Origin of the sequence: Shewanella sp. 5_MG-2023 (assembly GCF_030547465.1) — a bacterium.
Taxonomy (GTDB): domain Bacteria; phylum Pseudomonadota; class Gammaproteobacteria; order Enterobacterales; family Shewanellaceae; genus Shewanella.
Genome location: NZ_JAUORC010000001.1, coordinates 173,014 through 230,684, shown reverse-complemented (window position 1 = coordinate 230,684; position 57,671 = coordinate 173,014). Strand labels below are relative to the sequence as shown.

The 57,671-nt window shown below is 41.3% G+C and carries 39 protein-coding genes and 1 tRNA gene (2 of these 40 only partly in view); 25 read left to right on the top strand and 15 right to left on the bottom strand.

What is annotated here, in order from left to right; translation table 11 throughout:
- Positions 1-222, top strand: the final stretch of a protein-coding gene (locus Q4557_RS00935; RefSeq protein WP_303410120.1) for a glutathione S-transferase family protein. 369 nt of this gene lie to the left of the window's left edge; only the last 222 of its 591 coding nucleotides appear in the window; its start codon lies off the left edge, out of view; it ends in the stop codon at positions 220-222.
- A gap of 43 nt (positions 223-265) precedes the next feature.
- Here the strand turns inward: Q4557_RS00935 and Q4557_RS00930 are convergent, their stop codons facing one another.
- From Q4557_RS00930 to slyA, 3 genes are read right to left on the bottom strand one after another with little or no spacing between them, the layout of a single operon-like run.
- Positions 266-1,297, bottom strand: a complete 1,032-nt coding sequence (locus tag Q4557_RS00930) for a DUF2955 domain-containing protein (protein ID WP_303410118.1) — start codon at positions 1,295-1,297, stop codon at positions 266-268.
- Between the two features lie 60 nt (positions 1,298-1,357).
- A complete protein-coding gene (locus tag Q4557_RS00925) occupies positions 1,358-2,419 on the bottom strand; it encodes an HlyD family secretion protein (protein WP_102436545.1) in 1,062 nt (353 codons plus the stop codon).
- Between the two features lie 12 nt (positions 2,420-2,431).
- Positions 2,432-2,899, bottom strand: coding sequence for a transcriptional regulator SlyA (slyA, locus tag Q4557_RS00920; RefSeq protein ID WP_017059069.1), 468 nt, complete (start codon positions 2,897-2,899; stop codon positions 2,432-2,434).
- A gap of 524 nt (positions 2,900-3,423) precedes the next feature.
- On the opposite strand from slyA, the gene Q4557_RS00915 reads away from it, so the two are divergent.
- The 7 genes from Q4557_RS00915 (at position 3,424) to Q4557_RS00885 (ending at position 13,846) form a co-directional block, all read left to right on the top strand.
- Positions 3,424-4,071, top strand: a complete 648-nt coding sequence (locus Q4557_RS00915) for a 2OG-Fe(II) oxygenase (protein WP_303410144.1) — start codon at positions 3,424-3,426, stop codon at positions 4,069-4,071.
- Positions 4,072-4,179: 108 nt separating this feature from the next.
- Positions 4,180-4,461, top strand: a complete 282-nt coding sequence (locus Q4557_RS00910; protein ID WP_102437062.1) for a hypothetical protein — start codon at positions 4,180-4,182, stop codon at positions 4,459-4,461.
- 327 nt (positions 4,462-4,788) lie between these two features.
- Positions 4,789-4,879 (top strand) — tRNA-Ser (locus Q4557_RS00905).
- Between the two features lie 363 nt (positions 4,880-5,242).
- Complete coding sequence (locus Q4557_RS00900; protein ID WP_303410113.1) at positions 5,243-5,869, top strand: pseudouridine synthase; 627 nt, start codon at positions 5,243-5,245, stop codon at positions 5,867-5,869.
- A 1,073-nt stretch (positions 5,870-6,942) separates the two neighbouring features.
- The gene (locus tag Q4557_RS00895) at positions 6,943-7,995 is read left to right on the top strand and encodes a hypothetical protein (RefSeq protein WP_102531596.1); all 1,053 of its coding nucleotides are present in this window, start codon (positions 6,943-6,945) and stop codon (positions 7,993-7,995) included.
- Positions 7,996-8,029: 34 nt separating this feature from the next.
- Positions 8,030-11,167, top strand: coding sequence for an ExeM/NucH family extracellular endonuclease (locus Q4557_RS00890; RefSeq protein WP_303410110.1), 3,138 nt, complete (start codon positions 8,030-8,032; stop codon positions 11,165-11,167).
- 63 nt (positions 11,168-11,230) lie between these two features.
- On the top strand, positions 11,231-13,846 hold the full coding sequence (locus Q4557_RS00885; protein WP_303410108.1) for an endonuclease: 2,616 nt from the start codon (positions 11,231-11,233) through the stop codon (positions 13,844-13,846).
- A 528-nt stretch (positions 13,847-14,374) separates the two neighbouring features.
- Here the strand turns inward: Q4557_RS00885 and Q4557_RS00880 are convergent.
- Positions 14,375-14,866, bottom strand: a complete 492-nt coding sequence (locus tag Q4557_RS00880) for a MarR family winged helix-turn-helix transcriptional regulator (protein ID WP_076543138.1) — start codon at positions 14,864-14,866, stop codon at positions 14,375-14,377.
- 463 nt (positions 14,867-15,329) lie between these two features.
- On the opposite strand from Q4557_RS00880, the gene putP reads away from it, so the two are divergent.
- The 5 genes from putP (at position 15,330) to Q4557_RS00855 (ending at position 23,702) form a co-directional block, all read left to right on the top strand.
- Complete coding sequence (gene putP, locus Q4557_RS00875; RefSeq protein ID WP_102476444.1) at positions 15,330-16,826, top strand: sodium/proline symporter PutP; 1,497 nt, start codon at positions 15,330-15,332, stop codon at positions 16,824-16,826.
- 9 nt (positions 16,827-16,835) lie between these two features.
- Positions 16,836-17,936, top strand: a complete 1,101-nt coding sequence (gene proB / locus Q4557_RS00870) for a glutamate 5-kinase (protein WP_102437067.1) — start codon at positions 16,836-16,838, stop codon at positions 17,934-17,936.
- Between the two features lie 339 nt (positions 17,937-18,275).
- Positions 18,276-19,712 (top strand): MBL fold metallo-hydrolase RNA specificity domain-containing protein, encoded by a 1,437-nt coding sequence (locus Q4557_RS00865; RefSeq protein ID WP_303410105.1) that lies wholly within the window; start codon positions 18,276-18,278, stop codon positions 19,710-19,712.
- 210 nt (positions 19,713-19,922) lie between these two features.
- Positions 19,923-22,478, top strand: a complete 2,556-nt coding sequence (locus Q4557_RS00860) for an MMPL family transporter (RefSeq protein WP_303410103.1) — start codon at positions 19,923-19,925, stop codon at positions 22,476-22,478.
- A 552-nt stretch (positions 22,479-23,030) separates the two neighbouring features.
- On the top strand, positions 23,031-23,702 hold the full coding sequence (locus tag Q4557_RS00855; RefSeq protein WP_102437072.1) for an oligogalacturonate-specific porin KdgM family protein: 672 nt from the start codon (positions 23,031-23,033) through the stop codon (positions 23,700-23,702).
- Positions 23,703-23,884: 182 nt separating this feature from the next.
- On the opposite strand, the gene Q4557_RS00850 is transcribed toward Q4557_RS00855, so the two are convergent.
- The 5 genes from Q4557_RS00850 to Q4557_RS00830 all read right to left on the bottom strand — a co-directional run bounded on the left by Q4557_RS00850 (position 23,885) and on the right by Q4557_RS00830 (position 33,014).
- A complete protein-coding gene (locus Q4557_RS00850; protein WP_303410097.1) occupies positions 23,885-26,299 on the bottom strand; it encodes a bifunctional diguanylate cyclase/phosphodiesterase in 2,415 nt (804 codons plus the stop codon).
- A 230-nt stretch (positions 26,300-26,529) separates the two neighbouring features.
- Complete coding sequence (locus tag Q4557_RS00845; protein ID WP_102531588.1) at positions 26,530-27,477, bottom strand: diguanylate cyclase; 948 nt, start codon at positions 27,475-27,477, stop codon at positions 26,530-26,532.
- Positions 27,478-28,155: 678 nt separating this feature from the next.
- On the bottom strand, positions 28,156-29,295 hold the full coding sequence (locus tag Q4557_RS00840; RefSeq protein ID WP_303410094.1) for a DUF917 domain-containing protein: 1,140 nt from the start codon (positions 29,293-29,295) through the stop codon (positions 28,156-28,158).
- 112 nt (positions 29,296-29,407) lie between these two features.
- A complete protein-coding gene (locus Q4557_RS00835; protein WP_102476437.1) occupies positions 29,408-30,796 on the bottom strand; it encodes a cytosine permease in 1,389 nt (462 codons plus the stop codon).
- Positions 30,797-30,860: 64 nt separating this feature from the next.
- Positions 30,861-33,014 (bottom strand): TonB-dependent receptor, encoded by a 2,154-nt coding sequence (locus Q4557_RS00830; protein WP_303410092.1) that lies wholly within the window; start codon positions 33,012-33,014, stop codon positions 30,861-30,863.
- Positions 33,015-33,243: 229 nt separating this feature from the next.
- On the opposite strand from Q4557_RS00830, the gene Q4557_RS00825 reads away from it, so the two are divergent.
- Positions 33,244-33,771, top strand: a complete 528-nt coding sequence (locus Q4557_RS00825) for an Lrp/AsnC family transcriptional regulator (RefSeq protein WP_076543149.1) — start codon at positions 33,244-33,246, stop codon at positions 33,769-33,771.
- A gap of 122 nt (positions 33,772-33,893) precedes the next feature.
- Here the strand turns inward: Q4557_RS00825 and Q4557_RS00820 are convergent, their stop codons facing one another.
- Positions 33,894-35,255, bottom strand: a complete 1,362-nt coding sequence (locus Q4557_RS00820; RefSeq protein ID WP_303410089.1) for a M17 family metallopeptidase — start codon at positions 35,253-35,255, stop codon at positions 33,894-33,896.
- A 272-nt stretch (positions 35,256-35,527) separates the two neighbouring features.
- Positions 35,528-35,923 (bottom strand): hypothetical protein, encoded by a 396-nt coding sequence (locus Q4557_RS00815; protein ID WP_102437087.1) that lies wholly within the window; start codon positions 35,921-35,923, stop codon positions 35,528-35,530.
- Between the two features lie 670 nt (positions 35,924-36,593).
- Here Q4557_RS00815 and Q4557_RS00810 point away from each other — a divergent pair.
- The 4 genes from Q4557_RS00810 (at position 36,594) to Q4557_RS00795 (ending at position 42,678) form a co-directional block, all read left to right on the top strand.
- Positions 36,594-37,760: a N(5)-(carboxyethyl)ornithine synthase gene (locus tag Q4557_RS00810; RefSeq protein ID WP_303410085.1), complete on the top strand. Its 1,167-nt coding sequence runs from the start codon at positions 36,594-36,596 to the stop codon at positions 37,758-37,760.
- 262 nt (positions 37,761-38,022) lie between these two features.
- Positions 38,023-40,206, top strand: coding sequence for an OsmC domain/YcaO domain-containing protein (locus Q4557_RS00805; RefSeq protein WP_303410083.1), 2,184 nt, complete (start codon positions 38,023-38,025; stop codon positions 40,204-40,206).
- A gap of 196 nt (positions 40,207-40,402) precedes the next feature.
- The gene (locus tag Q4557_RS00800) at positions 40,403-40,549 is read left to right on the top strand and encodes a hypothetical protein (protein ID WP_157936287.1); all 147 of its coding nucleotides are present in this window, start codon (positions 40,403-40,405) and stop codon (positions 40,547-40,549) included.
- A gap of 188 nt (positions 40,550-40,737) precedes the next feature.
- Positions 40,738-42,678 carry a S9 family peptidase gene (locus Q4557_RS00795; protein WP_102476432.1) on the top strand — a complete coding sequence of 647 codons (1,941 nt, stop codon included), beginning with the start codon at positions 40,738-40,740 and terminating at the stop codon, positions 42,676-42,678.
- 100 nt (positions 42,679-42,778) lie between these two features.
- On the opposite strand, the gene Q4557_RS00790 is transcribed toward Q4557_RS00795, so the two are convergent.
- The 4 genes from Q4557_RS00790 to Q4557_RS00775 form a co-directional block, all read right to left on the bottom strand.
- The gene (locus Q4557_RS00790) at positions 42,779-44,389 is read right to left on the bottom strand and encodes an ABC-F family ATPase (RefSeq protein WP_303410078.1); all 1,611 of its coding nucleotides are present in this window, start codon (positions 44,387-44,389) and stop codon (positions 42,779-42,781) included.
- Between the two features lie 255 nt (positions 44,390-44,644).
- Positions 44,645-45,514, bottom strand: a complete 870-nt coding sequence (mepA, locus tag Q4557_RS00785) for a penicillin-insensitive murein endopeptidase (protein WP_303410076.1) — start codon at positions 45,512-45,514, stop codon at positions 44,645-44,647.
- Positions 45,515-45,793: 279 nt separating this feature from the next.
- Positions 45,794-46,948, bottom strand: coding sequence for an alpha-hydroxy acid oxidase (locus Q4557_RS00780; RefSeq protein ID WP_102476429.1), 1,155 nt, complete (start codon positions 46,946-46,948; stop codon positions 45,794-45,796).
- Between the two features lie 10 nt (positions 46,949-46,958).
- On the bottom strand, positions 46,959-47,891 hold the full coding sequence (locus tag Q4557_RS00775) for a D-glycerate dehydrogenase (protein WP_102476428.1): 933 nt from the start codon (positions 47,889-47,891) through the stop codon (positions 46,959-46,961).
- A 391-nt stretch (positions 47,892-48,282) separates the two neighbouring features.
- On the opposite strand from Q4557_RS00775, the gene Q4557_RS00770 reads away from it, so the two are divergent.
- The 7 genes from Q4557_RS00770 to Q4557_RS00740 all read left to right on the top strand — a co-directional run.
- Entirely contained in the window at positions 48,283-49,011 is a 729-nt protein-coding gene (locus Q4557_RS00770; RefSeq protein WP_303410070.1) for a Crp/Fnr family transcriptional regulator, read from the top strand.
- A 202-nt stretch (positions 49,012-49,213) separates the two neighbouring features.
- On the top strand, positions 49,214-51,058 hold the full coding sequence (ilvD, locus tag Q4557_RS00765; protein WP_303410068.1) for a dihydroxy-acid dehydratase: 1,845 nt from the start codon (positions 49,214-49,216) through the stop codon (positions 51,056-51,058).
- Between the two features lie 14 nt (positions 51,059-51,072).
- Positions 51,073-52,431 carry a GntP family permease gene (locus Q4557_RS00760; RefSeq protein WP_241904991.1) on the top strand — a complete coding sequence of 453 codons (1,359 nt, stop codon included), beginning with the start codon at positions 51,073-51,075 and terminating at the stop codon, positions 52,429-52,431.
- Positions 52,432-52,750: 319 nt separating this feature from the next.
- Positions 52,751-55,342: a TonB-dependent receptor gene (locus tag Q4557_RS00755; RefSeq protein ID WP_303410064.1), complete on the top strand. Its 2,592-nt coding sequence runs from the start codon at positions 52,751-52,753 to the stop codon at positions 55,340-55,342.
- A gap of 789 nt (positions 55,343-56,131) precedes the next feature.
- A complete protein-coding gene (locus tag Q4557_RS00750; protein ID WP_303410062.1) occupies positions 56,132-56,545 on the top strand; it encodes a GNAT family N-acetyltransferase in 414 nt (137 codons plus the stop codon).
- Positions 56,546-56,588: 43 nt separating this feature from the next.
- On the top strand, positions 56,589-57,167 hold the full coding sequence (locus tag Q4557_RS00745; protein ID WP_303410060.1) for an HD domain-containing protein: 579 nt from the start codon (positions 56,589-56,591) through the stop codon (positions 57,165-57,167).
- 198 nt (positions 57,168-57,365) lie between these two features.
- Positions 57,366-57,671, top strand: the 5' end (the start) of a protein-coding gene (locus Q4557_RS00740) for a porin (protein ID WP_102531576.1). 885 nt of this gene lie beyond the right edge of the window; the window shows 306 of its 1,191 coding nt (coding positions 1-306); the start codon lies at positions 57,366-57,368; the stop codon falls past the right edge of the window.

Here is a 57,671-nt window from a genome sequence, read left to right as displayed (position 1 = left end):
AACTTACAAATTCAGGGGGGTAAGGTATTGAAATTAATTGATAACCAGTTAGCAGGGCAGGCATTTATGCTCGGTGAGCTATTTAGCCTGGCAGATATTGCGCTTTATGCCTACACCCATGTGGCCCATGAGGGTGGCTTTGATTTATCGGTTTATCCCAATTTCCAACAATGGTTAGCTAATGTTGAGTCACAAGCGGGTTTTGTTTCCATGCTCGATTAATCAATCGCGATCTTTTATCTGACCAGCTTAATCATTAGCAGCATTACTGATAAATTAAGCGTGTTGCAGCAAATCGGTTAAGTAAAGTGTGCATGATGTAACACAGTAATAAAGTCGCTACTATGGCAACCAAAATACTGCTAATACGGTAAAGTGCGCTATATATCAGATCGCTCCCTGGGCTTAGGTATTGGCCAAATAAAATACCCAGCGTGGTCATCGCTCCAAAACCAACGCCTGCGCCGACTTTTTCTTTAACATGAACTTGGCTAAATAGCATTAATCCGAACCATAAAACCGGCACTACTAAGATAAGCAGCCCCGACCAATCATAGAGAAACAACTGGGCTAACACACCGAATGTCACTCCAAGAAAGGTACCTATCGCACGTTTAAGGGCATAATTTAATACCCCAGTAAAATGCATCGGATAAAGTAATAAAATTGTGGCAGCTTGCGCCGACATAGAGTCTTGCAGATTAAATATCTGGAACACGATAAAAGATGCTGTGGCGATAGTTGCCCCCAGTAATACTTCATGTCGCATTCGATTTACTGATTTTGCTGGTGGTTTTTGCAATTTTCTGGGTTCAACATCAGGGATTAACGAGACCATGATATAGGCGATAATGATTGCCAGTATTGTGGCGCCGAGATTAGCGCCGATGAGACCGTTTAGATCAGTATCAGGGTAACTGGCAAAATTAAGCATGATGCTCAGATTAAGTAAACTATTGGCACCATAAAGAAAAAAACTACCGCGGGTCATGGCGGTAAAAAAGCCAACAAACACCCCAAAAATAATCAGGGTCATTAAGACTGGATGGCCACCAAATAAACCACCGATAACGCCTACCACTAATCCAGCTGTGACAGAAGACGCCAACACCTGCCGCGCGACATGGGCGGTGAACACAGGTGCTAGCCCTAGCAATACCATAGGGGTAACAGTATAAAACACCCCGTTACTAAAGCCGAACAGTTTGCACAAAGTAAAGCCAATCGTGCCAGCAGTGGCAATACGTAGACATTGACGTAAATCATTGGCTGTCATGGGATTAAATCTTAGTAACATGATTGTTGCCTTGTGTCGCTGTAATATATTTAAAATAGCGCATCTATCAAATGTATGATGTTAATAGATATAGTGCAGCATACTGATGGCTTTAATCTGCCCATGAGCTAATAAGTTCAGCAAACTATTTTCTGGCATTATCTGCACCGTCGCCCGTGCCCCCGTTGGCAATGTTCTCATGACTTCGTCATTATCTAATTGTAAATGCAATCTCATTCTTTGGGCGTCACGGACCCAGCGATCAGATTGTTGCGGAGTCGCTAAACTGCCATTGGCATCGAACTGTCCGGCGCTAACCCCAGCATCAATACTGCTGACGTGGGCGCGATATAAACGGCCTGGTTCACCGTCAAACGCAACAAGGGCTTTAGATGAAATTGAGACATCTCGTAATGCCTTTTCTCTAAAATCAGCAATAATATCCACATCATCAGAAACAAGAGCCAGTAGTGGCTGGCCAATGGCCGCAAAGCCGCCGACCATGATTTGCAAGTTAGTAACTGTGCCGTCTTGATCCGCATGAACTTGGGTATAAGACAGGTTTAATTTGGCTTGGGTTAAGCGATTTTCGGCCTGACGTACTTTTAAGTTATTGTTACCGTAAACACCGCGGCTCACTTCTAATTGCTTTAAACGGGCTTGGGTTGCCAGCAAATTTGCTTCAGCCGCAGCGGCATCGCTGTCAGCTTGATCGCGTTGCTGTTGGGATACGCCATTAGTTTTGTACAGTGCATCAAGACGCTTTGCTTCGCTGCGCTTTTGTTGTGATGTGGTTTGGCTGGCATTGACATCAGCTTGCGCCGCTAACAAAGAGGCATCTAGCTCAGCGTTATCTTGCTGGACTTGCTCTAAAGCCAACTGCGCTTCATCTACCGCTAACTTATACGGTCTAGGATCTACTTCAAACAGTAATTCACCCTTGCTAACAACTTGGTTATTAGTGACAGCAATAGTTTTAATGCGGCCATTAACTTGTGGGGTAACCTTAGTCACAACCCGAGTTGCCATAGCCTGCGGCGTTAATGGCATAGCGGCATCAGCAAACATAAAGTAACCAAATACTAGCATAAAGCCTGCTAAGGCAATTTTTGTTAGCCGCGAAAATTGTTGATCTGGTGTCATATTTGTATTCACTTACTTGTCTGTCATTTTAGCTAATTTGGTTAACGCATTATTACCAATCAGATTAATTACTCTTTCAAACTCAGTAAGTTCTTCAGCATTTATGCCTAAGAGCAATTGGCTACGGATATTGATAATTGTTACTTCGACTTTCGTTATTAAATCTAGTCCAGCAGGAGTCAAATTGACAAGTCTGGCGCGTTTATCATGGGGGCAACAGTGGCGTTCAATGAGCCCTTGCTGTTCTAATTGGGCTAAGGTGCGCATTAAAGAGGCCAGTTCAATTTCTAAGGCATTGGCTAATACTTTTTGACTGAGGTTGTCGCCTAATCGCCACAGTTTCCATAAGGCTGTCCAGCGTGGGTAAGTTAACTCTAAAGGGGCAAGTTCAATGTCAACAGCGGTGCGCCATAAGCGATGCAGACGCCCCAATTGTTCTGCCAGTGATAGCTCTTTCATATGGTCGAATTCTTTTTGCATCATGGTTCCATTTACTTAGCGTGCTAACTATTATACTTGGTTAGCACGCTAAGTAAATTGATTTTTTATCGCAGTGATTGCCCTAGTGTTATATATAACGCTAAGGCAATGATAGAAAATAGAATAAATTTCAAACAAATAGATGTATCATTTTATGTTAATACTTAAGTCGTAATAGTCAGCAACAAGAATGGATAATTCAATAGGTAAAAGTTGAAATCTAAACACCAATGAAAAAGAATTAAAAGTATTTAGCAAGGATATCCAAGACTAGGTTTATACTGAATTAACTGACTACAACAAAGCACTTCTAACTTTAATCATCATAGTCACTGTGCCGTCACTAACGCGAGTCTGCCTGCGTTTAAACTCGTTCTTATAATTACAGCCTCATTTCCATAACAGCTTCACTAGTAATAGCTACATCTAGCTCACTTCCTTTAAGTGGGTGTTATCCGTCCTTTATTCAATGTATTTATTATTAAAAGGTAGACAATGTGGTCGCCATAAAGAAATGCCCATCAATGACTGGCGATAGCCCAATTGATGAAACCTTGTTTGCGCTTATTGCGCAGGATATCGAAGCAAAAGGCTACAGTATTCGGCCAACGGCCTTGGCAGATGCATTAGCGAACAATTTGTTTAATCATCAGCAAGGGATAGAAGCAGACAAGTTTGAAGAAGCAGGTATAGGAAGGGGTGGCGAGTATTTAAAAAATGAGTTTGTTAGAACTGATGCCATTAGCTGGATAACCAATGGATCTGAAGCAGGCAGAGATTGGCTCACTTGGACCGCCAACTTGCAAAGCTTTTTAAATAGACGATTATTTCTAGGTTTGTTTTCATTTGAAAGTCACTTTGCTCATTATGGCCCAGGTGATTACTATAAAAGACACTATGATGCTTTTAAGGGCGAAGCGAATCGAGTGCTTTCAATCGTGGTATATTTTAATCGAGCGTGGTCAGCGTCAGATGGCGGCGAGTTAGTGTTATATCAAGATAACGTCGATAAAGAAGGCATTAAAGTAATGCCATTACTGGGCACGATAGTGACATTTTTAAGTGAAGAGTTTCCCCATGAAGTATTGGCAGCCAAGCGGGATCGATATTCTATCGCTGGTTGGTTTAGGGTTAATACTTCTATCGCTGCTAAAGTCGATCCGCCGAGGTAAGTTATCCGTCTAGATGCGCTTAACCAACAGCTGGGCGATAAGCTGTTTATTTTACTAGCTCTGATAATGAAGCATCATTTTTTATTGAATTTTGACAGGAGAGAGCCGTTGAAATTAGCAGCTGCAATAAAACATTTTTGGTCCTTTGGTATTATCAGCGGACTAATAGTCTCGGTATTGGTAACACTCTTTATTGTCATATGGGAATGGCTCGAAAATCCTGGCGGCATATTTCACGGCGCTGAAGGTACAAATTGGCAATTTGTTTATGACACTGGCATCAGTTGGTTTATGCCTACTTTTATCTATGTCGCTATCATTGCCGCAGTGAGCCACCTCATATATTCAGCGATAAAATGGCTCAGTGATTCAGCTGATAACTCAAAATGAGAGTATTTAATGGGCAAGAGAATAGAATCAGTAACGTAGGTTTTGTGTAGCCAAAGTGATAGCCGCTATGATCGTACTAGCTGACAACAATATAAATGGGCTTTTTATTAAGTGTATCTGCAACAAAAAACTGCCTCAGCAACTAAAGTTTAATGGGTTAAGGTAATGACTTGCATAAGTGTACTTTCATGTCGTGTTAGTGACGTTGATTTATTGCTCAAACAATTTAATTAATGAACACTTTGGTTTTTTTATCAACACTTAAACATTTTTATGTCATTTAGGGATTTACAGCGACCGCAGCTTGTCATATTATTCGCGGCGTTCGGAGAGATGGCAGAGTGGTCGAATGCACCGGTCTTGAAAACCGGCATGGGTTTGTAGCCCATCTAGGGTTCAAATCCCTATCTCTCCGCCATATTCAAGACGAAAGGCTCATCAGGAATGATGAGCCTTTTTTCGTTTAAATCACTAAAAATATTGAAGATTAATACTATTAATTCAAAATTGCTTTATTGCCTAGTATTTAAAGTGCCTGTTTTATAATCACTTATTTGCCTTGAGAAGATTGACTCAGTCAATGTCACTGCTTTTCATATGAGCAAGCCCCCAGTAATGTTTGCTCAATATGTTTATCCTCGTTTCTTCTAGCATTTTATGCGCTGATAAGAACATTTGCTTTTAAGCTATGTGTATTGGGGGCGTTTTAGATTATGTGCATCATGCTAAGACTCACCGTATAATGCCAACCTATACAGTTTTTACGATTAAAAGCCATATTATGCCAACTACTAACCAAACGGGTTTGCTAGCGCCTGCTGATAAGAGCGAAATTCATCAGCATTTTAAAATATTTAAACCGTATGGTTTTTTAAGCCAGTTTGTACCTGAAACCCGTAAGAAGAAACATCTACTGGGTGAGCTATTTAATTTTCCCGATAAAACCATGGCTATTGGTCGGTTAGATCATGACTCAGAAGGACTGTTATTACTCACCACTGATGGCATGATGAGTCATAAGATCAGAAGTAAAGGTATAGCGAAAGAATACTATGTACAGCTGGATGGTGATATTACTCCTGAGGCGATGTCATTACTGCAAAATGGGGTTGAAATTGGCATTAATGGTAGTAAATATTTAACCTTGCCTTGTAAGGCGTTCAAATTAGATGAAGAACCTTCGCTTCCCTCTCGGGGTCGTAAAATTCGCGACCCAAGACATGGGCCAACAAGTTGGGTTTCTATTACGCTTTGTGAAGGTAAGAATCGTCAGATCAGAAAAATGACTGCAGCCGTAGGCTTTGCCACCTTAAGGCTAGTTAGAGTGAGAATTGGCGATATACATATTGATAATATGGCTGCTGGTGATGTTATTTCGCTAACTAGTTTTGATGCTGCTTTCTGTTGATAGCATACTGGTGTTTAGAGCTCTATTGCAGCTGCCGTGGGGCTTTATATTGGGTTATCTATTACGTTTGTCAATCTCAACATCAAACTTTAGTTACAGGTAAATCACTAAAAAAATAAAAAGCCAATGGCTTGGTCAACACACTTAAGTAATCCACTAAATTAGCTGTTGTATGATTGAATCAGTAATGGATTGGGGGAACCGTCGATTCATTTGATGATATTCATAATCCAACAGTCCAACAATCCAACAATCTAACAGTCCAATTATCTTAATTCCAATGAAAATTTCTCAATATTTTTCGTGTTTTTTATCAATGTTAATAATATAAACATTGATGATGCTGTGCATTAATTAACCTTTATTGGTTTTGCTTTTATGAATGGATAATTATAAACGATCAGCTTTTCTATCAATGTAAAAGTTATAAGTTGTATAAGTTTTGCACAAAAAATTGTTTGTTTTATAAATATACATTAATTGATGCCTACTTTAATTTTTTGTTTCAGTATATGGTTAGATCTTGTTTGTTTTATGAGTATTAAGGTTTTATTTTTGTTTTATTAAATATATCGGTTTAAGTAAAAGGTTTGACTGGTTAATAATTACCTCGGGATGCGATAATTATTAAATAAATGTTAACTCAAGTGGTAAGGGTGTTTTTGTGATATTAATCGTAAGTTTTTCTTGCTATGAGAGTGTGGCTTACTTAATATCGTGGTGTTGATACAAAAGGCTTTTTTATAAAAATAGTCGAAGTAAATGTTGCTAATTTTTAAGTGTAAATACATTTAGTAATCATTTTTCATTTTAATAATGGTTGTTTTGTGTAGGGTTGCGGTTTTATTGAGCAGTCTCAATTGCTCATGTTGATAAATTGTGATCTAATTGGCTGAATATTTCTAGCTTCGTTCATTTCAAAGACTTTTGAATGTTAATTCGTTGTTATATGTTTTATGTATAACCGCGTTGTATATTCTTCCTGCCGATAAATCAACCTCACATAAATAATTATTAAGCCCGAATTCAACCTATTGCGAAGGGGTTGAAATTTACTAATGGAAATAAATGCGATGTTTAGAAGAACAACCGTTGCAATCGCCTTAGCCTCTTTATTCTGTGTGAATGCTGCAAGTGCAGTCACACTACAAGAAGGAGACAATGGAGATTATATTCGCCTATTTGGTGAAGTGGGTGTTGGGGGTCATTTTGGTACCAATTCAGATTATAACCATGATGAGTTTTACGATACTAAAGGCTATGTCGATGATAGTTTTGCCACGTTAGGTGTAGCAGGACAGAATAAAAACTTTATCTACCGATTAGAACTGGATTACCAACGTAGAAATTGGCTTGGTGGTGATGGCGAGTTTGAACTTGCCATCGACAAAATGTTTGTCGGTTATATATTTGACGATAATCACTGGATTGAGCTGGGTTTAACAGATACTGCGTTTGATGAGTATGATCATTTTGGTGATTTTACCTTCAATAAATCGGTAGAAACCGGTGAAGCAGGCGATCAAGAAAATACCGTTAAATATGAAGCTAAGTTTGAAAACTTGGTGTACGGCGTTTCTTATTCCTATGAAGGCAAGCACAAGAATGGTGCTTTACAAGGTGATATTGTCAACGGTTATGTTGGCTGGATGTCAGACTTTGTTTCCGTTGTCGTGGGTGTCGAAGGTCGTGGTGGCTCAGAAGGGATCTCTAAGTATGGTGAGCAAATGCTTGTCGGCTTAGGTATTCGCGCTCAAATCACCTCAGATTTTGCATTAGGTTTCAATACCTTTTTAGAAGATGAAGATCTAGCAACTCGCAAGAGTGGTGATACGTATCTTGGATACGAAACTTTCCGCAATTATGGCATGACGTTAAGTGGCAAATACGATCTTAATGAGTCTTGGGAAATTATTGCTTCAGCAAATCATGAGCAATATGAAGGTTGGGATGTAGAAGGCCCTAACTACGACTATTCCGAGCTGCCAGCTGAATTTGGTAAAGACCGCCAATGGGCAAGCTTAGGTTTCAACTACCGTCCAGCAAGAGACATCGTTGTGTCAGTAGAAGCCCGAGTTGGCGAAGCGCCAGAAGCTGCATATGCCTATGTGCGCATGTATTTCTAATTTCATTCCAAGATAAACAATTATCGAGTTTACTATGAAGAAAAGTTTTCTCTCACTGGCCATCGCCAGTATTATCAGTGTCGGCGCTAATGCTGCAGTCAACGACCTACTGATCACCGAAATGGTGCAAAAAGATTATGGGGCTGAATTGGGCTCTGTGGAAATCACCAATACCCACGCTACCGATGAATTTACCTTTACCGATGACACCGCCGTGTATATGTGGGCTAACGGTAAGTATGAAAATGTCATGCTCAATGCCAGTGGTCAGCCATTACTATCAGGCCTTACCATTGCACCTGGTAAATCTTTAGTGGTATTAAACAAAGATGCTAGCGACGAGTATAAGCAAATCATTACTGATAACGGAGGTGATTACGTAATTGGTGAAGGTGACCCAAATACCAGTTACACCGATTTTTACCTAAGTGGTAATGATGGTTTCTACATTAAAAATGGCGATGTGATTATTGACCGTGTTGGCGCTGCAGATAATACCAGCGTTTGGGCTCCAGACACTACGCTGCGCCGTCGTATGGATAGTGAAGGTAATGCACCTGTTCCTTCTGCAACCTTTAATGCTTCGCAGTGGGAAGTAATTAGTCCACTTGATATTTCAACTGTGGGTACGCCAAATCTAGCTGAAGCTTATGAGCCATTTGTTTGTGCTGATTTAACCACAATTGGTGACATCCAAGGTACGGGCGGACCATCTCCATTAAAAGGTGAAAGTGTTGCCGTTGAAGGTGTGGTAACAGCCGTTGTTGGTTTACCGAAAAAAGGTTTTTACTTACGTGATGTAGTGGCTGATGGCAACCCATTAACCTCAGATGGTATCTTTGTTGAAAGTGGCAGTGCAGATAGTCAGCTAGTTGGCCGCACGATTTGTTTAGGCAGTGAAGTCGCTGAAAGCTATGGACAAACTCAGTTAGCGACCGATGATTGGGAAGTGACCAATAGCGAGTTCACGCCGACTGTGGCTACTGATATTGAAATGCTAGAATCAGATGGTGGTTCATTTGAAACCACACTCAATCGTTATGAAGGCATGTTAGTCAATCTGCCTGCAGATATAAATCCGCTTGAAGATGGCAATCAAGATATGCGTGTATCACGTAGTTTCAGCTTTAACTACGACAGCTACCGTAACAACATGACTTTGGCTTACAAGCGACCTAATTTACAGCCAAATCAGCTTAATGTACCTGGTTCACCAGAATCTTATGCAGCAGCTGCGCAAAATGATGATTATCGTTTAGTTATCGAAAGTTCGACTTCTGCTGCTAACGGTGACATCCCTTATTATCCTAACTTTGGTATCGCACCAGAGGATAATTACATCCGTATCGATGACAGTGTCGTGGGTATGGAAGGGGTGATTAGTTATAGCTTTGGTGATTATGCTTTAACTGTGACTAACGAGCTAAATAACAATAACTTTGTTCATAACCTTCCTAGAACTGACAGCCCTGATATCGATGAAACAGTAACAAATGACGAGTTTGCTATCCGCATAGCTAGCCAGAATTTATTTAACTATTTCAACTCACCATTTGGTGGTGCTCAAAACCAATTCGGCCAAAGCCGCGGTGCTGATACTTTTACTGAATTTTCTCAACAAAAAACTAAATTAGTAGAAGCCATCCGTGCGCTAGATGCTGATGTAGTCGGTTTGATGGAAATGGAAAATAATGGTTTTGGCCTTAATGGTGCTGTTGCTGATTTAGTTAATGAAGTTAACGTTTACTACAACGACGAATACGCAGATAACTATGACAAGCCATACTCAACCGAAAACCGCTATGTATTCGTTGGCTTTGACCATAACGGTAATGGTGTACTTGATGAACTAGATGCCCTTGGTTCAGATGCGATAGCGACAGGTATTATTTACCGTCCGAGTAAATTAAGCATCGAGCGTACCCGTGTTGTTACGATGCCACAGCAAAAAGCGCCGACCATTGTTAATGACAATAACGAGGTGATTAAAGACAATAATGATGAGATTTTAGAAAGCGGTCAAAACTATCATCGTGACGCACTTGTGGTTACTTTCCTTGTTAACCAGACAGGCAAGCGCTTAACTCTAGCGGTTAATCACTTTAAGTCTAAAGGTTCAACTTGTTGGGAAGATTGGCAAGGAGTTGAGTTTGGTGATGCTACTAAGTGGACCCAAGATGCTCCAGATCTTGATTTTCAAGGCTCATGCTCAGAGTTCCGTATTTCAGGTGCAGTACAATTAGCTGAAGAACTTAAAGACGTTGAGGGTGACAAAATCATCTTAGGCGACCTTAACGCCTACGGCCAAGAAGACCCAATGTTGGTTCTGACTGAAAACCCTCGCAACAAAACCCTAATGACCGCAAGCCATACTTTTGTAGGTAGCAAACCACAGTTCAATACAGATGGTTCGCCAGTACAAATTACTAATAGTTACGGGTACATTAATATTATTTCGAAAATATTCGAAGAGAAGGGTAAAACCCCATGGAGTTACTCTTATAACGATGAGGTGGGTTCACTTGATCACATTCTTATTTCACCTTCGCTAGAAGAGCGTGTAATCGATGCTGCTGACTGGCATATCAACGCTGCTGAATCAAGCCTTTATGATTACAACAATGAGTATAAGGGTGACTACAGCAATGAATTTAATAAGTTCTATGCTGAAGACCATTTCCGCTCTTCAGATCACGATCCAGCATTAGTGACCTTAAGTTACTTGCCTGGAGAGGCTGATTCAGGCCGTTCAATGTATCTGACCAAACTCAATAAGTTAATGAAGGTGCCATATCAGATCCCAGAGATTGCAGGCGCTTTAACTGGCGATGTCGCCACCATCAAACTGACGCCTAAAGATGATAAAGAGCAACTGGATTTGAGCCAACTCGTTGAGCCCAACGTGGTGTTAACTCAGGATGGTCAAGCCCTAGTTAACTTTGAAGTCTTCGGTGCGCCATCTGCGCGCTACAGCGCTAAAGTTGCTCTTGAACGCGACGGTGCAGTGGTTGCGGGTTCTTCACTTTCTTTCGATATTGAAGTGCAAAATCGAGACTCGTTAGTCGCTGAAATAAAAGAAGAAAGACATGATGGTAGTGGCGGTAGTACTGGTTTACTTAGCTTGTTAAGCCTTCTGGGTTTATCAGCTCTTCGTCGCCGTAATCACAAATAGGTTCAACCCCAGGTGAGGTGTTCACTTCGGTGACACCTCACCACCTAATAAAAAGATAACACTATGAATAATAAAATCACTTCAGTGGCTAAAGCAATTACCCTGCTATTAGCCACTGCTTCAACGGCTGCGTATGCAGATTTGGTTATTACCGAATATGTTGAAGGTAGTAGTAATAATAAAGCGATTGAAATCTCAAACCTTGGCGATAGTAATATTGACCTAGATGCCGCTCAATATGTATTAACCCTGTACTCTAACGGTGCAACTGAACCGGGTAATACAGCTGTTTTGACGGGTAATTTAGCTGCGGGTAGCAGCATTGTTTATCACAATGCAGGTGCTGACGAACAGTTTAAGGTTGGTATTGAATCTACAGTCACTTACTTTAATGGCGATGATGCGTTAGTACTGACCAAAGATGGTGCGACTATCGATCGTGTTGGTAAATTGGGTGAGCGACCTGATGGCGCTTGGACAGATCCAAACGATCCAGACTTTTCGACTAAAGATAAAACCTTAAGACGCAAGGCCAGTATTACCACTGGTGATACTGATGCCTCAGCAGACTTCCCTGGTGCAAATAATCAATGGGTTGTGTTTGAAAAAGACACTGCTGATGGACTAGGTTGTCCTGGTGAAGGCGCTTGTGTTGCTGAGTCTGGTGTACTTATTATTACTGAATATATTGAAGGCAGTAGTAATAACAAAGCAATTGAGCTTTCTAATGTCGGTGGCAGTGCAATTGACTTAGATGCCGCTCAGTACAAACTGACACTATATGCTAACGGCGCTACAGAACCGGGTAATAGTGAAACGCTATCAGGTATGTTGGCTGCAGGTGAGAGCATTGTGTTTTATAACAGTGGCGCAGCAGATGAGTTTAAAGTTGGTACTGAATCAACAGTTACTTACTTTAATGGTGATGACGCATTAATGTTGACCAAGGACGATGTGGTCATTGACCGTATTGGTAAACTTGGTGAAAGGCCTGATGGTGCATGGACAGATCCAAATGATCCAGACTTCTCAACTAAAGATAAAACGTTAAGACGTAAAGCTAGCATCACTGCAGGTGACAGCGATGCTTACGGTGACTTCCCTGGGACAAATAATCAGTGGATTACCTTTGATATAGACACTGCTGATGGTCTAGGTTGTATGGGCGAAGTTGCCTGTGGTGATACACCAGTAGATCCAGAACCCGATCCAACACCTTGTAATAATTGTGTCGAGCTAACACCTGTCGCAGATCCTGATGCTTTTGAGCCTAACGTTTATTATACCGACGTACTTAGCGGTAGCTTTGACGATGCTGAAGCAATGAAAGATGCGATTTCAATTACCATTGCTAATGGTCATCAGCAATTGAGCTATAAAGAAGTGTGGACAGCGCTGACTTACTCAGATGAAGATCCGGCAAACAGGAGCAACGTTATTGAGCTTTATACTGGTAACTCAATATCAAAGCAAAATAATAGCCAAGGAGCCAACGCTGCAGACGAATGGAACCGTGAACACGTTTGGGCTAAAAGTCATGGTTTCCCAAGTGAGTCTCAACTTGGTTACACCGATGCACATCACTTACGTCCAACGAATGTGAAGGTTAACTCTACTCGCAGTAATTACGATTTTGCTGAATGTGGTGATACTGCTACAGAAATCGCAGATGCACCGGGTAATTTTGTTGATTCTAGCGGTCGCTGTTTTGAGCCAAGAGATGAAGTTAAAGGTGATGTGGCGCGGATGATCATGTATATGGATACTCGTTATCAAGGTAACGATTCTAATATGCCAGATTTGATTGCTGTTGACCGCATGACAACGAGTGATGAGGTTTCTAATAATGAACCGCTTCATGGCAAGTTATGTACGCTTTATGCATGGCATCATCAAGATCCTGTCGACGATGCCGATGTTCAGCGTAATGATGCAATTTATACCTATCAAGGCAACCGTAACCCGTATATTGATTACCCAGAGTGGGTACAAGCGGTTTATGGTGAGCAATGTGATGATCCACTTCAGCCAGAGCTAGATGTTGATGTGATCATAACTGCGCCTGAATCTGTTAACGAAGGTGAAGCGTTTATCATAGATGCTTCTGAAACCGTTGTTAAAGACGAAGTTGAGCTTAGTTTTAACTGGGAGCAAACAGCAGGTCCAGAGCTAGAGTTTGACGCTTCAAGTTCAATTCTTGCGCTAACAGCACCAGAAGTAACTAGCGATACACCACTACAATTTACCCTAACGGTAAGCGATGGCACGCTTGAAACTACACAAGCAGTCAGTGTGACAGTGGTCAATGTGCCATTAGCCTTTGATATCAGTTTTAGTGGCAACACAGAGCTAAATGAAGGTGACAGCACAGTGATCACAGCAGCCATAGCCAATGAACCTGAAGGATTACAATATAGCTGGACACAAATTTCAGGTATGAGTGCGGATTACACTGCTGATGGTTTAGTGCTGAATGTGACTGCACCTGACGTTGATGTTGATCAAACATTAGTGTTTACACTTTTCGTGAGTGATGGCGAAGAGCAATACAGCACCAATGTCAGTATTGATGTGAAAAACCAACAAGAGAGTGGTTGGAGCAAGCCTGATGGTGCAGGTAGTTTAGGCGCTGGCTTGCTAATGTTATTACCGCTGTTATGGCGTCGACGTCAATCTTAAGCTTTTGAAGGTTTATTTTTGAGTTAAAATTTGAGAAATATATAGCTTAGAAATAAACGGTAAAGATTAAATTAGCCCAATTACAAGGGCTTAATAAAAGTCCACTAGTACAAAGCCTGCTTTGTGCTGGTGGACTTTTTTATTTTCAATTGATTTTTTTTGTCTCATTCATTTTTTTGATAAAGGTCAGTACATTCTTATCCATAGGTAAAGAACCAGCTGGGCATGCGCCACCTGGAATTAGGCCTGAATATTGGCCTTAAAATTCTATATGGGAAGGGGGTTAACGAAAGTAACGGAAAGCAGTCACTTCAATCAGGTTGAGCTTTTAAGAGTTATGATTGCCTGTCATCATGCTGAGTGAACTTTAAGATTAGTGGCAGGCAATCTTCGTTATAGCGTTGCAGTGATTATCTGAACTCAGAACTTTGACTGTGGAGGCTGATTTACGTAAATAGAGGGATATTATAAGTTCCATTTTACCCCTCTACTTTATCAATTGGCTATATTCTTAAACCATTGTGATGGTTATTCTGCAGGTAATTCAGTGCTTTTATAAATGGGATCGACCTCAAGTACTGGCGCTGCATCGAGTTCGTTAGCATCCATCATTGAACCAATACGTTGCATTGATGATAAAAGCTGAGATTGTTCCCATTCTTCTAATGCGCAGAAATTTTGAATAAAATGCTCCTGCAATGGCTTTGGCGCTTCAAGTAAACAAGCCTTGCCCTCATCAGATAAATATAAACTAACCCGTCTTTTATCTTGCTCACTTCGGACTCTTTGAATTAAATTTCTGCTTTCTAAGCGGTCTAAAATGTTAGTCACAGTTGCAGCGCTCAAGTTGATATTTTTAGCCACTTGACTCGCTGTAACACCATTAATACCGGCGATTTCTTGCATGATCATTAATTGAGGCCCGGTTATACCAGACTTTTTATTCAACTGTTTTGAGTGCAAATCAATTGCTCGAATCACTTTACGTATCGATATTAATAGTTCTTCGTATTTTTCCATTGCTTCTTCTAGTTATTAGCCATGAGTGTAGGATAACACTAACCTTATTTTTTATCAGTCCATATTGTCTATTAGCAATAAGTCTTAGCTGCTTTCGAGTCGAATACTAACCATTTTCGCTTTTAAACAATAACCACTTTTCAAAAATGGGATTAACTCAAATGATTTATTTTCATGTCGTAAGAATTAGCGGCCATTAAGCTACTGTAAAATATCAGCTTGGAATTTGCTCGGTTGATCTTAGTGTAATAAGTCTATAACATAATAGTTAGAGTACTAATTATTAGAGGTAGAATTAAATGCAAGGCGAAACCAGTTCATGTGACAGTCCCAGTTATCTGCAACAATTAACAACACGTTCATTTGAAATAGCGAAACATACAGTGGGATTAATATGTTTATGGTTAATTCTTAGTACTTATATTTTTTATCCGCTAACTAAAATAAATAAGGCTGGTAAATAATGGAATATACCTATATTTCATTAGGGGTTTATTTTGTACTCATGTTAGCTATCGGTATCTACGCCGCAAAAACATCCACAGCTAATCTTTCTGAATATATGCTTGGCGGCCGCCAAGTTAGCCCTCAAGTGACCGCATTATCTGCTGGAGCATCTGATATGAGTGGTTGGATGCTAATGGGATTACCCGGTGCCATTTTTGTTTCAGGGTTTGATACTATTTGGGTTGCACTAGGCTTAGTGATTGGCGCATGGGCTAACTATAAACTTGTGGCGCCTAAGCTGCGTTTGTACACCGAAAAAACCAATGACTCGTTAACCTTGCCAGATTTTTTTGGTAAACGATTTGATAAAGAAAATGGTGTTATCCGCCTCATTTCAGCTGTAGTCATCATCATATTTTTCACTTTATACACCTCAGCAGGTCTTGTTGGCGGTGGTAAGTTATTTGAAACCGCGTTTGCAATGAACTATCAAACTGGCGTTGTTATTACCATGCTAGTGGTGGTGGCTTATACCTTGATGGGCGGCTTTTTAGCCGTAAGCATGACAGACTTTGTCCAAGGTGTGATTATGTTTATTGCCCTTATTTTAGTGCCTGTTGTGGCGTTCACGCATTTTGATAGTCCATCAAGTATGATGAATTATTCACTTGAGACGATTCCTTCTTTTAGTGAAAGCTTATCTGGTTTAACTCTGGTATCGCTGCTATCTAGCTTGGCATGGGGACTGGGCTATTTTGGTCAACCGCATATTATTGTTCGATTTATGGCGATAGACTCTGTTAAAAATATCAAAACAGCTCGCCGGATTGGTATGAGCTGGATGACAGTGACCATTATTGGCGCTTTAGCAACGGGTTTAACCGGGGTGGCTTATACGCGTAAATTTGAAGTCACGCTTGCCGATCCTGAAACTATCTTTATTTTCTTTTCTGAAGTGTTATTTCATCCTTTAATTGGCGGTTTTTTATTAGCGGCAATTCTAGCGGCGGTAATGAGTACCATTTCTTCACAATTGCTAGTGTCTTCAAGCTCACTGACAGAAGATATCTATCGTGCTTACAGCAAAAAAGCAGTATCTGATAAAACAGCGGTGAATATTGGCCGACTTTGCGTATTTGGTGTAGCTGTTGTGGCATCTTTTATCGCAATGAACCCATCGAGTAGTATTTTATCTATTGTCAGTAATGCTTGGGCAGGCTTTGGCGCGGCATTTGGTCCGCTGATTTTATTTAGTTTGTTATGGCAAAAGGTGACTTATGAAGGGGCCTTAGCCGGCATAATTACTGGTACTGTGACGGTATTATTTTGGATTTTTGCACCTGTATTAGCTAATGGTGAAACCTTAAGCAGTGTAGTGTATGAAATGCTGCCGGGCTTTTTCATCAGTGCAGTATCGATTTGGTTAGTGAGTTTAATAACCAAAGCGCCATCTGCTGAGATCCAGAAAACATTTAAAGATGTTAATCATCAATTAATTCAACAATTATCATAAGGTCTACTCATGTCTATTAAATCCAATCAACGATTGGTGATAAAGGTGGGTAGTGCGTTAATTGCCCCTGAAAACAACGGTTGTAGTTCGCATCACCTGCTGAGTATTGCGCAATTTATACTTCGTTGTCGTAAGCAGGGAAAGCAAGTTATTTTGGTTTCTTCGGGTTCAGTTGCTGCTGGTCGTCAATGGATTGATATTAAATCACCGTCAATTGCCCTAAAAAAGGCCATGGCAGCAGCCGGACAAACCAATATGATGGCAGTTTGGGATAAGTTATTTGACTTTCCCACTGCGCAAATTCTTCTGACCCATGCTGATTTATGTAATAAAGAACGCTATGCCAGTATTAAAGAAACCATAGAATCCTTATTGGAGCATGGGGTATTACCTATCGTAAATGAAAACGATACGGTGACCTCTGAAGAGTTAAAAGTTGGCGATAACGATAATCTCGCCGCTATGGTTGCGGCATCAACAGGGGCAGATGGCTTAATCCTTTGTACTGACGTTGATGGCTTGTTTGATAAAAACCCCCAGCAACATGCTGATGCTAAATTGATTAAAACCATTGATGTTATTGACGAGTCTATTTATCAAATGGCAGGCGGTGCAACCAGCTCAATGGGCACTGGCGGCATGCAAACCAAAATAGAGGCGGCTGAAAAAGCTGTGGCTCATGGCATTGATACTTATGTAGTTAATGGCTTTAATCATCAAACTTTTAGCGCCTTGCTGCAAGATGAAAACCCAGGCTCGCATTTTGTGTCTTGTAAAACCCCGATGTCACCAGAGCAGCATTGGATGACTCATACTGTCCGCGAGCGAGGTGAGGTGGTGATTGAAGATCAACATGCAGCGATTAGTCAGCATGATGATGTGATCACCAGTGCTAGTATTCTTTCGGTAAAAGGCGAGTTTGCAGTGGGTGATACTATTTTAATCCGCACTGATGATGGCTCACAAGTGGCAAAGGCCACATCTAATTACAGCAGTTGTTTGCTTAACTATCTCACTCAACAAGCTAACACGAGTGAAAATGTAGCTAGCCAACCACAAAACAACTCAATCATTTCACCGATAAATCTCGCCGTTTTGCAGAGAACATGAGTTTAATCTTAATATTATCAGCCAATGTATATCACGCCGCTAGGGCACTATTGTAATTGATGCAGTTGATGCAACTAAGTAACTGACTTAAATTACAAAAATAGCCTTTCTCGTTTGATTGTTGTAATAGATCCTATCGGGTTAAAGAGCTATTAATCACTTACTTTAAGTGGGTTGTTGCCTGTGTGTTTTTAACTTATTGACTCTTTCTCCATACTCACTTTCTTAGCACTTCTCTATCTGTTAATTATATGCACTTACCAATGGCTTATTCGCATCTAATTTATTGTCATAGTCTATGATTAAGGAACGACTCAAGGGAAAACTGAGGAAGTTACCATGGAAATGACACTGCGTTTTTTAGGGGCAACTCAAGAGGTAACAGGTTCCTGTCATTTATTAACTATCGACGGTAAACAAGTGTTGTTAGATTGCGGTTTAATTCAAGGTGGTAGAGCCGTTGAACTTCGGAATCATGAGCCTTTTGCTTTTGAGGCAAGCACTATCGATGCGGTGGTATTAAGTCATGCTCATATTGATCATTCAGGCCGCTTACCTTTATTGGCAAAGTTAGGCTTTGATGGCCCTATTTATACCAATAAAGCTACGGCTGAACTGTGCACTGTAATGCTAAAAGATGCCGCCATGCTGCAGCAGCGCGATAATGAACGGCTGAATAAGAAGCGTAAGAAACAACAGCTCGAACCAATCTCCGCTTTATTTGATCAACAAGATGTTGATAAGGCGATATCGCAGTTCGTGCCGCTCGATTACCAAGTCGAAAACCCAATCGTGCCACATGTTAGTGTAAGACTGTTTGATGCTGGGCATATTTTAGGCTCGGCTATTGTTTCGTTACAACTAGGTGAGGGCAGTCAGCAGAAAACCATAATCTTTAGTGGTGATCTTGGCCGTGCAGGCATGCCGATTCTACGAGACCCTACCTTAATTGATAATGCTGATTTAGTCTTAATGGAAAGTACTTATGGTAACCGTTTACACCGTAGTTGGGATGAAACCATTGCTGAGTTAAAACAAATTTTTGCCAAAGCTATAACCGAAAGTCGCGGCAATATATTGCTACCAGCATTTTCGGTGGGGCGAGCACAAGAATTGCTGTATTTATTTCATTTGTATGCCAAAGAGTGGGATTTGTCTCGTTGGAAAATTTGCTTAGATAGCCCGATGGCTATTGAAGCGACTCGGGTGTATATCAATAATTACCCGCTAATGGATGAAGACTTTAAACGCTTTACCCGCATGCATCCAGGTGAGCACCCACTATTATCTAATGTTGAGTTTACCCAAAGCACAGATGAGTCAATGCTGCTGAACGAAGTAAATAAGGGGCTGATTATCATTGCCGGTAGCGGTATGTGTAACGGCGGGCGAATTCGTTGCCATTTCGAGCATAATTTATGGCGCCCAGAATGTGATGTCATTATTTGTGGTTATCAAGCAGAAGGCACACCGGGCAGAGCGCTGGTAGATGGTCAGCCTGAACTGACTATTCGCGGAAAATCGGTTAAAGTTGCTGCTAAGTTGCATACCATAGGCGGCTTGTCTGCCCATGCCGATCAAGCTGAATTACTGCGCTGGTATCGTCATTTTAATCATCAACCACCATTGATATTAGTCCACGGTGAAACCACGGCGCAGCAAGGGTTAGTGGATGCAATACAGCAAGATAAATCATCTGCCCCCCAAGCGCTTGCGATAGCAGCCCATGGCGATAAACTGGATTTAAATGGCCTACCACAACTGGTTTGGTGTTGAATGGCGTTATCCAGCGGTGCTGTAATTGAGCAATGCTGTCATTGAGCAATAGTGTTTTGTGCTGACGTTGACTGCGAATGCACATTAATACATATGTTCATTACAGCCTTTCCCAATGACAAATTATCATTGTTGTTGCTTATGTCATTGCCACATGGATGATTATCAAGACTATAATGTCGCTATCCACTTTATCTGCGAAGCTCACTTGTGAAACATTGGTTTTTTTCAAAACAAACATTGCCGTTTATATTGTCATTGCTCTTTATTGGGCTAATGACCACCATTACTATTATCTACAGTAAAAATAATTTCGTGGTTGACTCCAACCTAGATCGTCTCGTTCAACAAAATGCCCCATGGAAGGACAACTTAACTAAGACGGTAAATGAATTTGGCGACTCTGAAAATGGTCTGGTCATTGTGGTTTCTGGTGACAATCATCAGCAAGTACAAACTATGACTGAAGCGCTACAAGCAGATTTTTCTGCACAGCCCTTATTTAACGACGTATTTGCGCCAGCAACCTTGCCATGGCTTAAGCAGCAAGCCTTGTGGTTATTACCCGAGCAAGACTTTATTGATTTTAATGCCAATGTTGCCAGCATAATGCCAAAACTTCAGGCGGTCATGTCAGTTGAAGCTAATGGCACTACTGGGCAAAATGATGCTGGGATACAATTATTAGCACAATTAAATCATGCTATTGAAACTGATGACATTAAAGCCGCGAAGCTGTTAATTAACGTATTAAACCAACTGGCGGCAAAGCAGGGCAGTGTTGACTGGTTTGAGGTATTGATGCCACCAAGTCGTGGTACTATTTATCAAATTATCACCTTAAATGCACAGCCTCAAAACGATCAAAAACAGCCGAATAAATATATCATCGAAACCGCACAAAATATTATCCATCAATACAGTGATAATGACGCAGTGCAAATTCGCATTACTGGTCAGACGGCGTTGGACTATGATGAAATCAGTGACGCCAATAATAGCGTAACCTTAGCGGGGACCATGTCGCTGATAGGCTTGATTGTAGTATTGGGATTTGGTATTCGCTCTTTGCGCATAATCGTTGCCAGCTATGTGGCCGTGATTATTGGGTTGGTGTGGACGCTCGCACTTGGATTATTTTTGGTTGGTTCATACAACACCATTTCCATTGTATTTTTGGTGATGTTTATTGGTTTAGGTGTCGATTTTGCGATTCATTTTTGTCTGCGATTACGAGAAGAGCAAGCACTACAGCCTACCAATTATGCCAGCTTGATTGCGGCAATTCGCGGCACTTTTACGCCACTTAGTTTGTGCGCATTAACCTCTGCCATAGGGTTTCTTGGCTTTTATCCTACAGCTTATACCGGGCTTGCTGAATTAGGGGTTATTTCAGCGGCGGGGATGGCAATGGGGTTGCTGGCAACCTTTATCGTTATTCCGACTTTTTTCTTTATTTGTGGCTATCCTCGAGCGCATGGTTTTAAGGCTAACATAGCGACTGAAGAGGGTGATACTCAGTTCCAATATGCCAGCGACGATGATTTCTGGTTGCCTAAACATCACAAAATGGTAGTTTTTTTGGCCGTGATAGCCTTAGCTATTTCTGGCTATGGTGCCAGTAAAATGGAATTTGATTTCTCGACTTTGGTATTAAAATCGGTGAAGTCTGAATCGGTTAGAACCCTTGAAGAAATTCAACAACAAGGCTTAACCTCAAGCTATCAAATGATGATGCTAGCGACATCACGACAACAAGCGGCCAAGTGGCAATCACAATTGTCTGGTTTAGCTGAAGTGAGCAATGTGATTTCAATCAACTCTTTTTTAGCCACTGATCGCGCGTCCAAACAGGCAGCATTGTTGCAAACATTAGCAGCCGCCAATGCGCCAATAGAGTCATTAGATAGCCTTGCAAGCTTGCAACAAAACCTAGTCAGAGCTGATTATGCCCAAGGCGTGATTGCGCAACGTACCTTAGATTGGCTTAAAAATAATGATGAATTCACCCTTGTGAGTCAAATTAATCAACATGCATTGGCGCCATTACAAGTTATGCAGCAAAGTTTAACTCAGTTATTGCAAGCCCCAATTCCAAGCTATGATGATATTCCTACGGTGTTAGCTCAGCGATATAAAAACGAGCAATATTTATTAGTGGTGGCTTACCCTGCTGGCGATATGCGTGATGTGAAACAGCTGGATAGATTTATTAAGCTTGTACAAGACGTAGCGCCCAATGCAACCGGAAGACCTGTAGCCGAGCAGCAAGTGGGTAATATTATTATTAACGCATTTTTGCAGGCAATCACTTATTCACTATTACTGATAGCCGTCATTTTGTTGCTAGCGCTAAAACATAAGCGCGATGTTATTTTGACTTTTATACCGCTGTTATTAACCACCTTATCAACTATGGCTGTTGCCCATTGGAGTGGACAGGCGCTAAATATGGCCAACATCATTGTCATTCCATTGATATTTGGCTTGGGGGTCGATAATGGTATTCACATCGTTGAGCGCTTTCGGGCGGTGGGATCTGCGAGGGCCTTTTATCAATCATCAACCCCAAGAGCGGCAGTACTAAGTTCACTAACCACAATGGCGACCTTTGGTTCTTTGTTACTGGCCGATCACCGAGGTATGTATAGCATTGGTTTTTTACTCACCATCGCCATCGGCTTTCTACTTTTCTACAGTTTAACGGTATTACCCGCTTTATTGTTTAGTGTGAAAAAGATGCAGCCCGGCTATTCGTTAAAATAAGCTTATTATGGTCTTTGCTTAAATTTTTATTATTTAAAAATGCTGATAGGGACATTGGCTTGTTTAATCCTGATGCAAATCTTAAGCGATACTCAATTATAACTAGCACTTAAGCTAAAAACGTAAGCAAGCCATTTTCATCGCCAATATTTTACTGTCGAATTTCTACATATCACCAGCGTGTTTTTTACATGTCACTTTTGCGCTTTATAAATAACCTCTGTGCCTAAAATTGTGAATTTGTAATACAAAAGGCTACTATTCCTAACAGTGCTGATAATAGGTTGGTAACAACTTGTGGCGCCTTTGCTTACATCTCAAGGGGTTTACGCTCTAATGTCGAACGAATGCGTAACATTTGCAAGCAAATAGACGGTAAATTAGCGAGTTTTTGCTGTGGTTTATATCATTTTGATCTAGATCTCAATTTACAAACCTGTACTATTTTACAATATTGTATTACTTATTAAGGCTGTTAATTGAATTTATACTGGGTACATGAGTGGCTTTTTAATTCGATGTATCATAGCTATGATGTGAGGGTTTATTGTAATGACTGCTAAAAATCTGCTTTTGTGTGGCTGTGTCGCTCTGTTTACTTGCTCTACCGTTTCTGCTGCATCATTTAACGTTCGTCAAGAATTTCGAGCTGAGTCTGGTGAGTCGACTCGGGTCAAAATAGGTAGCAGTATTGGTAATTTTAATTATAGTGGCGAGTTAAAATTTAAGCCTGTAGATGGTTCTGATAGGAAGTCTAGCCAAAATAATGGTTGGGAGTTAGGTTTAGATTATCGCTTTAAAATTAACGATAACTGGACCATAGTGCCAGGGATGCCCATTGAGGCCCGTGAAAAAGGAATGACCTATAAACCGCAAATTCGAGTAAACTATGCCGTTGACAGCATTCAAGGTTTAACCATTACAGCTCGTTATCGTCATGACTTTTATAGAAATAATTCCGATGTTGATAAGCAGCGTCATCGATTGACCACAGGTTTTGGTTATACCACTCACGATTGGAAATTTGGTTTTGAAGCTGATTTATATAAGGCCGTTGATTACAATATTTATGACAATGGTGATACCAATTATGAGTTGAATCTAACCGTAGCTCGTAAGATAGGCCAGTGGACACCTTATGTTGAATTTGGTGATATTAATGTCAGTAATGATAGCCCTGATCGTGAGCTACGTACTCGAATAGGGTTAACTTATAGTTATTAAGATATAATAATTTCATCCAGCGTTAGTGGTCATTTAGTTTTATCAATATATTCACTAAGCCTAGGAATGAAGGTTTATCTGCAAAGGTAAGCTTTCTGCAAACTGATATCGCTTTAGATAGTTATTGAAAAGTTAATTCCTATCACGACAGATAATTATTCTGATTAACCTTTAAAACTGAATCAGTTAAAAAGGGCGGTTAATGCTACTGGTGTTGATGACGTATCAGGTTGTGAAAATCGAGCTTCAAATTTATCGATAGTTTCAGGTTTGCCACACAAATATCCTTGATAGTGACTGCAGCCTTCTTTTGATAAAATCTGTCGCTGTGATTCATCTTCTACCCCCTCAGCTATCACGGTTAAACCCAAATTATGTGCCATTGCTATGATGGTGCGGACAATTTCTTGATCGCACTTATCTTCAACCAAACCATCGACAAAAGATTTATCTATTTTAAGTTGGAAAAGAGGTAATTTTTTCAAATATTGTAAAGATGAGTAGCCGGTTCCAAAGTCATCCAGTGAAAACTGAATGCCTAATGCAGCAATTTGGTTCATTTTTACTATGGTTTTATCGATATCATTTAATAGAATTGATTCGGTTAATTCTAGCTTCAGTAATTCAGGGCGAACCTTATGGTATGTTAATGCGGATTTTATTGTTGCGACAAAATTGTCTTGGAGAAATTGTCTCGCACTGACATTGATCGCTAAGGTGAGTGATTCAGTTGAGCTATTTTGCTGCCATAATTGCAGTTGTGCACAGGCGGCGTCTAATACCCAATGACCAATTGAAATAATCGAACCATTTTGCTCTGCAACGGGAATAAACTCTACCGGAGGAACAAGACTCCTGTTGGGGTGATTCCAGCGCAATAGCGCTTCAGCACCTAATGGATTGTTATGCTTGTCTACTTGAACTTGGTAATAAAGTTCAAATTGTTTATTTTCAATAGCATGATTTAATTCTGCTTCTAGCGCGACGCGATTAGAGATATTGGCTTGCATTTGGGGGTCAAAAAATCGCATTGAATTGCGGCCATCGTCTTTAGCTTTATACAAGGCGATATCGGCTTGTTTCAGTAATTCATCAACGGAGGTATTTTTGTTTTTAACTAAAGTAATACCAATACTGGTGCTAATGGAATAATCATGGCCATTTAGTTGATAGGGTAAATTAATTGAGGCGAGTATTTTTTTGGCAATATCTTTGCTTTGCGTGGCAGCTATAGTGGATTTACCACTTAATGCTTCAATTAAAATTACGAATTCATCGCCGCCAAAACGAGATACTGTATCGCTTTCTCTAATGCACTGTACCAGCCGTTTTGCCACTTTTTTTAGGAGTATGTCTCCCATATCATGGCCTAAGGTATCATTGAGGGTTTTGAAATTATCAAGGTCTAAAAACAGTAATGCCCCTTTTTGGTTATGACGGCTGTTTGTTAATAAAGAATGATTGAGGCGGTCCATAAGTAAACGACGGTTTGGCAGTCGAGTTAATGGGTCAAAATAAGCTAAATCGGCAATTTTTTTCTCAGCTTGTTTATTAAGGGTGATATCACAGATGGTGCCGACATAATTGGTAATGACAGAATTATTATCAGTGACCGCAGTGATAGTGAGCTTTTGTGGGTAGATATCGCCATTTTTTTTCTTATCCCAAACTTCACCCTCCCAATAACCGTGCTCTTTGATTATTTTCCACATCTGTAGGTAAAACGGCTTTTTGTGTTTGCCGGAAGATAAAATACTCGGATTTTGACCAAGGACCTCATCGGCATCATATCCGGTAATCCTAGAAAAGGCGCGATTTACGCGTAATATTTTGTTATTGGTATCAGTGACCAGCATGCCTTCTTGGGTTTCAAAAGCGGTTGCAGCAATCCGCAAATCTTCATGCGTTTTTCTCAGGCTACTATCACGGTTAAATAAGTTTCTTAGGACCATTGTGGCTGTAATGCAGCCTGACAAAATCGTAAATAGTGAAAATGCAGTAAATAGGATCCACAATGTAGTATGTGACTTTTCACTTCTTTGTTGAGCCTGTATTACTAAATTAGCCGCTTTGTTTGAAGAGTAGTCAACGATATAGTCCATTCTATTCATTAAAGCTTGATACAAGGGGGTAGCCTGATTTTTTATCAGTTTTTCAGCATTTGTAATGTCATGGTTTATAAGCAATTCAATAATATCTTGTTGAATGCGCTGAAGCTGTAAAGTAAATGAAATTGCCTCAGTGACTTTGGTCATATCACCTAAAAAATTTGTTTGGATGATGTTTAAATTATCAGCCAATGTAGTTTGTATTTTGTCGGTCTCAACAACAAAGGTGTCACGCCTAATATTACTTTGGTCAATGAGGCTATAGAGTAGCTGGTTTCTTAGGGTTGTAATTGATTGTCGTGAAATACGCGCAGCGGCGTTGACTTGAAAAGGGTGTTGGTAGATTTTATTGGTTTGAGAAGTAAAGTCATGTATCTCATTGTTTAATTGAAATGCGAATGACAGCAAACCGGCAAAAACAAAGGTATATCCTGACAATGTAATCAATAAAAGTTTGGCATAAGGCCTTAAAAATTGTCCTAATGACATAAAGCATCCCGAATCCATTCATAAGCTTATAATAAACTATAGTCGCAACTACCTCATTATGCGGGTAATTCACCAATAATATTTAAAAACTCGAGCTAGCGCTCATTTGCATTTCAAAATCGCTTATATTTTCCTAAACCAGTGATGAAAAACTTAATCTAAATGAGCTTTATGCCATTAGTTATACTTTCTTATGTCCAACTATTCAGTTAAATCACAAATAATAACCACTAGGAAATATTGCTTATTTCTATGCTGGCGACTTGGTTTCTTCCATTCGATTTAGCAAGATACAGTTGCTTATCAGCAAGTTCCAATAACATACCTTGCTGCATTTCCTTATGAGGTACAACGGTAGCTACGCCTGCACTGATGGTGATGTAGTCTGATACATTTGAAAAGCCGTGTTCGATTTTTAGGGCGTTGATGTTATCGACAATTGATTTGGCTTTATGTTCAGCGCCACAAAAATCAGTTTGTGGCAAAATACACACAAATTCTTCACCGCCGTAACGTGCCACTAAATCACAAGGACGTTTCAGTGTCTGTTGTATTGTTTTGGCAACCTGGGCTAGGCAGTTATCTCCTTGCTGGTGGCCATAGTTATCGTTGTATTGCTTAAAGACATCAATATCTAACAGGATGATGGAAATAGGCTCTTTTTCACGAACACAATGGCGCCAATTTGCGGCAAAACGCTGGTCAAACTGGCGTCTGTTAGCGACACCCGTTAACGCATCGTACATGGCAAAAGAGCGCAATAAATCCGATTGCTGTTTGAGCCTCAATTGATTTTTAACTCGGGTTTTGGTGATGATGGGGTTAATAGGTTTATGAATAAAATCTACTGCGCCAAGTTGAAGTCCTTTTACCTCAGTGGCTTCTTCAAAATGAGCTGTAATAAATATAACGGCGATATTGGCCGTGAGTGGATTCGCTTTGAGTTGTTTGCATACTTCAAAACCATTTACTGTCGGCATTTCTATATCAAGTAATACCATATCTGGTTGTAAACCCATGCATACGTCGATGACTTGATCGCCATCGGTCGCCATGAAAATATCATAGTCTTCTTGCAATAATTTTTTAATTATTTTGACATTAACAATTTGGTCATCGACCACCAAAATTTTGCCTTTAACGTCATGTTGGGACACAATGAGGTCTGAAATTTCCATTTATAACCCTTCTATAATCCCATTTACGCGAACTAATTAGGACTGCTAACACAGCGCTACTGTTAGTCGAGTAAATGCTGATTTTCTATTAGTTTAATAAGCTCAATCCTTGCTCTACTAAATTAATATTAGCAAACATCCTTTAAAAAGCATCAGCGTTAGTTATGTTTCGGCGAAATAGCGGTTTTAACTAATCCCATAGGAAGCGTGATGGTTTAGTTTTACCGAGTGGTTAGACTGTTGTTAGCTCTTTATTGATTAGTTCAACTGTGGTGACTTCACATTAGGTATCTCGAGATAGCGGTAATATCAGTAGCGATACTTTTTAGAACTTAAAGTGAGATAAAAATCCTATTTTTGAAATTATATGGGGTATTAAAAGCTTAATCCAATGGAGGAAATGCTTATCAATCAGTGAACGTTTTTGTACAGCTCAATAGACAGAAAAACATCTAAATCACCTTTAACTAGCAGGCAAAGTAGCAGAAAGTGGAAGATCAATTTGTCAGTGGCATTATTACTTGGTAACAGTGGCAGTAATTGTGGTTATTGCTCTATTAAATGAACCTAATGATGGTTAAATGAATAGGTTCATTTCGCATATTTTCTATTTAGTTTTTATTTATGAGCATTTAAGTACTTAATTTAGCTAGAAATTAATTTAACCTGTTTAAGCATTTAGTCATGGTTTTTAAAATGAGTCGCTTGCAAAAAATGACGCTCTACCGCAGCTTGGTAGGGCGCATCTATGCCTACGTAAGCGGGACCAAAAGCCTGTAAGCCTTTTTCGGTGACAAACTCTTTTGGTGCTGGCAGTACTACAACGGCAACGTTGGTGCCATTACTGACATTGGGGTTAGTGATAGGGCTATTGCTATCCATGTCTAGGCAGCAAATTAAATCAGGAATGGTGACATCCACAACGCCATTTAAGCGACTGACTAAATTCTCGTTTTTTACTTCAATATGGTAACGGTCATTGAGATGTTGGCCTGTGCCGTCAATAAATATGTCTCCAAGAGTGAAACCGTCTTGGGTTTTAAATTGATATTTAGCAACTGAGCCTCTAAAGGCCACATAGCCTCCACCATGGCTGGCAATGGCATCGGCGATATCTTGGTTGTTTTCTTTGGCTAACCGGTAGGCTTTACCTATTTCAAGTGACTTAGATATGGTGCCTTTAATCACCGCATCTTTAACCTGCTCTATGGGCATCGCATGATCGATAGCAGCAATGTCGTTACGGCTTATCATCGATAAGGCTCTTACCACGTTTTCGGCGCGTAAATCATCAATAACATTTTCACAAATAAAGCATTCGCCAAACTCGTTGGCGGTGACAATGGGCGCAGCAGGGATGTTATTGAAATAGTAGGTTGAATGGGTTATTTCAGGTACCGCACGACCTGCCACATCGGCATCAATAATATAGCCATTAGCCATGGCGGCCACGTAAAACGAAATAGCGGTATTTGAGCCGCCTAATTCACAGCAAATGGTGCCATAAAACTCATCGCCAGTGTATTTTTCTAACCGTCTAAATGCGGTCATAATCGATGAGCTGCTGCTTTTAGGTAAGCGGGTATATTGCTGTTCTTCTTCAGGTGTCATTGGTGATAATGCCCCTAGCATATAGGGGGTGCAAATCTTTTTGCCCTGGGGCACATCATCAACACTAACAAGCTTAAATGTCTTACCTTCAGCCAGTGCTTTATCAATATAGTAAAAGCCTTCATCTAGCTCACCGCCACCGCCTGTGCCTAATATAGCGCAGCCGTGCAAGATATCTGATAGGTCAACTCTTGTTAGTGTTTTCATAAATAATAGCTCTTAAACTTAAACTTTTTATGGTGTTGATCTTATGCCAACGCTGCAAAATTTGTGTTCCATTTGTGCCGCGAAGCAAAAACATTCCTATGTATTTACTGGCTTAAGCAATGGATTTTTTTGCAAAAGCTTGCATCAATAAATAGTAGGTTGGCGCGGTGACTAAAATGGCGTCGCATACTTCAATACCTGTGATGGTGATTAGGCCATGATTGGTCAGCATTGAGGTTGCAATTCCCACAGCCCAGGCGATAACGGCAAGGTAATTAACCGCCGCAACTTGGCTTAATTCACTTAACAGGTAAGATTGTTTATTACGTACGATGAAAAAATCCACCACATAAATCGCCGCAACAGGGGTGAAGATAATCGATAGGCTAAATAAGAAGTCAGTAAAATTAGCCAGTAAATTAAATGAAGCGATAATCGTGCCTAATACGCCTGAAACCACGATGATTTTCCATTCTTTCCAGCTAATATTTATGGCGTTAAAACCCAGCGCGGCGCTGTATAAATTGACCACGTTGGTGACCCAGCTCGACATGATGAGCAAGATAAACGCTAAAGTGCCAATGCCTAATGTGAGCATGACAGCCAGAATATCACTTTGTTGCACCGCAATACCTGCCATGGCTGCAGCGATATAAACGAAGCTGTTGAGTACTAAAAATGGCAGAAATGAAGCGATAATGGTGTCATTGGTGGTTTTTGCAAACCGGCTAAAGTCAGGCATTAATACCACGCTGACAATAAAACTGCCGACAACGGCTGATACCGCTTCACCAAAGGTGAGTTCAATGCTGTTAAACTGAGTAACTGCATCTGGGGCGATGACATAACCGACACTTTTATAGAGCATATAAGCCACTAACATAAATAGAATCGGCACGAATAAACTGGACAGCTTTTCAATCAGCTTAAAGCCCCAAATAGTGGTGAGGGTAATTAACATTCCGGCTGATACTTCTAATAGCCACAATGGCACTGTCACAGTAAATAACTGTTGAAACAGGGCTTGAGAGACTTCGCTAAACAGATTGATGTTAACCCCATACCAACCCAGTAAAGATAATACAAACGCAAGGCTGAGCAGGTTTGCTCCTTTGCGGCCAAAGACAAATTTCATGGTCATGCATGAGGTTAGGCGGTTGTGCATGCCAACTAAGCCAGTGACAGTGCCAAGTACTGACAAAATAATGCCGCCAATAATAAAGGCGTAAATACTTTGGCTAAGGCCTAACGCGCCGCCAAGCTCAAGCCCGGTGATTAGACCCGGCACGGCAAATGCCAATCCACCGTTTATCATGCCAATGCGCACGCCGCCGACGGTTTTATCTTGCGGCACGGGGCGAGTGGCATAATCATCAAATAGATCATTGTTTGCACTATTTTTAGAGCTATATTCAGAGCTATATTCAGAGCTTGGCTTAGGGCTGTGTTCTTGGTTGTTTCTTGCGCAGTATTCAGCGCTAGGTGTCAGACGGTTAGGCATAAGTTCTACTTGTAAAAATAGGCCCCTAATCTAGAGGCCTGTATGGGAGTGACGATGTCTTGCCTTAGAAATTATAAATCGCTTCGATACCATATGTTCTCGGTTTATTAGGCATGCGGGCTAAATCGGTTACGCCATCACCATAAAAGAAGATATCTTCAATGGTGCGCTCGTCAGTTAAGTTATTGACATATAGCTGCACTGTCCAATCGTCAGACTTCAAACCGACCCCAGCATTAATTGAGGTGAAGGTTGACGAAGTAACATGTGGGATTTCAATATCAAAATATTGTGGCCCTTGCACCTGAATATCAGCTCGCGATACCAGCGACCAGTTTGAGCTAATTGGAAAGTAATGATCCGCTGATAAACTATAAGTATACTCAGGCACCCATACTTGCGACTCACCTTCAAGTTCAGGTCTATCAGTAAACTCTTTTATTTCTGAGTCAATATAGCCTGCATTAAAGCGTACATTGAGGTTTTCTGTCGCAGCCCAGCCTAATTCGATTTCAGCACCTTTAGTGAGCACGTCATCAATGGCGAGGTTTTCAAGGGTAAAGCTGTCGACATTAAATTGGGTAATTTGTGCATCAGATTGGGAGATGACAAATAACGCGCCGTTTAAGGTTACTTTATTTGAGAATAGGGTGGTTTTAAAACCCGCTTCGTAGCTGTCAGACACTTCCTGATTGTAAACACGGTTTATGCCTTCTGCGGGCTCGTTAAAGCCGCCACTTCTAAAACCTTTTGAATAACCAGTATAAAGCAGTAACTCCTCATTCATTTGATAAGCTAAAGTCACCTTAGGTTGCCATTGGCTAAAGGTATCCTCTGCAAACGTATCAACAGGGAAGTTAGGGTCGTAAGACTCACGTTTGTCGCTATCAAAACGTAGCGCTGCCGTTAATTCTAACTTGTCAGTAATGTCGTAGTTAATTTGACCTGATAATGCCCAGGCTTTGCTGCTGTTTTTATCGGCGATGGTTAGATACATCATCTCATCGGTAAAATCGTCTCTGTCTAGCGGCACATCGCCTAAGAAGTCGTCAAAGAAGTTAATGGTGTTGTCACGTTTCTTGTCTTGATAGAAAGCTGACACTGCCCATCTTAAATCCTGATCACTTTGAGACGTAAAGCGTGATTCAACCGTCAGTGATTTCACATCAAATAAGCCTTCAGTGCCAAAAGGGGCACGGAAAAAATCATCTTCATCAATAAAGGTCGGGTCGGCGGAGTAATCGCCATCGTAAAAGTGTTTGTTTTCAGAGCTACTGTAAGCAGTGATAAAGTCAAAGGTACCTAAGTCATAATGCTGGGTAAGTTTGGCGCTGACTTCATATACATCACGTTGGTCGTTATTACGGATGTTTTGCGAGGTGCCAATATCAAAGTCTTCCGCGCTGTCTTCAGTGACGCCTTGATAATAAGCAAAGCCGGCATCGCTGGTGGTGTAACGGCCGCGCAGGTTTAAACTGGTGTCGTCTGTGAGATCAAATTCAAGCTGGGCAAACACTGAGTCTTCTGAAAAGTAATCTGCTGGCTCATCTAAAAACACATTATCAATTAAGCCATCAGAGTTTTTGGTATAACCGCCAACACGGAAAAATGCGCTGCTGTCATCATTAAGCGCGCCCGATACCACGCCATTTAAATTATAGGTATTGCCGTTACCGTATGAGCCTTTAATGGTGCCTTCTAACTCTTCGGTTGGTTTTTTGGTGGTGACAATCACTGCGCCGCCAATGGCGCCTTTACCGTAAAGTGCACCCTGTGCACCGCGCATGACTTCAATACGCTCAATGTCGACTAAATCTTGGTTAATAAATTCTAAATCGGGTGCGGTGACCCCATCAACCACAAAAGCCAGCGGCGCGTCGCCCACTTGCGGGGTAATTAAGCCGCGGATAGTGATACGGGCAAGGCCAGGTCTGAAGTTGTCCAACTGGCTTAAGTTAGGGGTGAGGTCGGCAACATCTCTAAAATTTTCAATACGCTGGTTTTGGATCATATCAGCACTAAACGCGGTTACCGAGTCGGGTACATTCTGTAAGGTTTCTACACGGCCACGAGCACTAATCTCGATGCGCTCAATTCCGCTAGTGGCTTCAACAGTTTGTGGCTCATTGTCCTCAGCGTGGGCTGAACTAACAAGCGATAAACCCACCGCAGTGGCTAATATTGATTTTGCGAAAAAACGACGATTAGTATGACTCATATTTTGGCCCTCATAGGCTGCCTTGCATAAATATGTAGTTATTATGCATTTGTGTGATCCGTTATAACCATTGTGGGACTTTGGCAGAAAATAATATTTTGTAATGCAGCAAAAATGCAGTAAAAATTTGTCGCTTTGAGAGGAAACACGGGACATTTTGCAAATTAATCATGGATAATCCACTATAGGTAGCGAAAACCATAGATAAAATAACACTAGGTTTCTGAAAATGAAAAAGAAAGTAAAAATTGATAGTTACAATAAAAAAATATTGGCGACCCTGCACCTTGAAGGGGATTTGACCAATATTGAATTAGCTGAAAAAGTAAACCTTTCACCTAGTGCCTGTTTTCAGCGAGTTAAATCGTTAAAAGAAGCCGGCTATTTCAGAACCTTTCATGCGGATGTGAATTTAGAGCAGATTTGTGAACACGTGATGGCCTATGTGGAGTTTACCTTAACCGATAACACTGCACCGTCGCGGCGACGCTTTGTTAGTGCTATTCAAGATATTCCTGAATTTATGGATTGCATGCAGCTTGCTGGTGATGTGGATTATATGTCGTTAAGTTGCTTTCCCAATATCAAAAAACTGAATGAGATCTGTACCGAGCTTTCAGACAGATCAGAGCTAAGTATCAAAAATATTAAGACGCGTATCGTACTTGAACGCAGCAAGTGGTTTTTAGGCTATCCGTTATCAAGTTTGAAGTGGTTAGATGATAATGGTCAAGATTTAGACCGTGGCGCTGAGTAAGCTTAATAGCTATGCAGTGTTTTTTGTTTGCTATATAAAACAGTGATAAAAGTATCATCGTTTTTATAAAGAAAAGGCCTGTATCGACAGGCCTTTTTGTTAGTTAACTTTCAGGGCTTAGTTTACTTATCAAATCGATTTTGCAGGTAATCAAATACCGCACGAATACCAAAGGCTTCACCACCCACAGGGCGACCCGGTAATTTACGGTTATTCCATGCCATCACATCGAAGTGACTCCAGCTAATATCTTTATCAACAAAGGCCTCAAGATAAAGCGCTGCGGTAATTGCGCCGCCAAATGGAGTTTTGCCGCAGTTGGCTAAGTCAGCAATATCACTACAGGTTAAGTCATAATAAGGTTTATGCAGTGGCATGCGCCAAACTGGGTCGTCTACAGATAAACCCGATGCGGTAATATCGGCGGCCACTTGGTCATCGTTACTAAAGAACCCCGGCAGCTCGGTGCCTAAAGCAACTCGCATAGCCCCTGTTAAGGTGGCAAAATCAATCATTAGCTCAGGTTTGTCGTTATTGGCTTCAGCAAGGGCATCACACAATACTAAGCGGCCTTCGGCGTCAGTATTATCAATTTCAACGGTCAGCCCTTTGCGGGTAGTAATCACATCACCGGGCCTAAAGGCATTGGCTGAAACGGCATTTTCAACCGCAGGAACCAATACCCGCAGACGAATAGGTAAGTTGCTCGCCATAATCAATTGCGCTAAACCAATAACATGCGCTGCGCCGCCCATGTCTTTTTTCATAAAGCGCATGCCGGCGCCGGGTTTTAAATCAAGGCCACCAGAGTCAAAACACACACCTTTACCTACTAGGGTCACTTTAGGAGCCGATTCATCACCCCAAGTTAAGTCGATTAAGCGCGGAACATTTGCGCTGGCGCGGCCAACCATATGAATGGTCGGGTAGTTTTGCTCAAGTAGTTCATCACCGACAATTTGGTTGAGCTTAGCGCCAAATTCTGTCGCCATGGTGCTCATGGTCTCAGCTAAGTGTTGCGGCATCATATCGGCGGCGGGTGTGTTAACCAAGTCACGGACTAATGACACTGAGCGGATGAACTTATTAGCTTCATCAGCTTGCGCACTAGTCGGCACAATAAGCTGTGGAATTTGCTTGTCGCTTTTTTTGTAGCGATCGAACTGATACGCCCCTAAACCCCAACTAAATGCGGCGGTTTTTATCTGCTTGTCATCCGCGTTTAATTGGTATTGACCTGCGGGCAGTTGATTAACCAGATCACCACACAGCCAATAAGAGTCATCTTGGTTACTCACAAAAATAACTTCAGCTAACTCACCTTCGGTATTAGGAATTAAGCTCATGCCTTTACCTGAAAACTGGGTGGTGGTGAGCCAGTTAGTAACATTTTTAGACTGCTTATCGCGCCACTGTGCAAATGTTTCGCTATTGAAAATAGACAGGGGAATGCCTGAAACACCTGAAATAATGATATTGCTCATAGTAGGACTCGTTGATTGCGATGAGTTTAAGGATATCCCTAAGAGTATCAGGCTGATTTGATTCTAGAAAGCATAGAGATGGTTTTAGTGTGCTTGTTTGCTGCAATAGATGACTATAGTGGAATGGCGCGACTGAAATAGGCGGTTATGAGCTGAGGTTACGACTACTTTTTGGCAAAGTTATTAGGATTGCTAAAAAATAACCGTGGTAGTTGCTTATTAGTTTAGCTACTGGCTATTGTCACTTATCAGTTAGGCTGTGGCTATTTGGGTTAACTGGTTTTGTTAATGGCGTTTTTTCGAGCATTGGCTTTGCGTTCGGACATATTATTGAATGAGCTTGGCAGCACGTCAACGCCTACCATTTTGCCGAGTTTTAATACCAAAGGAATAGTAATAGGGGCAAAAGGTAACACCGCGAAAACCCCTAAGCCCAAACCTTTGAGTAAGTCGGCAAATTGTTTATTGGCTTCGGCTAATTCATCCTTGTTGGCTTGCTTGCAGGTATAGCGTTTATAAGTCACCAGCATGGCTTTGGTTTCTTGCTTTTCTTGGGCTAAGGCCTGTTTTACCACCAACATATCCAGTTTTACACGTAGCCAAATGCGCCGTCTTCCAATACGGATAACGCGAATAGGGGCCTTGTGTAATAGCTGGTAGATACTCATGGGCGAGATTGTCGCATAGTGGCTGTAGTTAACCTATTTATTAAAGTGAATAGTTACATTTAGCTGATCTCGATGAGATCAGTGTAGTTGTTTTTAAGCATAATCTAATAATATAGACTGACTTTTTTAAAGATTATGCAAAAGTAGGCCAATTTAGCTGGCTTGACTTATCTTGTTTAAATGCGAGCTTATATTTAGCAGCCGCGGTTTTAACAGGACTAAAGCTGCGCATTTTAACTTTAGCGGGCTAATTTATGCTAAAGTAAGGCGCTTATCTTTTTTATCTTCTTCGGTAAATAGACAACCTCATCTTGTGCTATATGAGTTTTCAAAAGCGTTAGCAATGATTAATTCATTAAGTGCTCACACTGCTGGTTATATGAACTTCCCATAATTCTGTAGCTAAAACCTTCGTAGTGGATAAATGAGTATGCAATAAATTTCCCCTTCAAATATTGACACTTTATCGTCTGCGACGCTTTTTTAAGCTCGGTCACCGTAAAGTTCTTCCATTTATAAAACTCTATGTTAATTAGGCCGCGTTGTTTACGACTGTCGCATTAACCAGAGCAGATCCCACCTCTAATCATTAGAGCAACTGGCCATTGGCGAAAATAAACATTCGTGTATGCAGTCACATAGATCCATTGATATAACAAGGAACGATGACATGAACACGTTAAAAGTAGGAGTCATAGGGACTTCAAGAAAAGTAGACGAAAAACGCTTTCCCATTCACCCAGGACATTTACTGCGCATTCCGCAAGCGCTTCGAAAGCAACTCATATTTGAGCAAGGTTATGGCGAACCCTTTGGGATCTCAGATGCTGAAATTGCTGCATTAACTGGCGGTATTGCCACGCGTCATGAGTTACTGGCAAATATTGGTACGGTAATTATTGCCAAGCCGGTGTTAGAAGATTTACAAGAGCTGCGTGAAGGCGGCACTTTATGGGGTTATGTACATTGTGTGCAGCAGCAAGATATTACTCAAGCAGCGCTAGATCGCAAACAAACCCTAATTGCTTTTGAAGATATGTTTATTTGGTCGGCAACGGGGCAAATGGGTCGTCATACTTTTTATAAAAATAATGAAATGGCTGGTTATTGTGCGGTGCTACACTCATTACAACTTAAAGGCATTGATGGCCACTATGGCGATCAACGTAAGACGATTATTTTTGGCTTTGGCGCCGTGAGTCGCGGCGCGATTTACGCCCTTAAAGCCCATGGTTTTAAAGACATTACCATTTGTATTCAGCGACCTGAAGAGCAAGTGCGTGAAGAAGTATTAGATTGTAACTATGTCCGTATTCGCGCAGGCGAGACGGGCGAAGCCCGAATGATGGTGGTTGAGCATGATGGCAGTAGCAGGCCATTAACAGAGCTCATCAGTGAAGCCGATATTATCGTTAACGGCACTTTTCAAAACACTGCCAAGCCAACTAATTTCGTGATCGAATCTGAAGCAGAGTGCCTAAAACCCCATAGTTTGATCATTGATGTCAGTTGCGATGAAAAAATGGGCTTCTTTTTTGCTAAGCCGACCACATTTAAACAGCCAATGTTTAACTATAAAACGGTGGATTATTATGCGGTGGATCATACCCCGACTTACCTTTGGGAAAGTGCTACTCGGTCGATTTCAGCAGCGCTGATTGTGTATTTACCTGCAGTGCTAGCAGGGCAGAGCGCTTGGCAGCAAAATGAAACCATTCGCCAAGCGATAAACATTGAAGAGGGCGTTGTTTTAAATGAGGCGATTTTATCGTTTCAGCACCGTAAGGCAGAGTACCCTTACAAGATTAAAGATATTGAATTAAGCCTCGCCATTTAACTATAGTCATTTAACTATAGTCATTTAACTATGGCAGATGTCATAAATAAATCTATATGTCGACTTAATCAGCAATAACTTAGCTGGTCATGTGCAAGCATGGCCAATGCTAAGCCTTTGATTATTGTTTAATGCAGGGGAAATTTTTCAGCTAATTAAGCAATAGTGACAATTAACCCAAGACTATTGCGCTAAAAACACCGATAATTCACCTCATTAGATATACCCGCCAATTTACAGCGCACGACTCTGGAACTATTCAATGGAAATCAAAGTTAATTTTCTCGACAACTTAAGACTTGAAGCCAAGTTTGACGACTTTACTGTTACTGCCGATCAGCCTATTCGCTACAAAGGTGATGGGTCAGCGCCAAGTCCGTTTGATTACTTCTTAGCGTCGTCAGCGCTGTGTGCGGCTTACTTTATCAAGGTGTATTGTAAAGCCCGTGATATTCCTACGGAAAATATCAAGCTATCACAAAACAACATTGTTGATCCTGAAGATCGTTATAACCAGATTTTTCAGATCCAAGTTGAATTACCAGATGATATTTCTGAAAAAGATCGTACCGGTATTTTACGTTCTATCGACCGCTGTACGGTTAAAAAAGTGGTGCAAACCGGCCCTGAATTTAAAATCGAAACCGTTGATGATTTAGCCGCTGACGCCAATGCCATGCTAATGGGTCAACCTGAAGGCGATACCAGCACCTACATCATAGGTAAAGACTTACCCCTTGAAGAAACCATCACCAACATGACTGCCATGCTAGCAGAGCTGGGGATGAAGATTGAAATTTCTTCATGGCGTAACATTGTGCCGAATGTGTGGTCACTGCATATTCGTGATGCAGCATCACCAGCCTGTTTTACTAATGGTAAAGGCGCGACGAAAGAGAGTGCGCTGTGCTCTGCATTAGGTGAATTCATTGAACGTTTAAACTGTAACTTCTTTTATAACGACCAGTTCTTTGGCGAAGAGATAGCTAATAGCGAGTTTGTGCATTATCCCAATGAAACATGGTTTGAGTTAGAAGAAGATGACTCGCTGCCAAGCGGCATTTTAGATGACTACTGTTTAGAGATTTATAATCCAGATGGTGAGTTAGCCGGTTCAAATCTGATAGATACCAACTCAGGTAACTTTGAGCGTGGTATTTGTACCATTCCTTATACTCGTCACTCAGATGGCGAAGTGGTTAATATCCCGTCTAACTTAATCGAGAACTTATTTTTAAGTAACGGCATGAGCGCGGGTAATAACCTAGCTGAAGCCAAGGTGCAGTGTTTATCTGAAATCTTTGAACGCGCGGTTAAACGCCAAATCATCGAGCAAGAAATTGTCCTGCCAGATGTGCCAATGGCTGTACTTGAAAAGTACCCAAGCATATTAGCGGGTATTAAAGGTTTAGAAGAACAAGGCTTCCCTGTTGTGGTTAAAGATGCCTCACTCGGTGGTCAATTCCCTGTAATGTGTGTCACCTTGATGAACCCTAAAACTGGCGGCGTATTTGCTTCATTTGGCGCCCATCCGAGTCTTGAAGTGGCGCTTGAGCGCAGCCTGACAGAATTATTGCAAGGTCGAAGCTTTGAAGGCTTGAACGATGTGCCAAAGCCGACGTTCAATAGCATGACAGTGACAGAGCCTGAAAACTTTGTTGAGCACTTTATTGACTCTACAGGTGTTATCTCGTGGCGTTTCTTTAGCAGCAATCATGATTATGATTTCTGCGAATGGGATTTCTCTGGTACTACGGAAGAAGAAACTGAAAGCTTATTTGGTATTTTAGCGGATATTGGCAAAGAAGCTTATATTGCTGAGTTTGACCAATTAGGCGCTGCAGTTTGCCGTATCTTGGTGCCTGATTACTCAGAAGTGTATCCAGTTGAAGATCTTATTTGGGACAACACCAATAAAGCGCTGGATTACCGTGAAGAGATTTTAAACCTGCATGTGTTAACCCAAGAGCAGTTAACTGATTTAGTTGAGCGCTTAGAAGAAAGCCAACTGGATAATCAAACCGATATACCAACCTTAATTGGTATCGTGTTTGACGAAAACACCCCTTGGGGACAGTTAACCATCATCGAGCTTAAAATCTTAATCTATCTTGCGATAGGCAGACTTGAAGATGCGATGGATTATGTTGGTGAGTTTTTACAATACAACGACAATACAGTCGAGCGCGGCTTGTTCTATCAAGCGGTTAATGCGGTATTAGAAGTCACCTTGGATGACGGTTTAGCGCTTGAGCACTTTATCAATAACTTCAACCGTATGTTTGGTGAAGACAATATGAAAAACGTTGTTGGCAGTGTCACTGGTGAGGTGAAGTTCTTTGGTTTGACTCAAACCAGCATGAAGCTTGAAGGTATCGAGCCGCATTTAAGATTGATTGAAAGCTATAAAAAACTGCATCAAGCACGGGCGAATGCCGCTAAATAAGAGTATTCAATACAAGTTATAAACCTATTTTAAAGCCCATCAAATGATGGGTTTTTTTGTTTTTAGCATTGTCTACCACACCGATAAAACCAATAGCATCTATCAATAGATAACCTATTTCTGTTACTTTATGGCTGAAATGTGACTGATATAAGCATGTATCGGTCACTCAAAAAGGATGGTTAAAGGAACTTAGATGGCGACATTATTTAGGCTATTAATGATTATCACCGCAGCGTTAGCAATTACCATCTTAGTCATTTTTGTGATGTCTACTTTAGTGGGTTTGGGCGTTCCAGAGCATGCAAATAATACCTTTGGCTATCTCATTTCAACTTGCTAGTTAATGTATTCGCATAATCGTTATTTTATTTAAATGTTATAACGTTCCGCTTCAACTTCTGTTTTATTGATTCTCATACGGCTAGCCAATATTAGCATCTCCTGCTAGGTTGAATACTGTACTCAATAATTCATCGCTACTTTTTGAATTATCTCGTTTAAGTTCTCGGACATAATAAGGATATTTTCATGCTTAAAACCCTCATCACAACTGCTATCACAACAGCCATAATGGCGGTTGCACTAGGTGGTTGCTCGAATTCCAGTAACTCCAATGATGTTAAACCACAAGCTGATCCAATTGATTTAGTTGCCAGTAATTCAGTGGCATTTGAAACTTACAATGCTGAAGAGTTTTATAAAACCACCAGTGTATTTGGCTCTTCAATTAACCATTTAGGCAATGCTGTTTTAGTCAGTAATGATAAAAGCGGTATTTTCAATGCTTATCGTGTGCCTGTTGATGGCAGCCCGTCAAAACAACTGACGTTTTCAACTAAAGAATCAGTATTTGTTGAGTCGTGGTTTCCAAAAGACGAACGTTTTTTATATAGCGCGGATAAAGGTGGTGATGAACTTAATCATCTTTATGTCCAAGAGTTAGATGGCACTGACGTGGATTTAACCCCAGGCGAAGGCTTAAAAGCGTCAGTAATGTCATGGCATGAAGATGAGCAATCTTTCTTTGTGGTAACCAATGAACGAGATGCTAAGTATTTTGATGTTTATCAATATAATACTGAAGATTACAGTCGCCAATTAGTGTTTAAAAATGACTCTGGTTTTAGTGTAGAAAGTGTGAGTCCAAATGGCCGTTTTATCGCGCTGAGTAAAAGCCATTCAAACAGTAACTCAGATCTTTATTTAATCGACCTTAGATTGAAAATGGCAAAACCACGCTTGCTCACTGAACATAGTGGTGATGTGTCTTATTCGGTTGATACTTTTTCTAAAGACAATAAACGCTTGTTGTATGCCACCGATGAATTTGGTGAGTTCAATCAATCATGGGCATATGATTTAGCAACAGGTGAGAGCACCTTAAGCTATAAGGCAGATTGGGATGTCAGTTTTAGCTACTTTTCAAAAGATGGTCGTTTTCAAATTACCGGTGTCAATGCCGATGCGCAAACACAGTTGATTATTACTGATTTAACCACTAATTCTGAACTGCAATTACCGACCTTACCCAGTGGTGATTTACGCGGGGTAAATTTCTCTGATGATTCAAGTTCAATGGTGTTTTACATTAACTCAGATACTTCACCATCAAACTTATATACCCACAAATTAGGTACAGACTCGATACTTCGATTAACCAATTCTGGTAATCCAAACATAAAAGAACAGAATCTTGTTACCGGTGAAGTGGTGCGTTTTAAAAGCTTTGATGGTTTAGAGATTCCTGCGATTTTATATAAGCCTAAACAAGCTAATATGAAAAAAGTGCCCGCATTGATTTATATCCATGGTGGTCCTGGCGGGCAATCTCGCAAAGGGTACTCTGCAACAGTTCAACATCTGGTGAATAACGGCTATGCCATCATTAAGATTAACAATCGTGGTTCAAGTGGATATGGTAAAACGTTTTTTCACTTAGATGATAAACGTCATGGTGAAGATGATTTACAAGATGTGGTGTATAACAAAAAATACCTTCAAACCTTAGATTGGGTTGATGCCGATAAGATTGGTGTTATGGGTGGCAGTTATGGCGGTTACTTAACAATGGCTGCGATGGCATTTACTGATGAGTTTAAGGTCGGAATTAATATCTTTGGCGTTACTAACTGGGTGAGAACCCTTGAAAGCATACCGCCTTACTGGGAAGCATTTCGTAAAAGTCTTTATGACGAGTTAGGGGACCCAACGACAGATAAAGAGCGCTTACACAATATTTCACCAGTGTTTTTTGGTGAACAAGTGAAAAGCCCGGTGTTGGTGGTGCAAGGGGCAAATGATCCCCGAGTGCTAAAAATTGAGAGTGATGAAATGGTCGAGTCAATCCGCTCGGGCGGCACTTATGTTGATTACCTTGTGTTTGATGATGAAGGCCATGGCTTTAGTAAAAAAGCTAACCGCATTAGTGCTTCTAATAAATACCTCGAATTTTTAAATACCTATTTATAAGTTCCAAAGGTTGGCATAGCGTAAAAACAAAAAAGCCATTTGAATATTCAAATGGCTTTTTTATGACTGCGATATTACGAATAATCTTCGTTATTAAGGCTTATTTTTTTATCAGCGCTGATGCTTCAGCTTGGCTTGCCATGTACTCATCAAACGTACCGTGGAAGCTTAATAACTTTTGGTCTCTCACATCAATGATGTGAGTTGCAAGCGATGATACAAATTCTCTATCGTGGCTAACGAAAATCAAGGTGCCTTCAAATTCTTTAAGGGCATTGTTCAGCGCTTCAATGGCTTCCATGTCCATGTGGTTGGTTGGCTCGTCCATGATGAGTACATTTACATCCATCATCATTAACTTACCAAATAATAGACGGTTCTTTTCACCACCTGAACAGTTACGGGCTTTCTTGTTGGCATCATCTTCAGTAAATAGAAGACGGCCTAACATACCACGGACCATTAAATCGTTATGTCTTGGGGTGCGCCATTGCGACATCCAATCAAATAAACTTAGATCATTATCAAAGTCTTTGCTGCTGTCTTGCGGGCAGTAACCGATAGCGGCATTTTCAGACCACTTAACCACACCTTCGTTATTGGTCAGATCGTTAACTAAACAGCGTAGCAGGGTAGTTTTACCGACACCGTTTTCACCAATAACAGCAAGCTTTGCGCCTGCTTCAAGGATAATGTTACCGCCTTGGAATAAGGTATTATCTTCAAAACCATGGCCAACGTCTTCCATGATAAGCGCTTGACGATGCATTTTTTTGCTTTCGTCAAAACGTAATGAAGGCGTCATGCGACTAGATGATTTAACTTCATCTAGCGAAATTTTATCAAGCTTTTTAGCACGAGAACTGGCTTGCTTCGCTTTAGATGCGTTAGCACCAAAACGGTTAACAAAGTCTTGAAGTTCAGCCATTTCAGCCACTTTCTTAGCGTTACCTGCTAATAACTGCTCTTGGATTAAGCCTGCAGCTTCAAGGAAGTATTCGTAATTACCAGGGTAAATACGCAGTTCACCGTAATCGATATCAGCCATATGAGTACAGACAGTGTTCAAGAAATGTCTATCATGGGAGATGATGATCATGGTGCATTTACGTTTGTTTAACTCATCTGCTAACCAACTAATGGTATGTATGTCCAAGTTGTTGGTCGGTTCATCAAGCAGCAAGATATCAGGGTTTGAGAATAAAGCCTGTGCCAGTAATACACGTAGCTTTTTACCGGGAGCGACTTGGCTCATTAAACCAAAGTGATATTCTTCATCGATACCGGCTTCAAGTAAGATTTCACCAGCGCGGCTTTCTGCACAGTAACCGTCCATTTCAGCAAACTCACTTTCAAGTTCACCGACTCTCATTCCGTCTTCTTCAGTCATTTCAGGCAAAGAATAAATGCGTTCACGCTCTTGCTTAACTTCCCACAGTTTTGGGTCACCCTGAATGACAGCATCGACTACGCTGTACTGTTCAAAAGCAAACTGATCTTGACTTAAGGTACCGACTTTTTGGCCCGGAGTAATAGACACGTTGCCAGAAGTCGGTGCAAGTTCACCACTTAGAATTTTCATGAAGGTTGATTTACCACAACCGTTGGCACCAATTAAACCATAACGGTTTCCGTGGCCAAATTTAGCTGAGATGTTTTCAAACAATGGCTCTGGGCCAAACTGCATGGTGATATTTGCGGTAGAAATCAAAGGAATATCCTGAATGGTTAAGTATGCAAAACAAAGCTCGATGTACAATAAAAAGGTACTTTGAGTTCAGCCAAGCTAAGCAGATAAACGCTGACCTTAAAAAGGCAGAGCATTTACGTAGGTAAAACAGCCGCGGATTATACAGACATAACTGCTCATATGTCGAGCAGCCAATGCAGTTAAAGTATATTTTTGGCCTGTTTAGTGCAATTTAACGGGCAAATGCTCAATAGTGAATGTTTTAAGAGGGGGAAATTACTGTTTTGCCTGTAAGTTTTTAACTAGTGGTTCACAGGAAAGCGGTTTTTGTTTTAAAGGCTTTGGCTTTGGCGCCGCTGCCGTTTTAGGTTGTTTAGCTTGTTGCTGGCTTGCCGCTGCACGCTTAAGTTGCTGGGTCCACCAAGTTAATTCTTCACAGCCATGACCTGATTTAATGGGCTGCTGCGCTTTACATAAGCTATCAGTTTCAGGGCAATGCAAGCGCACATGCATGTGAGAGGTATGGCCCCACCAAGGACGAATTTTTTGTAGCCAAGTATCCTTGTCGCTTCGTTCATTACACAGCTGCTGCTTGATGATTGGATTAACAAAAATCCGAGCGACCTGATTATTCTCTGCAGCGACTTTGAGCATGGTTTTATGTTGTTTTGACCATGCTTGATTAACGGTTAATTTATCAATATCAACCACAGACAAATGACGTGGATTTTGTAATTCTTGGGGCTTGAGTGGCGCCTCGGTTAGTTTTAGCCAAATATCCACATCTAAGCCTATTTGATGGCTGCTGTGGCCAAAATCAAATTGACCGCCGCGGGGCATCGACATATCACCGATGAAAATATTATTGATCCCTTGCTGAGTTAGCTGCTTTGAATAGTGACTGACAAAATTCACGAGATTAGGGTGGCCATAAAAACGCTGCCGCTGACTACGAATAACTTGGTAGCCGTCACCCGTTAACGGCAGTGGCTGTGCGCCTGATAAACAACCATTAGCATAGCCGCCAATAGCTGCAACTTGCCCTTGATAGATGCTGGTGGCGAGCTCCCAAGGATTGGTTCTGGCCTGCAGTGGATAAATGCTTGACAAACTTAATAGCAGTAATATGGTGCTTAATCGTGTCATTGATAAAATTACTCCTACAAGACTGTGAATTAAAGGTATAGGACATGAGCGAGTTAATTAGCGAATGCTTGATAATCAAATCACTTATGAGCTCAACAAAAGTATAGAAGGCGATAGGAATTAGGCGAGTGAATAGCGCGGATTAGTTTGAGTGCTTAAATTCTTTTAAGTCGTAGCATTATGACACTAGAGCATCAGGCCTGCGAAGGGGGGGGAGCTCGCAGGCCTGATGTTGTTCTAACTTAATATTATCTCACTTAAAGGGAATGAGGATGACCGTTAACGCTTACGGATCATGCTGGTGTTAATATCCTTAAGGCTTTGACAGCCTGCCAAGGCCATAGTACGGACCAATTCTGTTTTGAGTATACAGATGGCTTTTTCTGCACCCGCTTGCCCGCCCGCAGCTAGGCCATAGGCGTATGCTCTGCCAAGTGATACCGCATTAGCGCCTAAGGCTATCGCTTTAAAAATATCGCTGCCGCGTCTGATGCCGCCATCGACGATGAGCTCGATGTCTGGACCGACTGCCGCTCGAATGTCAGCCACCATTTCAATTGGCGCAGGGGTGCAGTCCAGCTGTCTGCCGCCATGATTTGAAATCATAATGGCCGATGCGCCAATGTGTTTAGCTTTAACTGCATCATCTACCGACATAATGCCTTTGATGGCAAAAGGGCCGCCCCATTGTTTAATCATCTTGGCGGCGTGATCCCAAGTGAGATTTCGCTCCAATAGATTACCCATATACTTAAGGAAGCTTTCGGTATCGCCTGTTGAGGGGGCTGCATTTAGATTAACTAAATCTTTGCCACCTGACATAAAGTAGTTTTTTACCCACAAAGGATGTTTAGCAAATTCCAATAGGCTTTTTAAGCTGAGGTTCATGGGTATGGTTAAGCCATTTTTTATGTCTCGCTCACGATTGCCGCCCACCACGGTATCAACGGTTAAACACATGGCTTGATATTTTGCCGCTTTTGCCCGCTGCATAATTTCTTCATTTAATTGCGGATCCGTCACTACATATACCTGAAACATTTTATTGCCATAACTACTGCTGGCGACCTCTTCAATGGTTTTGGAAGAGAAAGTGGATAAGGTAAACAAAATATCCTGTTTTTCAGCGGCTTTAGCGCCAGCGATATCTGCATCAGCATGAAACATGCGCTGCTGACCCACAGGTGAAATAAAAAATGGTGCCGACATGTCACAGCCCAGTATATGGCTGTGGGTATTGATGTCGGTGACATTAGTGAGACACTTAGGAATAATCTGATATTGATCAAAGGCATTAACATTGTGACTCAAAGACACTTCATCGTCAGCACCGCCTGCCATGTAGTCATACACAGGTAGGGGGAGGTTTTTATGTGCTTGCTGATGTAACTGCTCAATGTTAAAGCATTTTTCTAAAGACTTAGTTAATAACATAGTGGCTGCTCTATACAGGAGTTGATAACGGTTTGCCTTCAAGCATCGCAATAACATTTTGTAAGGCTTTGCCTGCCATAGCTTGACGGCATTCAGCCGTTGCGCTGCCAATATGCGGAGTTAAGGTGACATTTTCAAAATCAAGATAGCCAGAATGGAAATCAGGCTCACCATCAAATACATCTAATCCAGCTGCAGCAATTTTACCGTTTTTTAGTGCATCGATGAGGGCGTTGTCATCAATTAATCCGCCGCGGCCGGTATTGATCAAAATGGCGCCATCGTTGCAATTGGCTAAGCTATCAGCATTGATTATCTGTTGTGATTCAGGGGTGAGTGGGCAATGTAAACTAATGATATCTACAGACGATAACAAGCTCGCCAGACTGTCACAATAATGGGCTTGATAGTTTGCTTCGGCTTCGAGAGATCGTGAGCGATTATAATAATAAATATCCATATTAAAGGCTTTGGCGCGGCGCGCAACGGCTTGGCCTATGCTACCCATTCCCACAATGCCTAACTTTTTACCGTGGACTTGATTTCCCATCATGGCCATTGGGGCTTGTTTAGACCATTTACCGCTGCGTAAAAAGCGCTCATTTGCGCCAAGTCGGCGGCAAGTGGCTAGCAATAACCCAAAGGCTAAGTCGGCAGTATCTTCAGTGACCACCGGGGTGTTAGTTACCGAAATGGAGCGCGCTTTAGCGGCGTTAAGGTCAATATTATCAACGCCAATACCAATATTGGCGATTAATGTAATGGATGTCGGCAAGGTATTAATAAAATCAGAACTAACGGCATCTAATGCCGTTGTTAAGTACACCTTTGCACCTGTAAAAACAGCGTAATCACCTTCAAATACCCGCACTTCGATTGCGGAGCCATTAGCGCTAATTTGCGGTAGAGGTAATGGGCGAGAAAGTACAATAATATCAGTCATTATCTTGTCCTTTTTATTATTTTTATGGGCAATTAATTGGTTTTAGATCACGCTATTTCTGTCATGATTTTTGAAGCTAGTGATTGTTTAGAGTGCCAGTAGCGATGGTTTGTTTCCGCAACAAATGTTGCATTTGAGATGCTTCATGGTCGATATTGATATAAAATTTATAAGCTTAATTGGCTTGCTTTTGTGAACGATAATAACGTGTCTACTATAAATATCACTATTAATCGGTAGAAGAATAGTGTTGTTAAGTGGATAAAAACCTAGGCAGCATTTGTTGCTAGCGTGTGGTTTTTTTAGCCTTTGCCTTTGTAGGGACTATCACTTAATCTAGCCATGATTGACCAATAATAATAAGTTCGAATGAACAAGGACTCTCTGCACTATGTTAACAATTCAACATCTACATAATTGGCGCGCTGAATTACCCAGCGAAATACAGCAGCAAATATCCCACAGGCTTAGCTTTAAAAAATTTCGTAAAGATGAATTTATTTACAACTCTGGTGAAACCTCAAATTGTGGCTTTCAAGTGGTGTCAGGTAAAGTCAAGATTTGTAATTACAATAAAGAAGGTCGAGAGTTAATTGTGGCCATTTTGCATGCAGGTGATTGCTTTGGGGATATCGGATTAATCACCCGCTATAATCGACCTAACTATGCTGTGGCATGCACTGATGTTGAAGTTAATGTATTGTCACATAAAGACTATTTACATTTAAGTCAGCACTTTCCTGAAATGTCGATAGCACTAAACCGCTTTCTATGTACCCGCATTCAATACACTTTTGCCAGTTTAAATGAAGCATTATTACTGCCACTTTATGAAAGATTAGGTGCAGCAATTGTCAGGCTTGCCCTAAGCCGCGGCGCTAAAGAACTTGAAGCCGTCTCTTTACCTGATATATCACAAGAAATGCTCGGGCAAATGGTGGGGGCAACACGGCAAAGCGTCGGGCGTGAATTGAAAAAAATGCAGCAAGAAAACCTGATTCAAATTGAGTACGGTAAAATTTTTATTAATGATATTGATAACATGATCAAATTGTTTGATTTGAATTTGTCACATCAAGCCATAGTGCCGCTTTATTCGACAATGGCAGGTACCGCATAGGTGTCTGATTTTATTATATTTTATCATCTATTGTGTTAACAATGCCTCGCAAGGTCTTATGGCTGATATTTGCTACACCTGTCATTGCAATTGAGTTTCGAACCAAACTCAGTGCTTCGCCTTAATTGTCACAAATGTGACAGAAATTAACAAATCATCTATGACAAAGTAGTTAACACTAATAATAAAAACGAGAGTTAACATGCCTAAATTAAGATCATCAAAAGTTGTCGACGGTAAAGGTGCAGCTGCAGCACGTGCACTTTGGTTAGCAGGGGGATTACAGCAAACAGATTTTGGCAAGCCCATGATTGCCGTGGTTAATTCATTTACCGAGTTTGTCCCAGGCCATGTACATTTACAAGACGTCGGCCGCCTAGTGTGTGAGGCTATTTTTGAAGCGGGCGGCATTGCCCGTGAGTTCAATACCATTGCTATCGATGACGGTATTGCCATGGGTCATGACGGTATGCTTTATAGCTTACCGAGCCGTGAAATTATTGCTGACAGCATCGAATATATGATTAATGCTCATTGCGTTGATGCGATGATCTGTATTTCAAACTGCGACAAAATCACCCCTGGCATGTTAATGGCGGGATTAAGGTTAAATATTCCAGTGATATTTGTCTCAGGCGGGCCTATGGAAGCAGGCCGCGTCGTTGAAAAAGATAAAGTTCAGCGTTTTGACCCCATTGATACCTATATTGCCGCTTTCAGTAGTCAGGAACTTGATGGTAAAAGTGCTGAGTTTTTAGAAAATCATGCCTGTCCTACCTGCGGCTCTTGTTCTGGCATGTTTACCGCCAACTCAATGAATTGCTTGGCTGAAGTGTTAGGGCTCGCACTACCGGGCAATGGCTCATTATTGGCGACTCATTCCGATCGTAAAGACTTGTTCACCCGTGCAGCTAAGCAAATCGTAACCAACACCAAAAAGTTCTATTTTGAAGATGACGACTCGGTGTTACCGCGCTCGATTGCCACTCGCGAAGCGTTTTTCAATGCGATGAAAGTGGATATTACCATGGGAGGTTCTACCAACACCATTCTACACTTGCTGGCTATGGCCCAAGAAGGCGAGGTGGATTTCAATCTCAGTGATATTGATGGCTTATCCAGAAAAGTGCCGCACCTTTGCAAGGTGTCACCAGCCACCAAAGATTACTATATGGAAGATGTTCACCGTGCTGGCGGCATGATGGCAATCATTGGCGAACTAGAACGCGCCGGATTAATTGACACCAGTGTTAAATCGGTTGGCGGCGGGACATTATCGGAAATGCTAGCCTATTGGGATGTATTACGTACAGATAACCCAGAAGTGCATGAGTACTTTAAAGCCGCGCCAGGTGGCAAACGCACCATTAAGGCCTATGGCCAGTCACAGCGCTGGAAAGAGTTAGATTTAGATCGTGAAAAAGGCTGTATCCGTAATATTGATAACCCTTATAGCACCGAAGGTGGCTTGGCCGTTTTGTACGGTAATATTTCTGAAAATGGTTGCATAGTGAAAACCGCTGCAGTGTATGAACATATGCTGGATTTTACCGGAACGGCAAGAGTATTCAATCAGCAAGAAACGGCATTAACCGCCATTGATAATGGTGAAATTCAACCTAACACCATCATCATTATTCGCTACGAAGGCCCCAAGGGCGGACCTGGCATGCAAGAGATGCTTAAACCAACCATGAGCTTAAAAGCTCAAGGGTTAGATGCTAGCTGTGCACTGGTGACAGATGGTCGATACTCTGGTGCATCTGCGGGTCTGTCAGTGGGCCATGTTTCACCTGAGGCGGCTAATCAAGGTGCTATCGGGTTAATTGAAGATGGCGATCAAATACGCATCGATATTCCTAATCGTTCGATTAATTTACTGATCTCTGATACGGCATTGCAGCAACGTCGTGATGCCATGAATGCGTTGCCAAAGGATCAAGCTTGGCAGCCCAATGAACCAAGAACCCGTGTGATCACCCGCGCGTTAAAATCCTATGCAGCGTTTGCTACCAGTGCCGATCGCGGTGGATATCGTGAGCTATAAATGGAGTTATTGATATGGCTTTAGGAATTATTGCGGCATTAGCTGTATTTATATGGATGGCGATGCGCGGCTATAGCATTGTGCTGGCCTCGCTAGTGTGTTCCACCATAGTGATTATCACTAGCGGCATGGCATTTGATAAAGCCATGCTGGAATATTTTCCAACCGGGGCACTGGGGGCATTTACATTTGCGGGACGGTTCTTTTTACTCTTTGCCGCAGGTGCGATGTTTGGTCGTTTATTGGCGGCAACAGGAGCGGCCAATAGTATTGCGAATAAGTTAGTCGACACCTTAGGCGCTGAACGTGTGCTAATTATTACGGTATTATTTTCAGCTTTGCTCACCTATGGTGGCGTGGTGTTGTTTGTGGTTATTTTCACTATGTATCCGCTTGGGGTGCAGCTATTGCAACAAGCGAATGTGCCTAAGCGGTTATTTACTGGTGCCATTGCCTTAGGTATTGGTACGTTCACCATGACCGCTATGCCAGGCTCACCGTCAATACATAATGTGATATCTTCGGTATCGCTAAAAACCGACTTATTTGCCGCAGCGGGTTATGGCCTATTCAGTAGCGCCATTATGTTGTCTTTGGGGCTGTGGTATCTTGAAAAGCAGCGTCACATAGCCAAGGCCAATGGTGAGGGTTTTATCCCTTCTGAAAAAGATAAACTGATTTTAGCCAACAATAAGCAAATGGCGATGCCATCTTGGTTTCGTTCAGTCATTCCCATTGCCGCTGTGGTAATTTGTATTGTCTCTCCAAGGATCATCAGTGCTTTAGGCGTTAACGGCATTGAGGTTGTTGACTATGCCAACAGTCAGCCGATAATTTGGCCTTGTATGGCACTCTTGATTGGTATTATTACCACCATAGTGTTGTTTCCACGTATTCTACCCCGCAGTATTACCGAGCTTGGTCAAGGCGCTGAAGAGTCTATATCGCCGTTAATCGCGACTTCAGTTGTCATCGGTTTTGGTGGCGTAGTGAGCCATACCGAAACGTTTGCGCAGTTTTCCCAGTGGATCACCACCTTAGATGTCCCTGTGCTGCTGTCAATTTTTATTGCCGCAAGTTCAGTGTCTGCAATTGTGGGTTCGTCATCAGGTGGCTTGCAAATCTTTTTAGGGACTATGGCGCCTGTTTATTTAGATAAAGGCGTCGATCCAGAGATCTTACATCGGGTTGCTGCTATGGCCAGCGGCGGGTTTGATAGTCTGCCTCATTGCGGCGCGGTAGTAGCGATATTGGCAATAACAGGGCAAACCCATAAAACGGCTTATAAAGATGTCGGAGTCGTGACTGTGGTGTTCCCCGTCATTGCCTGTTTAACCACAATTGGGAGTTATTGGCTGCTTAACACGATATAAGCAGTGGCCTCATAAGGTATGTTTATATGTTATGAGGCTAGGTTTTATGGCTTAATCTGTCTTTTGGACATATTGAGCCGAACAATGCCATTATCTTGAATTCATGACAGCCAAAGCTTGCAAAATCTTTTTAGCCAACCCATTTTAATAAACAAATCCTCGCTATAAATTAGTTGATATTTTATCCCACAGATATCCCAACCGAACAAATGTGGCAGTTTATTGTACAGCGCTAGCGTTACCCTCAAATTAACCCGTATTTCTTTACAAATAATTAACATGGGTTGAAAAATAATAATAGTCAATTTGGGGATTAACTATGTCAAATGTTCAAGCAAACGGAAATTTTAAAAAGTCGTTAATTGCGACAGTGCTGCTATCAATAATTCATGCGCCAGTAATGGCAAATGAGCCACAACAAGAACAAACTCAGTCAGAAAAAAAACAATTTGAAGTGATTGAAGTGACCGCGCAAAAACGCAGCCAGTCTATTAATGAAGTGCCTATGTCGATTTCGGCCTTTAATGCCGAGACATTAGATGAAATAGGTATCGATGACACCACTGATTTAGCCAATATTGTACCTGGGTTTAATTTCAGTGATAGCGCATTTGGGGCACCGGTTTATACCTTACGTGGGGTGGGTTTCAATGAGTCAAGCGCTCAAGCGACATCAACGGTTGGAGTGTATGTTGATGAAATTGCAGTACCATTTCCTATTATGACCAAAGGCACTAACCTTGACGTCGAACGGGTGGAGATTTTAAAAGGGCCACAAGGCACGCTTTATGGCCGTAACTCAACGGCTGGCGCGGTCAATTATATTGCGGCGAAACCCTCTAAGGATTTTGAAGCCGCCATCAAAGCGGGTATTGCTTCTTATGAAACCATTTCTGCTGAAGGTTACGTGACAGGCGGAATTAGCGACATGGTAAGTGGTCGTCTGGCACTTAAAACGATTCAGTCAGACGAGGGCTGGCAGGAAAGCATTAGCCGTGATGAAACCTTAGGTCGACAAGATAAACTGGCTGTGCGTGGTAGCTTAAACTTTGACTTCAGTGAGGCAACTCAAGCATTGCTGACTATCGGTTATGCTAGCGATAATTCAGAAACAATTGCGCCGCAAAATATTGATTATATTCCCGGTAAAGCAGGAGGCGCGCCGTTTACTGTTTCGATATATCAAACCCAGTTAGATATGGCACAAAATCCACAGAATTTTACCGGCTTAATGGATGATAATGCCAAAGCAGATTGGACTGCTGGGCGCACACCGAGCCTTGAACACATCAGCACGAATGTGTCATTGAAAGTTGAGCACGACATTAATGATCAAACCTTATTTACCTCGCTGACTGGCTACTCAAAATTTGAAGATGATGGTTCAGAATACGAGCGAGCTGGTTTTGCAGGGGAAACCATTGCTAATATTAAAAATAACCCACTGAGTGCCGCTACTGAACAAGCCTTTGGAGCAGGATTTGACGGCTACTTATTAGGTCGTTATCAAAATGCCGCCGATTCCGAATACGTTACCATGGACTATGTTTATCAAAATGGTGAAATTGATTCCATATCCCAAGAGTTTCGAGTTAGCCAACAACTTGATAGCCTGGTGTGGATTGCAGGGCTTTATTACAGTAAAAGCGAAGTCGATTACCAAACCCAGCAGGATTGGGGCATAAGTAGTAACGTAAATATTCTGCCAATCCCTGGCTTTGGCTTTAATATTGCTGAAAATGATATTAATCAACAAACCACAACCGCCTCAGTGTTTGCCAGTGCTGACTGGTTTATTACAGATCAATTCACGCTTACCACCGGCTTGCGTTATTCAAAAGATGAAGCGGATTTTACTGGCTGCTCAAGAGATGTTGATGGCGGTTTAGCTGATACTTTTTTTAATTTCTTTTTCGGAACAACGCCCACTAGTGACGTCATCAAAGGTGATGGCTACAACGCAGGCAGTTGCGTTACGGTATTAGATTTTGGAACGCCAGAGGCGAGTGTTGGGGAGGTTAGTGACACATTAAGCGAAGACTCACTTTCATGGCGCCTAGCTGCTAATTATGAGTTTAATGATGATTTATCAGTCTATGCATCTTATAGCCGTGGTTTTAAAGCGGGTAGCTTTCCTTCTTTAGCGGCAGTGACTGATCAACAGTTAGTTCCCGTTGTTCAAGAGCAACTTGACGCTTATGAAATAGGTTTTAAATCAAGCCTAGCCGAGCGTACTCTGCAGTTAAATGGCGCGGCTTTTTATTATGATTACCAAGATAAGCAATTGCTTACCAAAAAAATCGCCCCAGTATTTAACACCGTATTTACCCTGGGTAATATGCCTAAATCTTCGATCACAGGGGTTGAACTTGATGGGCGCTGGTTAGCGACAGATAACTTGACCTTAGGCGCTGCCTACGGCTGGTTAGATTCACAGATTAAACAAGGTGTCGGCTATAACCAACCAGGGCAATATTTAGACTTTAAAGGTTCGCCACTGCCTTTTACGCCAGAGCATCAGTTTAATTTATTTGCCCGTTTTGACTTTGAAATTTCAGCCGGGCTGCAAGGCTTTGTTGGCGCAGATGTAGCATATTCAAGTGAGTCACATGCCGATTTTGAAGGCTCAGTTGATCAAACTCTTGCCGTGTCAGATTTTGTTGGTGAGCCTTATGCCGTTGAAATACCAGCAACCGATTATGAGTTTGATGAGCGTTTTATTAACCCGTCTTATACCCTAGTGAATTTACGTTTTGGGGTTGAAGCTGATAGTTGGAAAGCTTTTGCATGGGGTAAAAATATCACTGACGAGTACTACACCAATACCACAGTCAAAAATAATGAAATGTATGCCAAATACCCAGCAATGGGCGCCCAATACGGGGTGACATTTGAATACACATGGTTTTAGTTAAGTATGAGCCTGATTGTTAATCAGGCTTAATGCCGAACTAAAGTCATCTCAACAATTACTGCGTTTTGGGATTTTGTTGGGGTGATTTTTAACTTTTAGCAGCGCTAATTTTTACATCACAGTTTTAGGGCGGGGTATAACAAGTAAGTATCGCGAGGGAAATGTTGGTAGCTATTCAGGCCACCGAAGGAACTCGATGGCCACATCTTGCTTAATGCTCTAGAAAACCTTTGTTAGCTTTCTTGGCAGTCTTTGCTGCTTTCTTTTCTTTTGCAGTTAAAAGTGGTTGCTTTTTAGTGTTTTTCTTACTGTCTTGTCCTTTGCTCATGATACTTTCCATTTGTTGTCATGTAACACACCTGAGGCTAGTTTTAATCAACCGGAGGACCCTGTTACTAGTACATTAGACTCAATTGTCGAATATATAAGTAACCATCTTAGTATGGCCCTATAGCAGGGCAATTGATAGTAATAGTTGATATACACTCAGTATATTAACCCCTTTATGTGTTGCTAGGGGGTAGATAAAGCTGTTTGCGTTAAAGTTGGGCCGTAGATATTTTAGTAAACGATGGATCTAACAATTTGATAACCAAGCTTAATGTGTAAAAATATTGAAGACTGCTATAAACAAGGACATGGAGTGAGTCAGTTGCAAAAATGAGTTAAGTAATTACAGGTGTATGGCTTTAAGGCGAGTTTCAGTGGCAATAAAATTCACATTAAATTCGAAGGCTAAGCTAATTTAGTTTGAATAACCCAAGATATTGGCTTGGAGGCCAGCAAATGATGTTAGAAGTAAACCATCAAGAAGATAGCGTTATTTTTGACACCCTGGTCGCAGGTGTTAGAGAGCACAAATATGAACATATGGGGCCAGAAGATACCAAGCCCTTATCTGTGGTTTGCCGTGATGAACAAGGCACTATTATAGGTGGGATAGCAGGGCGAACCATATATAGAAATTTTCTTATTGAAGTACTGTGGGTCGACAAAGCAAGCCGAGGCTCAGGTCTTGGCCGTCAATTAATGGCATCGGCAGAACTGGAAGCCAAGAAAAGGGCTTGTGTTGTTGCCCAACTGGATACCTTAGATTACCAAGCGCCAGAGTTTTATAAAAAGCTGGGTTTTAAAGTTGTCGGCAGTGTGGCAGCTTTTCCTGGTAGCCCTGAAAGGATTTTTCTCACCAAAGAATACTAATGCTCACTGAATATTATGGGATTCATTTACAAGGAGGTTAGGTTTGAATGAGATCAAAGGCATTGTTGAATTTATTGTAGAAATAGAAAAGTTAAAGTCGGTAACACCTAATACTAAACCTGTAGGTTTAGAACGCTATGAGAATTCAGCTGAACACAGCTGGCATGTGTGCATTAGTGCGCTGATGTTAAAAGAGTTTGCTAATGAACCCGTTGATATCAATCGGGTGATTAAAATGCTACTACTGCATGATCTTGGTGAAATCGATGCAGGCGATACCATAGTTTATGCCAGCAGCAATACGCATTCGATTGCGGAGCAGCAAGGAGTAGAGCGGTTATTCAAAACCTTGCCAGATTATTTAGCTGACGAATATTTACAGCTTTGGCTTGAGTTCGAAGCAGGTAAAACTGCCGATGCTATATTCGCTAAAGCCATTGATAGAGTGCCGCCGTTACTGCATAACATTCATGGCGGTGGTCATAGTTGGAAAAAGCATAACATTTCAAAGCAGCAAGTCATGTCATTGAATGGTGATCGAATCGCTAAAGGTAGTCATAGTCTATGGACTGAGCTTGAAAAACAGTTAATCAGCGCCGCTGAGCAAGGTTTACTTAAATAGCGCTGGCTCGCTTTAGGTAACAACCGATAATTTTTTCTCATTACTCTCATTACTCTTATTCTCATCGCTCTTCTCACGACTTTTATTGAATAAAAAATAAAAAATAAAAACAATTTCTTGTGTATCTTTATAGTTGCGAAAAATTAGCTACATTTATAAAGAGGCGAAAAATTAGTCACAGAGAAGGATTTCGCCAAAATGACTACAAATGGGAGTGTCATTGAGATGATGAAAAAATTATTAGGGGCTTGCTTACTGGTAACCGTGTTACCGCTAGAGGCAGTTGAAGTTTATAAGTCTGATCTATTAAATTTAGACGTCGGTGGCAATATTCAATTAGGTGTTATCAATAGTGACACTAACGATGGTGACAATACCACCACTGTGTTTGATAACGGCTCTCGATTACATTTTGATTTTAGCAGTTCGGTAAATTCAGACCTTAAATTTAGAGGTTTTTTTGAGTGGTATATTAATGCGGTAGCCCGCAATAGCATTGATAGT

Excerpts from the sequence above, each read along its gene's own strand:
- Q4557_RS00930 (WP_303410118.1), bottom strand. The coding sequence starts at position 1,297 with ATGTTACTAAGATTTAATCCCATGACAGCCAATGATTTACGTCAATGT.
- Q4557_RS00925 (WP_102436545.1), bottom strand. The coding sequence starts at position 2,419 with ATGACACCAGATCAACAATTTTCGCGGCTAACAAAAATTGCCTTAGCA.
- slyA (WP_017059069.1), bottom strand. The coding sequence starts at position 2,899 with ATGCAAAAAGAATTCGACCATATGAAAGAGCTATCACTGGCAGAACAA.
- Q4557_RS00915 (WP_303410144.1), top strand. The coding sequence starts at position 3,424 with ATGACTGGCGATAGCCCAATTGATGAAACCTTGTTTGCGCTTATTGCG.
- Q4557_RS00900 (WP_303410113.1), top strand. The coding sequence starts at position 5,243 with ATGCCAACTACTAACCAAACGGGTTTGCTAGCGCCTGCTGATAAGAGC.
- Q4557_RS00895 (WP_102531596.1), top strand. The coding sequence starts at position 6,943 with ATGTTTAGAAGAACAACCGTTGCAATCGCCTTAGCCTCTTTATTCTGT.
- Q4557_RS00890 (WP_303410110.1), top strand. The coding sequence starts at position 8,030 with ATGAAGAAAAGTTTTCTCTCACTGGCCATCGCCAGTATTATCAGTGTC.
- Q4557_RS00885 (WP_303410108.1), top strand. The coding sequence starts at position 11,231 with ATGAATAATAAAATCACTTCAGTGGCTAAAGCAATTACCCTGCTATTA.
- Q4557_RS00880 (WP_076543138.1), bottom strand. The coding sequence starts at position 14,866 with ATGGAAAAATACGAAGAACTATTAATATCGATACGTAAAGTGATTCGA.
- putP (WP_102476444.1), top strand. The coding sequence starts at position 15,330 with ATGGAATATACCTATATTTCATTAGGGGTTTATTTTGTACTCATGTTA.
- proB (WP_102437067.1), top strand. The coding sequence starts at position 16,836 with ATGTCTATTAAATCCAATCAACGATTGGTGATAAAGGTGGGTAGTGCG.
- Q4557_RS00865 (WP_303410105.1), top strand. The coding sequence starts at position 18,276 with ATGGAAATGACACTGCGTTTTTTAGGGGCAACTCAAGAGGTAACAGGT.
- Q4557_RS00855 (WP_102437072.1), top strand. The coding sequence starts at position 23,031 with ATGACTGCTAAAAATCTGCTTTTGTGTGGCTGTGTCGCTCTGTTTACT.
- Q4557_RS00850 (WP_303410097.1), bottom strand. The coding sequence starts at position 26,299 with ATGTCATTAGGACAATTTTTAAGGCCTTATGCCAAACTTTTATTGATT.
- Q4557_RS00845 (WP_102531588.1), bottom strand. The coding sequence starts at position 27,477 with ATGGAAATTTCAGACCTCATTGTGTCCCAACATGACGTTAAAGGCAAA.
- Q4557_RS00840 (WP_303410094.1), bottom strand. The coding sequence starts at position 29,295 with ATGAAAACACTAACAAGAGTTGACCTATCAGATATCTTGCACGGCTGC.
- Q4557_RS00835 (WP_102476437.1), bottom strand. The coding sequence starts at position 30,796 with ATGCCTAACCGTCTGACACCTAGCGCTGAATACTGCGCAAGAAACAAC.
- Q4557_RS00830 (WP_303410092.1), bottom strand. The coding sequence starts at position 33,014 with ATGAGTCATACTAATCGTCGTTTTTTCGCAAAATCAATATTAGCCACT.
- Q4557_RS00825 (WP_076543149.1), top strand. The coding sequence starts at position 33,244 with ATGAAAAAGAAAGTAAAAATTGATAGTTACAATAAAAAAATATTGGCG.
- Q4557_RS00820 (WP_303410089.1), bottom strand. The coding sequence starts at position 35,255 with ATGAGCAATATCATTATTTCAGGTGTTTCAGGCATTCCCCTGTCTATT.
- Q4557_RS00815 (WP_102437087.1), bottom strand. The coding sequence starts at position 35,923 with ATGAGTATCTACCAGCTATTACACAAGGCCCCTATTCGCGTTATCCGT.
- Q4557_RS00810 (WP_303410085.1), top strand. The coding sequence starts at position 36,594 with ATGAACACGTTAAAAGTAGGAGTCATAGGGACTTCAAGAAAAGTAGAC.
- Q4557_RS00805 (WP_303410083.1), top strand. The coding sequence starts at position 38,023 with ATGGAAATCAAAGTTAATTTTCTCGACAACTTAAGACTTGAAGCCAAG.
- Q4557_RS00800 (WP_157936287.1), top strand. The coding sequence starts at position 40,403 with ATGGCGACATTATTTAGGCTATTAATGATTATCACCGCAGCGTTAGCA.
- Q4557_RS00795 (WP_102476432.1), top strand. The coding sequence starts at position 40,738 with ATGCTTAAAACCCTCATCACAACTGCTATCACAACAGCCATAATGGCG.
- mepA (WP_303410076.1), bottom strand. The coding sequence starts at position 45,514 with ATGACACGATTAAGCACCATATTACTGCTATTAAGTTTGTCAAGCATT.
- Q4557_RS00780 (WP_102476429.1), bottom strand. The coding sequence starts at position 46,948 with ATGTTATTAACTAAGTCTTTAGAAAAATGCTTTAACATTGAGCAGTTA.
- Q4557_RS00775 (WP_102476428.1), bottom strand. The coding sequence starts at position 47,891 with ATGACTGATATTATTGTACTTTCTCGCCCATTACCTCTACCGCAAATT.
- Q4557_RS00770 (WP_303410070.1), top strand. The coding sequence starts at position 48,283 with ATGTTAACAATTCAACATCTACATAATTGGCGCGCTGAATTACCCAGC.
- ilvD (WP_303410068.1), top strand. The coding sequence starts at position 49,214 with ATGCCTAAATTAAGATCATCAAAAGTTGTCGACGGTAAAGGTGCAGCT.
- Q4557_RS00760 (WP_241904991.1), top strand. The coding sequence starts at position 51,073 with ATGGCTTTAGGAATTATTGCGGCATTAGCTGTATTTATATGGATGGCG.
- Q4557_RS00755 (WP_303410064.1), top strand. The coding sequence starts at position 52,751 with ATGTCAAATGTTCAAGCAAACGGAAATTTTAAAAAGTCGTTAATTGCG.
- Q4557_RS00750 (WP_303410062.1), top strand. The coding sequence starts at position 56,132 with ATGATGTTAGAAGTAAACCATCAAGAAGATAGCGTTATTTTTGACACC.